We start from the raw sequence: 56717 nt of genomic DNA, 5'->3' as shown, positions 1-56717 counted from the left end.
TATAGGAGGCACGGGAATCTTTTTTGATTCCGGAGCCCTATATGAGCAACAAACGCCTCAAATCCCTTCGCGCCAATGCCTTTAAGTCTCAGTCCGGCCGCTGCTACTACTGCGGTCTGGCGATGTGGCATTCCTCTCCAGATGAGCTGGCGCTTCGACCACGCTCTGCTGGCCCGCTCCGATGTACGGCCGAGCACCTCGTAGCTCGCCAGGACGGCGGGAAAGACGTGGTAGGCAACGTCGTGGCGGCTCACGCGGCTTGCAACCACCGCCGGCACAAACGGGCTGCGCCTGCACCCTCAGCTACTGACTATCGAACGTTGGTGCAACGTCAGCTGGCGAAGGGAAAATGGTGGCCGCGGTGGATCCACGGGCTAGGCGGCGGTGCGCCGTGACATCGAGCGCCCACCAGGGACGCCCTTTCTCCAGTCATCAGGCGTTGAAGGTGAGCCGATCCATACGGGCAATGCGCTGGCGCATGTAGCGGTCATGGCCGCGGCAGCGTATGCAACCAAGTCATTGTTTTCCCATGCCCAAACCCCGCTTCTCGGGGGATTCTCAGTCATGCCACGGGCCAGTCGTGTGGACACCCCAGCAGGTGCCGCAACGCTGCGGCCCGGTCCTCCCAGCGATCCACGTTCCACGAGGGGTGGTAAACCCAAGTCATCCACGCCATACCATTGCCGTAATCAAGCGACCATACATGCCGCTCCTCCAAGTAGCGCCGCCGGCGCCCTTCTGAGTTGACGTGGCGCGCGTGGAAGACGGGCTGATGGGCGCGATCACCGTGCGCGAACATGCGCCATGCCGTCCGCCCCAGCACCAGAATCACCTCTGGCTTGAGGATCGGAAGAATCGCGTATACCAGAACTTTCCCGCCATCCTTGAAGTCAGAACCCGACGGGCGATGCCCTGCTGCGGTGCCAACGAAACGTTGTGAAAGATTGCAGAAGGCGACGCGCTCCCAAGCCTGCGCTGCATCGGAAAGCGCCGGTGTGCCCTTGCTCGTCAGCAAACGATCCAACTCGTCGAAGAACTTTCCCCCGCCCTTTCGCTCGCAGGTCTCCATGTCACCGAACGTCTTGCGGGTGAAGGGGCGAGTGAGGGCGGGGTCGTCGGTCCACCCGTCTTCGCGGTAGTGGGACTCGCCTAACAGCAGCACACGGCGCCCGCCAAATCCCTCTAGATAGCGGCTTCCCACGTAGGGCACAAAGGCTACCGCGTTTGGCCAGTCTTCAAATTTCAACGATGCGCTGTCTTCCATGATGGAGTCTCCTCGGCCCTCAGATCTTGCTTGGTTTTAGTCAATGCGGTCTTCGCCACTTTCCCCGGTTCTGCGGCCCACAAGCGCGCGACTTCGGGGAATAGGCGGACCAAGAGCGCGTCCCAGGATCGATCAGGCGCGAACGTGCTCTCGCCCTCGGCTAGGCTGGCGAGCACGCGTTTCATTTTGTCCTGGAGCTTTGCGGTCCGATCCTGCGGCAATACAGTCCTCAACTGGCCGCGCACCCGAAGCATGCAGCGGTAGAACCATAGGCTTTTAGGCCAAACCTTGTGGGCATGGTGCCCTAACTCGGCCAGCGTCTCAAAGCCAATCCCAATGGGCCGCCCCTGCCCGTGCTTGATCGAGTAGCCGATCACCAACAAGCGCTCCAAGTCGCCATTCCCCTTGGCATAGAGCGGCAGCGCGATCCCGACTAGAGCAAATGAGCGGCGCAACTCCCCCCATCTGCGATCCCGTTCTTTGTAGTCGGCGAGTTCGCCCCGGAGCATGGCCACATAGGGGGTTTCGAAGGCCTCTCGGCGGGGGCCCCAGACTTGATCCTCCTGCCAAGCCGCCCGCTCTTCCTCCACCTGGGCTTTGCGCCAGTCGTAGTCGAAGACGTAGGCCCGAGGAATGCCTCGACTGCAGGTGTCGAACATCAGCTCGTCAAAGCAAACCTCCCTTCGCACCTCCACGTCGCGGATCGTGCCGCTCTCCAGACGGGGCTCCAGCCAAACGCCTTCGAGACAGAAGCGGCCCTCGCGTTGGAAGCGGGCCACGGTGGTGGGGGTGACGCGAAACGCATTGCGATTGTTGGCGAAAAACAGGTCGTCTTCGGACAATCGGAACTGGTCCAGATCCACGTCCTTGAAGAGCCACAGCATGCGCTCCCCCGTTGTTCCGGTAATGCCGCATCCGCTCCGCGATGACGTGGACAAATGTGGTGGAAAGCTGAATCTCAATGGCCCACTTCTGACCGTCCCGCCGCGTCTGGACGTCGGGCTGTCGCCATTGAACACCATGGACGTCCCACCAACGCTTTTCCAACTCCGTCTGGCTAAACGACGGATCCGTATCCAAGCTGTCGCGCACCCATTGCTTGAGTGTTTTGTGGAGCGCGCCTTCTTTGCACAGCCCGAACTTACGCGCCAAGATGGCTTGGGGTGAATGGCCCTTTCGCCCGGTGCACGTTTCCCGTTGCCGCGCCGTCCGATGATCAAAGTAGAAGCGGAACTCGCTTCGCGCACGTATGGTTTTGGAGCGAACGCCCATTGCATCGTGGCAGTGCGGGCATTCGAACCGCGGGGTGCCGTCGAGCACCTCCAACTCCGCAGCCACTCGCCCATCCCGAACGACTTCCCCGTAGTCCCGGCCTTCCATGAAAACCCCCAGGGTAAGGCACTCACCAGTCACCCGATCCCAGACCAGATCATGGGACCGCTTTGCGGCGGGCACGTAAACCATGTTCTCCATGCCGCCACTTTAGCCGGGCCCGGTCGCCCTGGATGAGACGCCCGGCTCCCCCTACATGTGATCGTACCGACGCAATCGCTCCGATGACGGGGGAATCCAGCCATCCGTTGATGTCACCCGCGACAGGGAGGGGAACCTCTGGTCTTGGGCTTGCTGCGTAGGCTGCAGCGCCACGGCTCGACGCTAACTTGCCGGCGTTCGTTGGCAGAATCACTGTGTCGCAACGCAGATGATCGCCTTGCTCTTCAAAGAGCCCCCGAGCACTGATTGCCAGAACAGCTCGATGCGACTACCGGCTCTCAGGCGCCGATGTTTCGGTGCAGAAGATCTCATGCATGGCGGTCAACAGGGCGGCCACACGCGGATCCGCCATCCGGTAGAAGATCGACCGAGACTCACGCCGGGTGGTGACCAGGTCCCGCTGCCGTAGCTCCGCCAACTGTTGGGAAAGCGCCGGCTGCCGGATGCCGGTTGCCTCCTCCAAACCGCCTACAGTCGACTCCCCTTGAGATAGCTGACAGAGCAACAGCAGGCGCGACGGCGTGGCCATGAAGCGCAACAGATCTGCGACTTCTGGGACCCGCCCCTTCATGTCGACGAGGTCAGCGGCGGTAAGGGAAGAGTTTTTCACATGCGGAGACCATAGAAAGCCGTAGAGCCTAGCGGAACGCCGCATGGCGGCCCGATCAGGTGTAGAGATGCGTCCATAGTTGCATAGTTTACGCAACTATGAAACCTTAATGACCCTCTTCCTCGGTAAGAGCCAATCGTGAGCACCCCTGTCGTTTCGGATTTTGCATTAAATTGGTCTTTTGGCAGCGGGCGCGGCGCGCGCGCCGGCCGGCGTGCGGGCCCTCGGTTCGGACGGGACGACACCGGAGTTTGCTTTATAAAGCTGCCGGTAGACTTGCCATGATGCTGGCCCCTTTAGCGTGGTATTGGCCGCTCATCGGCGGCCTGATGATTGGCACAGCAGCAGGCGCATACCTGGTGTTCACGGGGCGAATCGCCGGCATCTCCGGCCTGATTGCTCATACCCTCGGCCTTTCGGCAGGTGGAGATCGCTCCTTGGCTGCCCTGTTCCTGGCGGGACTGTTGGTGACGTCGGGTGTAGCACTGGCGGTCAAACCCATTTCGCTGCCCTCGCTCTCAAGCTCTGCTACTCCGTTGCTGATTCTGGCCGGATTGCTGGTTGGGTATGGAACGCGCCTAGGCTCGGGGTGCACGAGCGGGCACGGTGTTTGCGGCTTGGCTAGGCTTTCACCGCGCTCAATGGTTGCGACCGTCGCCTTCATGCTTATGGGAATGGCCACCGTGACACTTGTGCGCTTGACCTCAGGAGCCGGGACATGATCCGACTGATAGCCTTTCTGTGCGGCTCGTTGTTTGGCCTAGGCCTCATCGTTTCAGACATGGCCAACCCCGCGCGCGTGCTCGCCTTCCTTGACGTCACGGGCACTTGGGATCCTTCGCTGGCGCTTGTCATGCTCGGCGCGCTGATCCCCTCCGCCATCGCCTATCGATGGGCGCGTGCGCGTAATGCACCCGTGCTTGCTGCTACGCTACATGTCCCGCAGCGCCGAGACATCGATCGCAATCTGGTGATCGGTGCGGCAGTGTTCGGCATTGGTTGGGGATTGGCGGGCGTGTGTCCTGGCCCGGCAGTCGCCCTGTTGGCGACGGGTCAACCGTTCGCACTCGTGTTCGCAGCTGCGATGGTTGCCGGCGTGCTTATCCATGGGCTTCTGCACCGCCCTCGCTTAGCGAAGGAATGACCATGGCAACAGGACTGTGACCACAGGATCCACCGAAGGCTGAAGCGCCTAGGCCAGCGAGTGTCCATGCAGCGAAGCCTCCCTCCCCCCCCCTTTTTCAGGCTATCGCGCGGCTTAGCCACTCTGAGCCCGGAATCAGAACCTTTAGTTCTCCAGTGAGAACGTCCGCCGCCACCCGCGCGGACTGATATGGAATGCTCGATTGAAGCTCTGTCGGAACGCCACGGACGTGCGATAGCCGGATTGTTCGGCTACTTTTTCAATCGATAGATCGGTAGATTCAAGCAGCTCCTTTGCTCGGCGCAAGCGCTCGGCTTCCAGCCAAGCGCCCACTGTCATGCCGGTGGCTTTATGGAATCGCCGGGTGAACGACCGCCTGCTCATCGCTACCCGGCTGGCCAGTTCATCGAGCGATTGATCCGCTTGCAGATTCTCACGCATGTGGTCGAGCAACGCGCTCAACAGAGCATCCTGCGGCGAGGCGGGAACCGGCTGCTCGATGTATTGGGACTGACCTCCCTCACGATGGGGTGGCAGGACCATCAGGCGCGCGATTTTGTTGGCCTCCCGCGCACCGCAGAGCTTCCTGACCAGATACATGCAGCAATCCAACGCCGCACCGGTCCCAGCAGAGGTCACCACGCGCTCTTCGTCAACATAAAGCGCGTTCATGTCGAGCTTCACGCGGGGAAAGCGTCTATGAAAGTCGTCCTCGGCAAGCCAGTGGGTCGAAGCTAGGCGTCCATCCAGTAGCCCGGCATAGGCCAATGCGTAGGCGCCGTAGCAGAGCCCGACCACATGCGCCCCACGACGATTCGCCGCGATGAGCTTGCTTTTCAACTCGTTGCTGGGCGCATTTCCCAGATCCGCCCATCCTGGAATGATGACCACCTCTGCTTCGTCCAGCAGTTCCAAGCCCCCGCTGGCGCTCACTCCCACTTGCCCCCCGCTCAGGGTTACCAAGGGCTCCTCAGCAGCAACGCGGACATTGAACAAGGCGCGCTCCTCCGAGTGGATGTCGAAGATCATCAACGGCACGGACAGGTGAAAGGCGCTGATGCCCCGTGGGGCAACGACTACCACCTCAATAGGGCGGTGAACTGGTTCTGTCGCGCAACGGTTGATCATGGCCTGATTTAATCGATGTTAGTCCCGCGGGCCAGTATTGCAATCACCACGGAACTGTCAAGCTCTGTCTTACACATTCACACAGAGATTGCGCCATGAAAATGATGTCACTCGCCGTCGCAACCCTGCTGGCCCTGGGCCTCCAGACCAATGCACACGCCGCAGGCAACCCGCCGAGCACCACGTCTATCCAACAGATCCGAAACGCCACGGCAAAGATCGCCTATGGCGACACGGTGCTCTTGGTTGATCCGATGCTGGCCACCAAAGGGGCCTACCCCGGCTTCCCGGACACCTATCGCAGCGAACTGCGCAACCCGACTGTCGAGCTCCCGTTCGATGTGGCCCAGGTACTCAAGGACGTGGATGCCGTGCTGTTGACCCACACCCACTTGGATCACTGGGACCCGGCCGCAGAGACGCTGATACCGCGTCAGATGACCATGTTCGTTCAGAACGAGGCCGACGCTGCTCAGCTTCGCGGTAAGGGGTTTGAAGATGTCCGGATTCTTCCGGCCCACGAAATGTTTGGTGGCGTGAAGATCTCGCGTGTTGCTGCCCAACATGGCTCAGCCGCAATGTTCAAAGTGGAGCCGCTGGCGACGCTGCTGGGCAGTGTGACCGGCTTTGTCTTTGAGAAAGCCGGTGAACCGACCATTTATCTGGCTGGTGACACCGTCTGGACCGGCGACGTGCAGGATGCGATCAAGCGCTATACCCCGGATGTCATCGTGTTGAACACGGGCGACGCACGGGTCAAAGGTTTCGACACCGGCATCATCATGGGCGTTGATGACACCTCTCGTGTCCATGCATTGGCCCCTAAGGCAAAGATCGTCGCCGTGCATATGGATGCGGTGAATCACATGACCGTTTCCCGCGCTGATCTGCGCCGTTACACCGTCGAGAAGTCCATCCAGGACAGCGTGCTGATCCCGGAAGACGGCGAAACCATCACTTTTTAAAGGAACACACCATGAAGACTGCACTGATTGTCGTGGATATCCAGAACGACTACTTCCCCGGCGGCCGCCTCACGCTTGAGAACAGCGAGCAGGCTTTGTCGGCAGCGTTGGACGCCATCGCGCAAGCCAAGCAGGCCGGTGAGGTGGTGATAGGTATCCAGCACTTCACGCCCAGCGACGGTCCTTTTTTGGCTAAAGGCACGGTGGGTGCCGAGTTGCACCCGGCCATCGCTGAGGCACTGAACGGCTGCGTAGTGATCGAGAAACAGCAAGCCGACAGCTTTCTTGGCACACCGCTGGGCCAAACCCTGGCCGCCCAGAATGTCTCCGACATTTGTCTAGTCGGCATGATGACCCAACACTGCATCACGCACACGGCGCTGTCGCCCGAGGCAGCTGGGCTTGATGTGACAATCCTCGGCGCAGGCTGCGCTGCGCCAACGGCGCTGATCAGCGATATCGCGTTGTCTGGCCTGGCGGGACGCTGCAAAGTCGTCTAAGCCGCACCGGAGCGCCTGCAATATGCAGGCGCCTCCTTACGGCGAACGGACCTACTGCATCTGCCAATGGATACTTCTACGCGGCCTGCGTCTGACGTTGACGGAAGGTTGCAGGTGTACATCCCACCTCGCGCTGGAAGAACTTGATGAAATTAGGGGTGTCGCTGAAACACAGTTGTTCAGCGACTTCAAGCACCTTCAACTCCGTATGCGTCAGCAAGCGCTTGGCTTCGAGTGCCAGCCGCGCGGCGATGAAAGCCTTGGGGCTCATGCCTGCAGCGTCGAGCGTCGCTCTCGTCAGCGTCCTTTCGGCACATCCCATGGCCTTTGCGTAGCTAGAGACCTGATGCCAATCCCTGTGCTTCTCTTCAACCAATCGCTCGAACTCTCTGAATCTACTTCCAGCTGGACGAGGGAGCTTCACCCGCCCATCGCCGCGCTCATCTGCCATGCGGATCCGCGTCAGTGCAGTATGGAGCTGATGGCGTAGCAACGCATGCACGCTTTCCGGTGAGTCATCGAGGCCTGCGTCGTCCTGCATCTGCATGATGCATCCGGTGACGACCCGCATCTCTTTCGCCGTCAGTCGTATCACGCTCCCCAGTCCTTCAAGTATGCGGCAACTCTTTTCCGCACCTGGGCAGGCCGTGGGCCAGGCAAACTCTGGACGAAACGCAACAATCCAGCCCTCCCAATCGGTTGGCGGGCCAAAGCTGTGCGCCATCCCCGGCGTTAACGCGAGCACCGTATTGGGTGCGCATTGCACAAATTCGAAATCAATACGGTGAGTACAGGCCCCTTCGGTAACACCGACGAGGGTGTAGAACTCATAACGGTGCGCCAACTCGAGCATTTCAGCGCCCGCACGACGACGCAGCTCGGAGAAGGCAAGGATCTCCAAGTCGAACCGATAGCCGGCTTGGGGATGATAGGGCAGCTGCCCGATATCCATGCCGCGCTGCTCCTTTCGCCTAGCCATCGGCATCCTGCCTTTCTTGTCCAATAATGACAATCAACATGGGCATATTGACCGTGAAACCCTGTGCTCTTTGGCCAAGAATAACATCTTCACCCCGCGTTCCCAGATTGGCTTTCACCCGCGTGCGATTCGATGCTTGCCCACCCGCCTCCTCAAGGCCTGACGAAGAAGAAGACGATGACCTATATCATTCATGGTGCCTCCGGCGCTCAAGGCGGACCGCTACTCAAGCGCCTCTCGGCGGCCGGAAAAAACGCCGTCGGTGCAGTGCGCGCATCCGAGGCACTGGCTGCAACACAGACCGTTCGCATTGACAATGCATCCGTGGAATCTCTGGTTGAGGCTTACCGTGGTGCGGATGGGGTGTTCATTCACCTGCCTCAGACAGACGAGGGCAGCCGTGCAACCTACGCACGCAACATTGCCCGAGCGGTTGACCTGGCCAAGCCCGGGCGGGTGGTGATCTCCACCAGCGGTATCATTGTCGATGAGCCTGACTCGCCATTGCAGGCCCCGGCTGATTCGGCGATGGCAATCTTGATTGAGGGTGTTCGCAGCACCGGCGTTTCGTATGCCGTCGTCGCACCGCGCCTTTACTTGGAAAACCTACTGCTGCCGATGGTCTTCGGGCCAACACAGACTGAGGGGGTGTTGCGGTACCCGCTGCGGTCGGACCAACCGGTGTCCTGGAGCTCACACTTGGACGTAGCCGAGGTTGCTGAGCGTCTCTTCGAGCAGACGTCGGTCAGTGGCGTTGTGGGGGTTGGCCAGCTGCCAGGGCTGATCGGGAACGATGTCGCAACAGGCTTCCAGCGCCACCTGGGGCGCGATGTCGCCTTTGAGAGCATCACGCCCCAAGCATTCGGGGCGATGATTGAACCGCTGATCGGTCCTGCGTCCGCTGCCATTGCCGCCTTCTACGGCGCACTGCAAAGCAGTCCGACCAATACGATCCCTCACGACACCAGTGCGCAGACGTTGTTTGGTATCGCGCCGAGGAGCGTGGAACAGTGGCTTGGTGAAACTCTCGGCTGATCTTCGTTGACGCCCACGAGCATCGATCGACTGATCGGTCTCGTGGGCGTTTGGCCAACTATGGCTGATCCGAACTGCTTTACCCTATCACGGAAGGGAGATGGGTCACTGCCGGAGCATTAGTTGAGAAACTCTCGGGTTAGCCACCGAGTCCGGCACGAACATCCTCAATATTCATATTCAAAATGTGTGCCGAACGTTGGGAACCGAAGCCATCAGCACAGCCAGGGGATGGATACCGCCTTCGGTGGGCGCTGGACAGCGATCCTCGCCCAATCATGTCTAACAGCACGTATAGGTCCCATAACGATCTGCTTGCGCCCCTACTGTGACCGCGACTCCAACCTACGCGCCTGGCAGGCAGTCCAAGCAGCTTTCCGGCGCCGGCGGCGGGATGACCAGCTTGCGCTGTATTTGACGCAACGCCGTCCGCACTCCCTCCTCGACGACCGGGTGATAGAACGGACTGTCGATCATCTGCTGGACGGTATCTCCCCGCTGAATGCTCCATGACAGCAGGTGGCCAATGTGTTCGGCCGATGGGCCGACCATCTCCGCACCCAAGAAGGTTCCTGCGGCGCTGTCGGCGTAGACACGGATTACTCCGTGGTTCTCCAGCATGACCCGGCTGCGCCCCTGATCAGCGAACAATGCCTCTCCAACCTCAAACGTGGCGCCGCTCTCGGTCAACTGCCGGAAGGTAGCGCCCGCCATCGTGATCTGGGGGTTGGAAAATACGATCCCCAGAGGCGCCCTGCGCGGGCGTGGGCGCACGTTTGGATAGCGGCCCGCGTTGTCGCCTGCGATGCGGCCGTCGTCTGCGGCCTCATGAAGGATATCGGCCATCCCATTGGCATCCCCGGCAACGAAGATGTGCGGGCAAGTGCTCTGACCGGTAGCGCGGTCGACGATGGGCAACCCGTAGCTGTCCAAACCGATACCGGCATTGTCCAGGCTGATTCCGAGCATGTTCGGCTTACGACCTGTCGCGGCAATCAATAAGTCGAACGTCTCGGTGCTGCGAACACCCTCAGAATTCTCGGAGACCACTAACACTCGACCATCCTCGGTGAGCGAGGGTGTGACCTTTGCGCCCAGGCTCACAGGAACTTCTTCAGAGAAGATGCGTGTAGCCTCCGCCGCAACTACTGGGTCGCTCAGCGGCCCGATGAAGCGACTGCGACCGTAAAGGCGAACCGTCACTCCAAGGCGATGCAGGGCCTGTGCTAACTCAAGGCCGATGACCCCGCTGCCAACAACGGCCACTGAGCTGGGCAGATCAGTCCACTCAAAAACGTCGTCGTTCACAAGAAGCCTGTCACCCAGCGTCTCACGCCATCCCTCCGGAACGAAGGGACTGGACCCTGTCGCTACAACGATGCGATCAGCTTCGACGATGATAGACGGTCCGACCAGAAGCTCATGAGCAGAGAGGAACGTCGCCTTGCCGCACAGCCGGTGTTCCTCCGGCCACGCTTCTACCGACTCCACAACGAAGCCGACGAAGCGATCGCGCTCGCGGCGCACCCGGGCCATTACTTCCCGTCCGTCGACCTTGATTGCTCCAGGCATGACGCCAAAGCTCGGCGCCAACGCCAGCATGTGAGCAGCATCTGCGGCACTGATGAGCAGCTTGCTCGGCATGCAGCCAACCCTCGCACAGGTGGTTCCGTAGACGCCACCTTCAATCACCACGATGCTGTCGGTATGCGCTTTGGCCGCGCGGTAGGCTGTCATTCCGGCACTGCCGGCGCCAATGATGGCGACATCAACCTTGACACGATTCATCTGAGACCTCTTTTCGCCAGTGCATTGCAGTGGCCTGGGGCACGATCGGCGGAGACTGAATCGGCCTCAACTTTTGAACGGCCGATTCGAACATTTGGGAGTATTCGGTTCTCGACTATTGGCGTGCGCCATCGAGTCGCTTCTGAGCCCACTGCGCGATACGCGGTGCGGACAAGGAGCCCAGGAGCCGGCCCACTTCTCGCCCTTGGTCGTCATACATCAGGAGCATCGGCACAGCAGCGACCTTCAACGAGTCCAACAGCTGCGGATCCGTCGCTGCATTCACCTTGAGAAATCGGGCCTTTGTGCCCATTGCCTCGGCGGTGGCAGCGAATGCAGGCTCCATCGTCTTGCAGGGAGGACACCATGGTGCCCCTATGTAGAGCAGAAGAGGATCGGCTGTGGAGCGCGCAATGCGGTTGAATCCCATGGCGTTCACTTCTTCCACCTTCCCAGCCCATGAAGGCACGGACGTGTTCATCGCTTCACCTTCTTTGCTAGGCGGGCGCCCCATAGAGGGCGCCCGCTCGGTTGTGGCTTACTCGCCCTTTACGAACGGAGCGATCTGCTCGTGCAAAGCCTGCTTCGGCATCGCGCCGACGATCTCCTTGGCGATCTTGCCATCCACGAAGACTTTCAAGGTGGGGATGGACCGCACCCCGAATCGCTGAGCCAATTCCGGGTTCTGATCGATATCGACCTTGACCACCTGGAGCTTGCCTTCAAGCTCATCGGATATCTCTTCCAAGGAAGGCGCGATGGCTCGGCAAGGTGGGCACCACGGGGCCCAGAAGTCCACCAGCACCGGCGTCTTGCTTTCAAGGACGTCGGACTCGAAGTCGAAAGTCGTTGTGCTACGGGTCGCCATGTCACACCTCATCTGTGGCCCGCACGTGCGGGGTGGTTGATCAGACGACTGCTGCGTCGGCGCCAGCGCCATCGTAGGTCGGATAGTCGGTGTAGCCCTTTGCCCCGATCACGCCGTAGAAGGTGGACGGATCAGGCTTTGCCAGCGGCCAGCCGTTCTTCATCCGCTCCACCAGGTCAGGGTTGGAGATGAAGTTGGTGCCGAACGCAATCAGGTCGAGCTCGCCCTTGGCCAATTCCGCCTCGGCCAGCTCCTGGGTGAACCCGCCTGCACCGATCAGCGTGCCCTGGTAAGCCTTCCGGAACTCAGCACCGAAGCCGGCGGGCGTGCCCGCTGCCGAGATCGTGGTCTGGTAGTTCAAGTGCACGAACGCCAAGGTCCGCTCGTTCAGCGCCGAGGCCATGCTTGCCCAAGCTTCGGCTTCACCTTCGAAGGCCTCCATGTCGTAGATGCGACCAAACGGGGAGACGCGAACGCCGACCTTCTCGCCGCCAATTTCAGCCGCGACCGCGTCGATGGTCTCCAGCAGCAGGCGCTGACGGTTCTCGATCGATCCACCATACTGGTCGGTGCGGGTATTGAGCTTGCTGCTCAGGAACTGGTCGAACAAGAACGCGTTGGCGGCCATCAGTTCGACGCCATCGAAGCCCGCATCCATGGCACGACGCGCAGACGAGGCGAAGTCCTGAATGACACGCTTGACCTCATCGGTGGTCAGGGCGCGCGGCTTGCTCGGCAACACCGGGCCTTCCTTGCCGGGCTCGACCCACGCATAGACCATCGTGGTGGTCGCCGGCACGTCGCCCGACGACACCGGCGCGACGTTGCCCGGCTGCAGCGAGACGTGCGACAGCCTACCGACGTGCCAGAGCTGGGCAAAAATCTTGCCGCCGTTGGCATGCACCGCATCGGTGACTTTACGCCAGCCTTCGGTCTGTTCGTCGGTGTAGAGACCTGGGGTATACAGGTAACCACGGCCCTCGTCGGAAACCGGAAGGCCCTCCGTGATGATTAGACCGGCAGAGGCGCGTTGACCGTAGTAGAGCGCAGTCAGCTCGCTCGGAGTGTTCTCCGGCGTGCGGGTTCGGGTCATCGGGGCCATGACGACGCGGTTGGTCAACTGAAGGCCTGATAGGTCGAAGGGGGTAAACAGCTTGCGCATGATGGGCCTCTAGATTGGGAGCACAGCCTCGATTTGGGGCTGCTGTTGCAAATGTGGGGGAGGGAAAAGGCTCTCCGGAGGGCTTAGTCCTCCAGAACTTCCAGTGTGGAAACCATGCGAATGGCCTTGGAGAAGTTGGCGCGGTTCACCGAGGTCTTCGTCACAACCTGGTGCAGCTCTTCCAGACGCTCGCGCGAGGCATCCGCGTGCAGGCGAACCACGTAGCTGACTTCGTCGTAGCCGGGGTTCACGCTGTCATCCAGACCGAGGAACCCGCGCAGGTCCAGCTCGCCGTCGGTCTCGATTTCCAAGCTGTGCACCGTGATGCCCATGGCTGCGGCGTTGACGACGTAGCCCACGGTCAAGCAGGCATTGAGGGCTGCCATGAGCAGCTCCTGCGGATTGGGAGCCGAGTTCTGACCGAGCAGTTCGGTCGGCTCATCCGCTGCAATCTCGAAGTGGCGCTCGTGCTTCACGCCAGCCATGGAGTAGTGGTTAACCGTCGCAACCGAGCGGGTCTGTCCATGCCACTTTGTCTTCACGTTGAAGCGGGCATTGCGCTTGGATGCATCTTCAGAGACACCTTTCGCAAAATGCTGGAGAGCGGCGACGTCGATGCCATTGGGCTTGTTGGACATTTTATAGTTCCTTTCTAAACTCTAAATGCGCGCTACGCGCGAGGGATCTGCCGAGCGCCCGAGGGCGCGGCTTGATTGGGATACATGGGTGGATAGGCTGCCGAAGCACCCGGTTGATCAGCGCGTGCAGCCGTCGATACCGCAGCTCTCGCCTTCGCTTGCGCCGCTCATCGCTTCGGGCATCTCTCGTGCCGCATCCAGAATTGCCCGCTCGAACACGTTTGCTTCCTGCGCGCCGGAGACAAAGACCTTGCCGTTGAATAGGAACAAAGGAACACCGTTGGCGATGCGGCTCGCTTCCAGCTCATCGCGGTCGATCTCGGTGGAGACGCGTGCCGAATCGAACTCAAAGAGGGTATCGGTCACACCCACCTCTTTGGCCAGCGACGCCAGCACGTCCTGGTCGAAAATGTTGAGCCCGTCTGTGGTCGCCGCCTTGTAGATACGCTCGGCTATCAGTTCGGCTACCTCGGGCGAGCTAATGCTCTTGATCAATGCGTGAGCAGCGCTCGTGTCTCCGAAAAGCATGGTGTCGAAGTTGTAGACCAAGCCTTCAAGGAGCCCGTTGGTGCTAACCGCGGCCATCATCCGATTAGCGCCGGCTGCACCGCCCAACTTCTGATGCAGTGCGGTCTTGTAGTCCATCGGCCTCATTCCCTTGGCGAGTCGATAGGCTTTGTTGGTTACTACGACCTGAACCTGGCCGGCCAACGAATTGACTGCCTTCTCGAACCGCTTCTTTGCAACCCAGCACCATGGGCAAACGAAGTCCGACCAGACTTCCGCCATCACTGTTTTCATTGCCATCTCCATTGATATGCTGACACCTACGTACCTTGTAGTAGGTAGGTTTCTTTAACAAAAAGAAACCTGCTCCCCTCTACGAGAGAAGAGCAGTAGGCGTTTCAGGCGTTCTCTACGATGAGCCGTACAACGCTAGCGCTCAACGGATCTTCGTCCTTGGTCGCCCAGTTGATAAAGCAAGACCCCTCCAGGATGCTCAACAGCAGGAACGCTTTGTGCTTGGCTCCGCTGCCTTCGGGAACCTCGTTTCGCTCGATGCCTTGCTCTAGCGCTCTGGAGAGCCAGCTCAACTGCATGCCGAAGAAGCGTTGCGTTAGCTGCTGCAAACTCAGCGGTAATGCCGACATTTCGGCAGCTAGGGCGCCGCAAAGCGGGAGGAGACCGCCGTCGGCGCTCGACCTGAAGATGTGGAGGAAGGCTTCGAGGCGGCCGATGACATGCCCGTGCTGCATCTCAATCCGCCCCAGTTCGACTCGAACGCGCTCGATGTACTCCTCCACGAGTGCCTTGCCTAGATCCTCCTTCGTCGGAAAGTGATGATGGATGCTTGCCTTTCGGATGCCCACCGACTCTGAAAGATCCGCGTAGCTAAACGCGGAGTAGCCGCGTGTACGCATCAGCTGCTCAGCAGTCCTAATCAGTGCTTCGCGTGTGCCAAGGGCCATCAGTTCTCCTCAGGTTCCAATCTCTAAACCGCACTTTACCTACCTCCTGGTAGGTAGTCAACAGTTGCATGCGTGTCCCATACTCGGCACCACGACGCGCCGCTTTTGTGTGCCCTGGTGCGACCCACAGACAGCCGTGCAGCGTGGAATTGTGAGAGAGGGAAGCAAGTGCGACAAATAGTCGCGGAGACTCAATTTGGCGGCAGCTAGCGCCTGCGTCCTCTTCGCATCCCTTAGTATCGGGGCTGTGCGCCCCCTTGCCCTCCACCGCTGGACCCACACCTTGGCATGCCTATCGATGCTGCTATTGGTTGTCGCTCCATTGATTAGCCGGGCGATTGCGCACCCGGCGCTCGGTGCGACACACGCACCGGATACACGTGCAAGGCATCATTCGTACGTAGAACCAATCGCACCCAAGGCGGCTGATTCGCATCACATGGGGCATGGCATTCACCACGCCATGCCAATGGTGTCGGAGTCTTCGGATACAGCAGCTTTTGACACAACACCATCGCAGAAGTCAGCTGACCCACATGCCGAGCACGAGATGGGCGTGGACTGCGAATACTGTCTGATCGCTGCGCGGATGATCAGCCTGCTCGTGGCGCTGCTCTTGGCGATGGCCATCTGGTCGGCGGTCTTCCGCGCCCTGTTCGGCTTGGTCGATAGACGGCGCATCCGTGCTCCGGGCACGCTTGGGGCCCGCGGCCCACCGTCTGACCTCACCTGCTGATCCAGCCCGCGACCTGAGGCGCAATGCGCCTTTTAGGTAGTGCACGTCTTTCTCGCTCCCCAATAGACCTGGGGCAAATAGACGCGGACCTGGAAGCTGCCCTCTCCTACTGACACCCGGCTCAAACGCCGGCTCTTCTGCTTGTCTCGGCCCTCCTCTGGCCGCGGCATATTGATGTTGTGGAAAATGAAAAAACTTCTCTCTACACGCCTGCTTACCGAAGCCATCGTGGCCGCAATCGCCTGCACCGCGCTAGCTCCATCACTGGCAGCTGCTCAGGACGGAACCGTGCTAACCCTGGGCACCGTGCAGGCGCGCTCCACTGCCGAACGCGAGCTCTCAGCGCGTTCCGTATTCACCTCTGTGGACATCATTGGTGGCGATCTGCTGCAACAGCAGAAGGTCGACCATAGCTGGGAGCTGCTAATGAACGCACCGGGTGTGCAGGTCACCCAATTCAAGATGGGCTCCGATGCCGGCCGCTTTTCTTTCCGCGGTTTCAATGGCGAAGGTCGCATCAATGCGGTCAAGCTGCTGATTGATGGCATCCCAAGCAACGACAACGCAGGCGGCATGCCTTACCTGGATGCAGTTTTCCCACTGGATATCAGCGCGATGGAGATCGTGCGCGGGACCAACGACGCGCGGTACGGCCTGCACGCTATCGCCGGTGACGTTAACGTACTCACCCGCCGAGGCGGCAACGATGGCCAGCTTAGCGTGACCGTAGGCAGCTTCGGCACCGAAGATATTCAACTGGCGAAGGCATTTGAGACTGGTGCCTGGTCGCAGAACTACTTCGTTGGTTGGCGTGGCACGGACGGTGAGCGCGACCACGCGAATGGCACGCAGCGCAGCTTCGCCGGCAAGTGGTTCTATGCCGACCCAGACGGCCAATGGCGCGCTGGCCTCACCAGCCGGTATTACAAGAACACCGCACTGGAAGCCGGCTACCTCAGCTACTTGGAAGCGCGGGCCAATCCGAAGCAGTCGCCCGATTACGCCCGCGATGATCGCAGCGAACGGGAGACAGTCCAGACCGCGTTGCATCTCGACGGCACGCTAGGCACTGACTGGAGCTGGAACGCAAAGGCCTACCAGAATGACTACCGCAATCAGCGCTGGGTAACCTTTACCGCTGGCGGCGCGCAGCAGGAGCGCTTCAACGACGAAACCCACCGTGGGCTTATCCTCAACACCACTTGGCGCCCTACCACGACCCTTGCCGAGTTCGTGCTGGACGCAGGCGTAGATGGACAATGGCAGGACAATAAGGCTCGTCGCTATCGCACCGTCGTGCGCGAACGCCAAGCTACGCTACGCGATTGGGATTTTGACCTCGACACCCGCGGCGCTTACGTGCAGGCCGTGATCAGGCCGATCGACGCACTAAAGATCGTGCCAGCCTACCGCGTGGACCGAATCTACGGCGACTTCCTCAACGTGGCTGCCGCCACACGTGCGCCGGTCTATGGCTACGGTCTGATCAAACAGCCTAAGTTGAGCGCGTCCTATGACCTAGGAGCGACCACGATCGCGTATGCCAACTGGGGCCGCACATTCCAGATCGGCAGTGGCAATGGCGCCTACCGCGCTCAGAGCGGCAACCTGTCCCCCTCGATCAACGAAGGCTGGGAAACCGGCCTCAAGTGGACTCCCGTACAAGGCCTACAGGCCCGCTTGGCCTACTGGGAACAGCGCGCATCGGACGAAGTGGCAACCGTCCTTGGCGTCAACGGGGCAGTGGGCAGCAATGAAGTTAGCAACGTGGGTGAAACCCTTCGCCGTGGCTGGGATGCCCAGGTGACATGGCAGGCAAATGAGCAGTGGCGCGCTTGGGCTTCCTACTCGCGGCAGAAGGCTGTGATTGAGGCACCGGACCCGGGTTCGCCGCAGACCCGTGGTCGACAGATCGAGAACGTGCCGAATTGGCTGGCCAGCGCAGGCTTGGAATATGCGCCCAACGCCGACTGGGCTTTCAGTGCTTGGGGCAATGGCCAAGGTGACTACTTCGTTGAGCGCACCAATACACTAGGCCGCTACGGCGGCTACGCCCTGTTGAACCTGAGCGCAACTTACCGTCTGGATGAGCGAAACAGCCTTGCCTTGCAGCTGAAAAATGCCACGGACCGATTTTATGTATATGCCTGGTACGACAGCGGCTCTTCCGGATACTCACCAAGCGATGGCCGCGCGGTTTACCTGAGCTGGACTCGGGAACTCTGACATGGACGCCACCCCAACTGCACGCCAGCCGGAACGACGGCGTTTCTATCCCGCGGTGTGGCGGTGGCACTTCTATGCGGGGCTGTTCGTGCTGCCTTTCATCGTCTGGCTGGCACTGACGGGCGCCGTCTATCTCTACCAAAAGCCCATCGACCGCTGGGTGCACCGCGACTTGAAGGTGGCAGGGACGTCTCAGGGTGCGCCTGCACTCCCCAGCGCCCATATCGCCGCGGTAACCGCTGCCACCGCCGGGACAGCGTTCCGATATACCATGCCAGAGCGCGGCGATGGTAGCGTCGCGATCGGAACGCTGGAACCTGACGGGCGGCGCGAGGTCTATTACGTCGATCCCAGTTCGGCACGAGTGCTTGGGCACTTGCCGGAGAAGGGCACGTTCTCGGGCATCGTGCGGCGGTTGCACAGTCTCGATCTCCTAGGCGACTACGCCAGCGCATTGATCGAGATCGCCGCTGGCTGGTCCATCCTGCTTGTGCTTACTGGCGTCTACCTGTGGTGGCCACGGGGGCAAAAGGGTGGGATTACTACCGTGCGTGGCCGGCCGGCCCAGCGACTGTTCTGGCGCGACCTGCACGCGGTGACAGGCATCTGGGTCGGACTAGTGCTGCTGTTTCTTGCAATGACCGGTATGCCGTGGTCGGTGATATGGGGCAAGCAGGTCAACGCATGGGCCAACGGGCGGGACTATGGCTACCCTGCCGGCGTGCGGGTGCAGGTGCCAATGTCCCAGCAACGCCTAGCCGATACCACCGCACCCACCTGGTCAATGGAACAGGTGCAGCTGCCGGTGTCGGCCCCGCCACACGATCGGCACGGCCCTGCCGACAAACATACCGGGCACGAAGCACACGGGGCTGGTGCACTCGGCGACCTGTCACCCCAGCTGGGCGCCATCGGCATCGACGCAGCCGTGCAGCGGTTCACTGCGCTTGCGCTCGCACCTGGCTATAGCGTGTCGCTGCCGCGTGGCCCGACGGGCGTGTACACCGCCTCGGTTTACCCAGAAGAACTGGCCGACCAGCGGGTGGTGCACCTGGACCAGTACAGCGGCCAGGTGCTGCTGGACATGGGCTATGCCGATTACGGCGCGTTGGGGCGCGGGCTCGAATGGGGCATCAACGTGCACTTGGGTCAGGAGTACGGCACGTTCAATCGCCTGTTGTTGATCCTTGCCTGCGTTGGCATCGCGCTTCTGTGCATCAGCGGCGCAGTGATGTGGTGGAAGCGCCGGCCGCTTGGCGGAACTGGAGTGCCACCACTACCGAAGGAACGGCGGACCGTGACCATCGTGTTCGCGCTGCTGTGCGTGGGCGGCTTTCTGTTCCCGTTGGTAGGGCTTTCGCTGCTACTAGTCGGGGTCGTTGATTTCGTTGTTAACTGCGGCCGGCGCGTTCCAAGTAGACCCCTGAACTGATGCGGACTGCGGGCCTTTCTATCACCCGGATTACGGGTATTCCGGGAGCACAGCTCCTAATGCTTGGAGGAATGATTGATGAGACGAATCGCCCTCACCTCGCTGTTCGCGACGACCCTGTTGCTCACTGCCAACCTGGCTTCGGCTAATGGGTCGAAGAATGCTCCATTCTCGTTGCCCGAGCTGCCTTACGCCAACAACGCCTTGGAACCGGCGATCGACGCGCGGACGATGGACATCCACCACAATGGGCATCACAGGGCCTACGTGAACAACCTCAACGCCAAGGTAAAGGACTACCCCGCCTTGGCCACGACTTCGTTGGAAGATATCCAAGCCAGCGTGTCGCGGTATGGCGCCGCGGTGCGCAACAACGCCGGCGGTCATTACAACCACAGTCTGTTCTGGACGTTGATGGCCCCGGTGGGTAGAGGCGGCAGCCCGTCCCCGGTGCTGCAAGCCAAACTCGTGCAGACCTTCGGCTCCCAGGAAGCGTTTCAGACCAAGTTCGCCGAAGCGGCGACTAGAGTATTCGGCTCGGGCTGGGCCTGGCTCATCCTCAAGCCGGATGGCTCGCTCGCCATCACCACCACACCCAACCAGGATAATCCGCTGATGGACGTGGTCACCGAACGTGGCACGCCGCTGCTGGCGTTGGATGTCTGGGAGCACGCTTACTACCTGCACTACCAGAACAAACGCGCCGACTACATCGAGGCATGGTGGCCAGTGGTCAGCTGGAACCAGGTCAACGCGCGCTATGACGCGGCCACTGGCAAGCGCTGACGGTGAAGCACAGTCCCGCGAAGTCAGTGAGGTAGCTTGCCCTTTCGGAGATCGTGCATCGCTGGGGACTGGTGGTCCATTCAATCAGCGGGACCAAGAATCAGCCGTCTCATGCTCGCGTTAGATAAAACGCACGCGGGAGGCCCAAAGATCCGAGCGCATAAAACAGGGCCGCCCAAGGTCGGCCCACAACTTTTCGAAGGTTGATACGAGCCGGCAATGCTCACATGCCAGTGCCCCTCATTTTTCCTTAGCCCGCTGGTTTGCTTGGTGCTTGGCGCTAGGATTGGTTCACGCAGCCGCTCATAGCCGATGACAACTAGATGTGAAACGCCGCACCTTCCGACAACGTCGGCGAGCTCACCCTGATCCTCAACGAAATGTGCAGCCTGGCGAGGAGCATCACCGCCGCAGCCACGGTGAGGACTGCAACGATACCGCCCAGCCCAAACACGAGACCGCCCAAGGCGGCGCCCGCTGCGATGGAGGACTGCACAGCAGCGACCACCATCCCGCCGGCACTCTCGGCCTGATCCGGCACCGCACGTGCAACCCAAGGACCATCCCGTCCAGTGCCTGGAAACGATAGATGCCGCTCCACTAGGCGGCACCGTGAACGGGATAGACACGTGACCGAGCGACCATGCCGTGCCAAGCGCCGTGCTCTTCCACGGATGCATGGTGTTCGATCTGGGGGCATGCAAGGGTTGAGCAAGGTGATGCCGGCGGTGATGTTGGCCGATGGCAACGCCGCTCAGTTCATTGGGCTGTTGCCGATGGTCAACGCGATGAAGCGCAAGGTGTGCTTCGGACGTAATGGCTTTGCGGGCATACTCGCCCGGCTGGCGGATGCAGTCGCCGCCATGATCGTCCGTGACTGGGTTGAGCGCGGTTGCGACGGCGCATCCGGCCTGGTCATGCCATGCGCGACCGTAGACTATCGCTGTCGTTGCTTGCCCTGCACAGAAACCCTGGGCGTGACTGGACCGTCGAAGCGCTGGCTGCGGAATCTAACATCTCACGGCCTCTCTTTGCAGACCGGTGCCAGACCGCCATTGGAACCGCGCCCCTGCGATACATAGCTGAGCTTCGAATGCAGTTGGCGAGTCAGTGGCTGATCCACCAAAGCCTGTCCATCTAAGTAGTGGCAGAGCGTCTGGGCTACGCGTCGCAGGCAGCGTTCAGTCGCGCCTACAAGCGCGTCATGGGACACCCTCCTGGCGCGACTCGTAGGGAACGCCACTAGTTCCAAGAGCGTCCCATTGGCGACATCAAGCAACGCTTGCGCAGCAGCCACCGCCTTGGTGCCGGCATCGGCGAGGCCTTCGTGCATGGCCTTCGTGCATGTGTTAAGAAGCTGCCTTCGCCGTGCCCTTCTTGGCGGGCTTCCGAATCGGCTTGGCCTTGCTCGCCTTCTTGACCGCCTTGGTCACCTTCCTAACCGCCTTGGTTGGCGATTTGGTCACCGCGCCATCGGCCGCCGGGAACTTTGCCCCCGGGTTGGCCTTGGCCCATGCTTTGCCGTCGGCGGATTTGGCCCACGTCGTGAAGGCTTTGGGGGTCAGGCCACGGCCTGCCCATGTTTCACCAGTGGGAAGCCGATACTTCGCGGCGACTTTGCCGAGCTTGCGGCCCTTCAACGATCCAGTGCCCGGCTTGGGCGCGCGCTCGGGCTTGGTGTCGATTGATTCCCCGATGAGTTTGGCGACCTGCCGCCGCTGCGCGGGAGTGAGGACCTTCGCATACCTTTGGAGCACTGCGAGCGCCTTGGGCACTTCTCCGTCGCGCTTCTCGACAAGCTTTTTCTGGGCTTCCAGCTGTTTGATCTCAGCATCGAGCGATTTGAGGGTGGTGAAGGCCATTGAGATACTCGGTCAGATAAGGACGCCTTGGTTATATCCGATTACGCGCCTGGGAGACAGATATTCATCTTTCTGCAGCTCCCAGCAATGGCTCGGTCGAACGTCCCCACGGAGCGCTCCTTATGGGGCCGGGTCGACGTAGGGCCCGCGATCCCATGAGCGGTATCGCCAAGGGACCACTTCTTCCAAACAGGTGATCCGAGGCTTAGGTAGGTGGGCAAACGCTTCAACGCTGGCGCGGAGTCGAGCTGCATGAGCTTGCGGAACAAACAGCCAAGGCCTTGCCGTCCAGGCCAAGGGCACACCGCTGTCCCGGAAGAGAGCTGCGCGCAAGCCTGGCCAGTGTTCGTCCCAGTCCCTCAAGCGCGCTAGCAGGGACGGCGCTCGGGTGGCATACGTGATCTCACAGAGGTAGGCTGCTTGCTCTTTGAAGCTCACTGCAAGGGCGTCGCAATACCAATGCGGCCCGCTGGTGTCTGGATTCCTTCCCTCGTTGAGCTGGATACAGCATTGGCCGTTGATGAACAGCGCGCGGTCCGCGCGCAGGTAGTCCAGCACCACGCCTTCGAAATGATCCACGCCTACGTCCGCTCCATCCAAGCCCGGATTCCTTCCAAAACGGTGGCGAGGCAAATCTTTTTCAAGAGCACGGGTGCAATCCTTAGCTAAAGAGGATGGTATTCGACTGCGAAGTGCCACGAAGAAGTGGCTGCGGCGCGGTAGACCGCGCTTACGGCCGCCTCTTTATCTCCGATCTTAGCAAGCAGCTCCGCGTCTATGCCGAACTTGCTCGCAACGGAGATGCTAACGCGATCAGTGGTGATTCCGTTACGAAGGCGAAGGTTCGCCATGGACCTGAGGTTCGTATCCGTTTCAACCCAAGGCTTCAGCTCTTCGGGAACGTGGGGATCCAACACCTGCCTGTTGAACGTCTTTTCGTGCGAATAGGTCCCGCCTCCTGAGTTGTCAAAAGACGCCGTGATCCCCAGCACCCCGTTGATCTCTTCAAGTGGCAGCTTAAGCCCCCCGCCTCTCGCGGATTCCGTGGTTGTGACAGAAGTCAACTTGACGCTTTTCGCGCCCAATGACGCTGCAAGATCGACGAATGCAGCATGCGTTTCAAGAAGAACTCGCTGCGGATAGTCCGCGGCTAAAACGTAATGATCATGAGCGACTGGATGTAAAAGATAGAACTTCCCGTTTTCAACGGACTTGAGGTGATCAAACCTAAAGGCATCGTCAGCAATGGACGGCGCCAACAAGATCGGCGGAATCGTGAACTTGAGAGCTTTTCCAAGCCTTGCTATCAACACCTCCTCCGACGTGTTGCCTTCGCGCAACACCGCACTCGTCTCGGTGTAAAGATCCTCGCCCGCTTCATAGAAGCCCGCGGTTAAATATCCGGTGGGGTTCCACCAAACCTTCTGCTTGTAAACATCCAGAACGCCTGCAACCCAAGGATAGATCTCCGCTCTAGTGGTCATCTCTGCGAGTTTATCTCGATCCGCAATCAACAGAACCGGCCTCTTACGAGGGGGCAGAGCCGCCAGCTCCATCGCCTTCTTCATCTCGTCCCTCATGTGTCCCCTGTTCCTTCAACTTGAATTAACACAGCAAAATTTGCACGCCTGAGTCTTGCCGGTCGAGATCGGGACGCTTCCGACTGCGGTGTGAGTCTGCAGGCATGAAGCGGTCTCTGTCCAACCTGCGTGAGCAGGATGCGCATTGTTCACGCGTCGAACTAGATCCTAAGCATGGGCTGGCGCACCTCTTCATCTGGATAGCAACCTGAAGTTGCCCAGTCACGCTGTCGTCCTTCTCATCTTCTTCCTTCCAGTCCCAGCTTAAGCCGGCGCCACGAGCGTCGATGGTGCAGCCTGGGCGACCCACAAAAGAAAATCACTCCTTCGTGCCCTGAAGCGATGGGTTCGGGCCCTGTGGGCCCGCACCTTTACTTCAGAACCAAGCTCGACATTACTCGGAATGACTTACACAGGGGGGCAACGGACGCCTGCCGGCACGCGGCTCTGAAAATTGTGCACGCAGTCGCTGCACTTGAAAAAGTAAGGCGGAACGTTGGGGAACATGGCGCCACCCACTAACGTTAGATGCGGAAATTCGGCTTTTTAGTCAACCATTTCAGCCCATAGTCGAGCAGCTTTTTCGCGGCAGCGGCGGCAAGAACGGGTAACGCCTCCTTCACCACCCGGGTCACCTCACGTTTGATCGTTTCGAACAGCCCTTCCTTTGCTTCCTTCTTGGCTTCCTCGGAGACCGTTTCCCGCTTCGCTTCTCGCACGATGCCGAACTTTTTCTCTGCGGGAAGAGACCTCACAATGGTCTCGACGAGCCGCACGAGCCCGTAACCCTTATCCACAGAGACTACGCAGATCTCAGATGCGTCGACCGAGAACTTCTGCACGAACCCCTTGCTGAAGCTACCGTTCTCGTCTTCAGAACCGCGAACCGCAGCATCGATGGATCGCTGCTGCCTGGCGCTTGGACGGTTGTTCTCCAGATTCCAATCACCCAGCGGATGCGCTGCGTCGGCCTTGTTTGCAACGAAGATCACAGGGATAGCGTTGGCCTTCGCCAGCGGTCGCACGATCTCATCGTGAGCAATGATGTCGTCCTTGTTTTTGCGGTCGTTGACAGCAAGCAACCAAAGGATAAGGTCCATCTTTGGCATCTCTTGCCTGTAGAGCGCCTTGTATTCCTCATCACGATCTTCGTCTTCGCCGAGGCCTGGGAAGTCCACGAGCGTGATCCCACTTCCGTTGCCCAGATCGACGTCAGCTTCCTTGTGCTGGCGAGTCACCGAACCACCGTGCCCGACCTTAGATATCTCGGCACCAAAAAGCGCGTTACAGAGGGACGATTTGCCCATACCCGTCTGACCGAAGACGCCGACCCTCAGCTTGACGTTTACGATGCCACTGACAGCAGACCGGAGCTGTCGAACCTGTTCATCGGATGGCTCGTATCCAAACCCTTTAAGCGCTTCGAACAGATCGCCTTCGGCCTGCTTCTCTGCACTACCTACATCGTCTTTCATCACTTCCCCTGTTTCTTCTGTTGGATTGACATCAGCTTCCAGCAACTGCATCTCATAGACTGAGAATCAATCGCCCCATCGATGCGACGAATCGGCAGCGAACACCCCTCATATAACCCGGAGCCTAAGCGCTTGGCTTCCGCGGCAGCATGGGGGTAACTGTTCCGTCGGCCTTGCACAACTGCCTTCGGCCCAAATCGCTGCTATATCTAGGCCCATGCCTGGAGGTCCTGGCCGGTATGGGTGCAACGTCACGCTTGACCGTCGCACCTACTCGCTTGCGAGACGCGTCTTGTGGCTCGACTACCCGCAAGGCATCGCGGTTGATGGGTCGAGCCTGATAGAACGAGAGCCGATTGAGAGGACTCCCTTTTAGAGGATCCCCTCGGCCTTTGTGATGCCCCTTCCCTTTCCGAGCCACTACTCCCTCCTTGGCGATCTAAATACAGCTATTGCGTTCTCACAAGCCGAGCAGACGCCGGATCGTAGACATACTCAGTGATTGAACCGTCCTGAATGCGACGAACTGCCTCATCAATGACGAACAAGGGCACCATGAACCACTCACGCGGCTTTGTTAGAGCACCGAAGCGATCAGGGATGGTCAGATCTAGCCTGGCAGACTGGAAGATGCGATGAAAAATATTCTCCAGCCGCGTTCGGTTGAGGTTTGAGAGCTTATAGGTTGCAACCACTTCCACCTTCGCAAACATGTAGGTTGGATCCCGTTCTGCCTTCGCGATCCTAGTCTCCACCTTCCCGCCGGTCACGCCGATCTTGTGAATCAAATCTCGGTGTTCCGCAACAAAAGGATGATCGGACAGGCTCTTCAAGACGTAGATCGTCCCATTGACGATATCGTCCGGCTCGAGCGTGTCACCAAAGAGAGGCCCCACCTCATCGTCGGTGATGCGACGCCCTGTCTTGTCCTTGTATAGCGCTCGCTGCAGCGACCGCTGCAGCAAGTCACTCTCCGTGCCGTTGGAGTAGATCACCCGGAGCCTAGCGTTGGACTCTCCGTTCGGCGTCCGAACCGCCTGGCCCATCTCAGCAACGTAGGCGACTTGCCCGCCAAGGATGAAGAAGTTCCCCGGCTCAACGCTCCCATCCCGGCCAAACCGCAGCGTCTTGCGCAGTCCTGTCTCCAAGTCGCCTTGGATGCGCTCGAACAACGGCTTGAAACGCTCAAAGTCCTCGCAGCGCTGCCGCGTCGCAATCTCCTCGGCGGCCTTGCGCTCTTCGTAGGACCTGACATGGGTTAGCTGGGTGATGTCATCGGCGCTATCGTTCAAACCCAATTCGGCGAGCACGTCAGTGTCGCTGAGCCCGTCTTGTAAAGCTGATACGCCATCGCTGCCAGATGCCGCCAGCAACCCCGGCGTATCTAGCGGCGCCAGCAGTGGGTGTGCGTTGGTCAAGGCGCGCAACTTATCAAGCCGCACCGCGTAGAGCCGCTCAAAAATGTCTCGATCTTCCCCGTGCAGCGGCGCACGGCCCTGCTCCTGAACGAAGCGCAGGATGTCTTCGAACCCTGCTATGAGGCGTTCTTCTTGAGGCGTGTGGTGGCTGGCCTTGACGGGAGCAGCCTCGATGCCAAGTGCCGCCAGTAGCGCCTCGCCTTCCATGTCAGCCATTGGAACCTCCGCGCGCTTCAGCAACCTTCTTCTTGGCGACGTGAGTCTGCAACGCAGCCACGCCCTCTGCCATCCGGCGCTCCCAAGCGTCGGCAGACCCTATATTAGGCAGGCGGCCCCTTTCGTTCTTGAACGCTACCGCCCGCTTGGCCAAGTCCATGGCATCCTCATAAGAGATGGCCTGGCGCTTGGCAGCAATGGCTGCTTGCACCTGTCGCAGCACCTTCTCATCCATTGCCTTGGCCAGAACCGCGTAGGCCGCATCAAACGGGTTGATCCGATCAATGAGGTCGATGTCCAAGTCCCTCACATTGACGAACTTGCGCACTCCTTCGATCAGGGAGGTGTTGCCCTGCTCCCCCTTGGCGTCGGAGTCCGCCAGCACCAACTTGGCCTGCTGGGTGAGGTTGAGCGCAGCGATGGCGTGCTGGCGCACCGCCTCCTGGTCGTCGTCGCTCAGCTCCGGGTAACGATCACGCACGATCTTGCCTAACTGCACTTGAGTGAGCTCTTCAGGCAAGGTGTTCTCTTTGTCAAACAACCCACGCTCCAGCGCCGTATTGTTCTGAAGGAAGCCCGTAATCACCTCAGTCAGATCCTCCCGACAGATGCGAGCGGCCTCGGCGGACTTGGGCGTCGCCAAGCCATTGACCTCGACATGGACCTGCCCAGACTTGGCATTGACGCCTACATTCGCCTTGCCGTCCTGATAGCCCTCAACGCCATAATCGAAGCCTTCTCTGGGCCCTTGGTCCTTTGGAGTGAACTCAAACCGCGGCGCCAACACCTGCTCCATGAGCAGGCTGGCAGCGATGGCCTTCAACGTGTCGTTCACTGCATCGACCACTGACCCCTCGTCCGCCGTGGGTTCTGCAATGAGGTTGGTGAAGCGAGAACGCTCCTTGCCAGGAGCATCCCGGGTAGCTCGACCAATGATCTGAACGATCTCCGTCAAGCTGCTGCGGTAGCCAATGGTCAGCGCGTGGTCGCACCAAATCCAGTCAAACCCTTCTTTAGCCATGCCCAAGGCAATGATGATGTCGACATTGTCCTTGTTGTTCTTCTGGTCCGGGTCCTTGAGAGCTGAAAGCACCTTTGACCGTCGAGCGGCGTCGCTGTCGTCGACCAGGTCAGCGACTTTCAGTGTGCGGCCATCGGCCCGCTCGATGAGGTGAAAACCGGTGACCTCGTCGCGCCCCTTCCACTCACCCAATGCCCCCAAAATCTCGTCCACCTCCTTGTGCTTGTCTTTCAGGCTTTCGCGGGCATTGACGTTGGGGATATGGATGATGGTCTTCAAGGCCGGGTCCAACACCTTCATGATCGCGTCCAGATACCGCCCGGTGTAAAAGAAATAGCCAATGTCCAACGACTTGAGATAGGTGTAGCCGTTGAGCTGCTCGTAATAGGTGTAGGTCACCATCTCGAACTTGTTCTCGTCCTCCGGGGACAGCACGGCGACCGCGTCGCCCCGGAAATAGGAACCCGTCATGGCAACCACGTGGACCCGATCGCGCGTGATGAGCTGGCCCAACAGACTGCCCAGCTTGTTGTCCGGGTTGCTGCTGACATGATGGAATTCGTCGATAGCGATGAGGCGATCATCAAAGGCGTCAATGCCATACTCTTCCACTGCAAACCGGAACGTCGCATGCGTGCAGACCAGTATCTTGTCGACGCTGGCGAGGAACTGCCCTACCGCCTTTATTTTCGTCTTGGCGACCTTGCCGTTGTCTTCGCCGGGCGCATTGCAAAGATTCCATTGGGGCCGCACCACCCAATCGGCCCAGAAACCCTGCTCGGTGAGTGATTCGTCAGCGAAGCTGCCGCCGATGGATTTTTCAGGAACCACAATCAGCGCCTGCTTGAGGCCTTGGCTCTCGATCTTGTCCAGGGCAATGAACATCAACGCACGAGACTTGCCGGAGGCGGGGGGCGATTTGATCAGCAAGAACTGCTCCCCGCGCCTGGCGTAAGCAAGCTCCTGCATCGGACGCATGCCCAAGGCGTTAACCTTGCTCGAGACGCCTGTACGCGCCGTAGCAATGGAGACGGCCGGGACGGCGTGATGGTTGGTCGGATTGGCTTCCGTGCTCATTTGCGCGTTGCTCCCTTCTTCGGCTTGCCTTGGGCGGCCGTCATCTTGGTGTAGAGGTCAAACAGCTTTTCGAGCCGCTCGGTGTCGTTCTTGAATCGGCGACCGATGTAGATTCGCTCCAGGACTTCGTCATTTCGCTCATGCGCGATGCGCAAGCTTTCCGGCATACCGCCCGATTCATAGAGCTCTCCAATAGTGGCCGGAAAATACCTCTCACGCTCGATCAAAATATCTTCTGCGCAGCGTGTCAAGTCAGTCTTATTCTGCTCAGTAAGCGACGGCACAGGGAACGTATTCCAGCCCATAGTATTCGAGTAGCGAAAGTCAGACTTCATTTTTCCGCAGACCGTGGCAATCCACACCAAGTGGAGGCGTGATGCAACAAGAGCCATATTCCAGACCGGCGCGTCATACATGCCAAACGCAAGGTTTGTTAACGTCGTTCTTCCATCGACGATCCCGACTGGCAAGTAGTCACGCCGCTCTGACGAAACCCCTGGAACAACAATCGTTCGCGACTTCCCGATACGCATCAGCTTCAGCTGATGCGGCCGCTTTGCCAGAATAGTTCTAGCTCCTTTATCTGGGCTAGCGAGCCGCAGCTGCCTAACTGCTTCAATGCGGCTACTCAGAGCCGGAACCTTTAGAGCTTCGTCCAAATTTTCGTCATCTATCCAGATGCAGAACCGGGGCGAACCACTAATGAAATCCTGCGATCCATGAATACGCCGGATAAGTGTTTCACGCTGTTTTCCAGTTAGCGCCATCGCAGCCAGCTCGTTCGGGCTCAGTAGAAGATAACCGCCATCGCTTGGCTTATTACCGAACTCCATTGTGGCTTGCCCACACATTGGAGTGCCTTGCTTCTCAACGATAACGCGCGGCCCGACAGTTAAATATGGCGTGATCGATGCACCTTCGCGCACGACGACCGGCCCGCCATCCTGATGCTCGTAAAGACGTCTCGGGGCACTCAGGCCAGCGGACATGCCGACGATCACCACCACCACTCCGGCATTGTGGCTGGCTAGATTTTCCCACTTGAACGAGGTATACGCGAACGATATATCGCAGCCAGCCTCGAATATTATCGGCCACAGTATCGGCACCGATTGACCCTGACAAATCGAGTTTGTGCTTACAAACGCCACAGAGCCACCATTCCTCGACAGGTAATCCGACGCCTTCAGGAACCACCCCGCCACATAGTCCAGAAACCCTACCGAGGTAGTTCGACCCTTCGCAATATCGCGAAGCTCCGACTTTTGCTCAGGGGTTTGCCAGGTGTTTCCCAGATAAGGGGGGTTGCCGCAAATATAGGTCTCCCCGCCCTCATTTTCAAAGACTATTCGCGATTGATCTGCTGAAACCCCAAAAAGGCTGTCATCATATATATCAACACCAACTCCCGCCGGGGGACATAAAGCAAACCAATCCAATCGCAACGCATTTCCAGTCGTAATCCAGTTTTGAGAATCCAAAGGAAGGACCCCGGCCAGCGCCTCCTTTTGGCCGCGGTAGAGCACGTCGCACTGGAACTCAGCAATGATGAGCGCCAGCCGTGCAATCTCCGCCGGAAATTCTCGCAACTCAATACCTCGAAAATTCGTCAAGGGGATCTCCGTGCGCAGGTCAGACTCCCCTCTTCGCCTGTTGATGTCGGCCTCGATCTCACGCATCTGTTTGTAAGCGATCACGAGGAAGTTCCCACTTCCGCAGGCCGGATCAAATATCCGAATTCGTGCCATGCGCTTGCGCAGATTCAGCAGCTTCGCCTTGTTGTCGCCTGCAGCTTCGAGCTGACCTCGCAAGTCATCCAAGAACAATGGATTGAGAACTTTGAGGATGTTCGGAACGCTGGTGTAGTGCATGCCCAGCGCGCCGCGTTCGTCCTCGTCAGCCACCGCCTGAATCATCGACCCGAAGATATCGGGGTTGATCTGCTTCCAATTGAGCTCGCCCGTCCGAAGGAGGTAGGAGCGCGCCGTGCGCGTGAAGTTGGGCACGTCCGTGCTGCCCGAGAACAGGCCGCCGTTGACGTAGGGAAAATGCTCAGCCCATCGAGGTAGCTTTGCCGCAGGACGATCACTTACAGCAATGTTCATGGTCTGGAAGATGGTCCCCAAAACTTCGTGGACATTCGATCCATCGCGCTCGCTCATCTGCTCCAAGGTGCGAGTGAACAGGCTCGTCCCTTGGAAGATGTCCGTGTCTTCGGCAAAAAAGCAAAACACCAAGCGAGCCATGAAGTGGTTCATGTCCGCGCGCCGCTCTTCGCCTGCCCAGTCCTTGTTGTTCTGTAGCAACTCGACGTAGAGCTTGTTCAGCCTCCCGGTGGCTCGCACGTCCACGGGGTTGTCCTTGATCTCCTTGACCGTGGAGATTCCGGCCAGGGGCAGGAAGAACCCAAAGTGATCGGCGAACTGCTCAAACTCACAGGCCAGCACCTCTCCGCTTGCCAGATCCTCGGCCTCCAGCGTCTGCCCGTCCGTCGCCAGCAGGAACTTGGGCTTGGCGGTCTGGCTCTTTGGGCTTGCCCTTAAAGCCTGAAGGGTTGTGTGGACGTCGCCCGGTGCGCAGGTGGCAATGTGGATGTTATTGCGCTGGAGCACGCCGCCGGGCACGTCCGACGCATTGCTGTCGCCCTTCCGCAGCCGCCTGATGGTCGCATCCTTGTTGCCGAACGCCATCAGGAAGGCGAAAGGAAACTCTCCGCCATCGAAGGACTCGATGGCCAAGGCTGATAGGGCTTCTTCGATCTCTACTGCGTTCATTCGCGCTTCTGTTGGTGTCGCCACTGGGTAGCGCCGATTGCAGGGGAAGCGAGAGAGCTGCCTCTGGGTTGATATTATCGGCCAGCGATAGCCAATGGGGCCAGTGCCTCAGACTCGGAAAGCACCCCCTAAGGCGCTGACTCGCGGCGTCCTCCTTGGCTCTAAGCCTTTCGGGCCGGAACGGAAGTAGAACAGGCGCTAGCGGCGCGGCTCCGGTCCACTCGGGCATGCAGGTCTGCGTGTCGGCAAAAGCGGTAGACCGCCGAACTGCTCACCCCCAGCTCCCGAGCCAACTGAGCCCTGCTGATGGCCCTCAAGCGCGTCTGGACCTGGGCGCGGCCCAGTCCCCGCAAGGTCCGCCCCTCGGCCCCCTTGAATGCGCGACCAACGCCGAGCGCCCGGCGGTCCAAACTGACCGTGGCGATGGACACCCCCAACCGGGCCGCCACATCCGCCGACGTCCGCCCCTCTTTCAGCAGCTGTCGCACCTGCCGGCGACGTTGAGCCACTTGGTCAGCTTGCCATGATCGGTAGGCCTGCAGCCCCCCAGAAAGGAGGCCATGGCGGTGCACGAAGCGGCTCACGGCTTGGTGCGTGACCCCCACCCGTTCGGCCAGGGCGCGCTGAGTGAGGCCCTGGTCCAATAGGGCTTGGACGTGCTGCGGGCAGTGACCACCCAGGCCGCGGTTACGTGATGTCATGGTGCAAAGGTCCAAGTCATCGCTTCGACCCGTGTTGTCCCCGGTCATCACGTGGTGCCTTGAGCTCCGCTCGCTTCAGGTATTGAGAGACCTGGGCAGAACTGGTTTTCAAGTGGCGCGCTACCGCACCGACGGTCTCAAACCGCACCAACAGGCCTTGCACCTCCGCACGGCTCAAGCCGAGCAGAGTGAACTCGTCAATCGGCGTCTTGCGGCGCGGCAGTTTTAAGGTCACGCGGTCACCTGACACCACATGCGCCGGAACGCCCAAGCGCTTCGCCATCTCGCTGTTTGAAAGGCCTTCGGCGCTTAAGAGGCGCACCCTTTCCTGCCGCTCGGTTATCCTTTTTCGGCGTCGCGAATGGGCAGGATTGGTAAGACCGTTCGCCAAGCAGAACTGGCTGACTGCTTGATGGGACACCCCGAGACGCTTCGCTAACTTGCCTTGTGTGAGTCCCTGGTCCAGCAAGCTCTGGATTGCTGAAGGTGAAAACTTGGCGAGGCTAGGAGACGGGAGGCGTTGGTGACGCAAGCGCATGGTTGCCAGGTCGCTGCGGATCGTGTGGACAGGCACCGCCAGCACCCGGGCCATTTCTTCAGGGTGCTTGCCTGCCTCAAAGTAGGCGCGAACCGCGTAACGGCGCTGGCTCACGTAAGCCCGGTAGCGCTCTGCCGGGTGGCTGGGCATGGCATCGCAGGTGTCCACGCGCTGGGCGTGCTGAATCTGTTCCGGCTCGCCGTGGGCTTGGCAGTGGGCAGCCAGGGCGACGTCGACGTCGGCGCTGTAAGGCGTGTTGCGCTGGCCTGCGTCGTAGATGGCCTGAATGCCTGGAGGCATGGGCAGCAACTCAATGCCGCCGCTATTCGACAGCGCGCTTGGCGCAAACAAGGTGGAGCGCACGCGGCTCATTGCCTCGCTCCACGTGCGGCAACGCATGCACCCACGCAGGCCAGAAGCAGGAAGAGGCCAACCGGCCACGCACCGAACGTGCCCACCGCCGCAACCATCGCTAGGAAGATGACTCCCACCCCAAACAAGCCGGCCTGGATAACGAAGCGGCCGTAGGTTCGGCCGTGTCGCTCTCCTGCGCGCACGCGTATCCATGCAGTCTTCGCGTTCCTGAAGCGATTGAGGGTCCAATACGGCACCGTGAGCATCAGCCCCAGCAGCACCACAAGCAGAAGCGCGCTCATCATCGGCGGCCTGCCCCGCGACTCCTCAGCGGGTGCGCCTGGAAAGTGAGAGGTTGGCCCCACTGGCTGGGCTTCAGATTCCAAGCCATTGGCAGGTGGTGCGGCTCATGAGATTGCGCAGGGGAGCAGTCCATGCCATCCAGGATTAGATGCCCGCATTGCCTGAAGTCTTCGATGGTCAATGAGGCAGCGGAGCGCTTACGAGAAAATGCGTTCCACGTCATCAGCGTTGCCCCTCCATCGGCACGACGGGCACGACGCGGGTCTTGCTGCCCTTCCCAACTAAGAAGACTTGGTCCTGGACTCGGATCGGCAGATCATCGGCCTGGACAATGGCAATCACCTTGCCGCTCTCTAAATCCCTGACATACACCTCCACGCCCCGGCGTTTGCTCAAACCATTCTGAACCGCCGTGCCAGCCACCCCGCCGATGGTCCCGGCCGCAATACGAGAAGCGTTTCGATAGTTTTTGTTCACGTCTCGCACGGACGCGTAACCTAGGGCGGCGCCAATAGCGGAACCGGCGTTTAGACGCTTGTCGCTCTTGATGTCCACGCTGCGGACCATCAACACCTCGCCCAGGCGGGCGTTCTGAACGGACAAGGTTTCGCTGGTGCCGTATCGGCGGGCCGACGTGTCATCCGCGGCCGAGGCAGTGAGCGGGAGCAGGCTGGCGAGGGCCAGAGAAAGAATCAGTGCGCGCATGGAGGTCCTATTTCGTATGGGTTGATATACCCATAACAAACGGTTGGCTTTGCGCAAGAGGCTCAGACAAGGAAAAGGCGGCATTCGCCGCCTTCTCTTATCTCTTACAAACATCACCCAAGTTGAGATCGGACGCTGTGGCGGTCGCCCCCTCCCCTCGGACACAGACGACGAGCGTCGTCAGACGCGATTGACCGCCAGGTCGTGCAATAAACCGGGTCTTTGAGCTGAACGGGTCATTGGCCACCACCAGCGAACGACCGGAGATCGCAGCACTATCGACGAAGGGCCCCTCCAGAGTGATCTCACCGCCGAAATCGTCCCAAGTCACTCCGCCAGATTTCAGCAGAGCAGGAATGTCCTCTGCGGTCGCGCTCTTCGGCAAGTCAACTTCTCCGACCAGCTGTAGAGGTTCAGAACGGACCACGCCACGCGGCTGGCCATCGGATCCGACGGAACATCCCGATGCGAGCAACAGCATGCCGGCAATCATGGAACAAGAGATGATGCGCATACAAACTCCTTTTTTGTGTAGGTAGATATACCCATAACAAAAAAATGGAGTTGAGCAAGGGACTAAAACGAGAAAGGCGGCGAAAGCCGCCTTCTCTTGGCTTAGAACCGTGGCCGAAGCCGGGGCGGATCCTGGCTTTGTGCGTCCGCGCAAGCCCAGTAGTCCCTGAAACGCGGTTACTGATGCATTCCAGCAACCATCGCTCTACCATCAGTCCGGCGGCAGGACACTACTGCAGGAACATCCTTCACGCACCGACTCGCCTCGCAGTGGGTGAGATCACGGAGCGGGTGTCAAGCCGCACGCGACGCGAGCCATGCGGGTCGAATCAAGCCTCGTGTTTGTCAATGAAAGGCTGCGCTGCGCGCCGGTGAGCTGGCCATCTGTATAAATAGACACGTCAACGTATTTTCCCGGCACGCACGCAGCGACCACGACCTTCCAGGTCTCCCGATGCTCTTGTCCATCTGCAGCGACCGCTCGCACGTCGACAGCGCGGATCTTTGTGCCCCTATCGTCTTCAATCCGAGCTGTCGTCGGCGAGTAGAACACCTGAGGCGCACCTGGTGCAGGCGTAAACATGAGTATCCACTTCGGATCACCGGCGTGGGTCGATCCGATAACGCCTAACAGCATCGTCAACGCGACAACCCGCGTTGAACCTGATTTTGCAATAGCCATTCTCACCATCCTATTTGGTTAGCTTGCTGCGGAGTTAGCGACTCGCACTTGCTTAGCACGCATCGCCCTGTAGTAAATTTTATTCGACAACCAAAGGCATTTATCCCGCCATCCGCCGGAGAAAGGCGTATCTTCGAGCTGCCTCATCACCCCTTCGCTTAAATCGTCGCCAGGCTCCAATATCGTCCATGTTCTATTGGCCAGCACCGGATCAAGCGCCGCCGCCTCGTTGATCATGTCCGCAAAGGCGAGGCTGTAGCGTGCCTGCTCAGACTCTTCGAGCAAGATGAAATACTCCTCTCTCTCCCATTGAGTCTTAGCGCGAAAAGTTGCGAGGAGAAAGCTCTTTTCCTTGATAGACAAACTCGCCCAATGCTTTCCACTTTTCAGCACACGCTGATCGAAAGCACGCATCACCTTCACATTGAGCCGCTGTGCGACCGGCCTGATTCGGAGATTCCTAGAGATTGAAGCTGTGGGAGCCTCGTCCCTGAACGCGCCAGGCGCTAACTCCAGCGGTATCGCTGTCAATATTGAAAGCCCCATCAAGGTCTGGCTTCTCGACTGAGGAATGGCCACTGCGATGGCAAGCAGCAGTGTGAGGCCAATGCCAGCAATGAGAACCGCCTTAATGAGCACTCCTAGCGCTGATCGAAACCCATGTGACGATCCGCTCCGGGTCCATTCACCGCCTGAGCTGGAGGCGCCCTTGGCAAGGTCGCCGAAACGCTCGTTGATTCGTCTCTGCTCTTCCTCATTTGCCAGGCGGTCAACGGTGTAAGTCGGATGTTCGCCACGATTGTGGCCATCATAGGACTGTGCGGTAGTCAACCCGTAGTCGATACCTTCGTTTGGATTCGGCATATACGCTTCCATTCGCCCCATGCGGATTGGCTGATCCTAACGCACTCAAGTCATTCCGGCGCAAGCTCTGATGCTCGATTGCCTGTCAAACTTTTGGCGCCAGCCTCTTTCGGACGGTTCAGCGGGAAAGGGTCCCCAAATCCTAGGCGCAGTTTGTCCTCGCGTCCATGTCATGCCGTGTTGTTAGCCCACTCCGCCTTCATACATAGGTTCTCTCTGCCTGCGCCCTGGTCCTTTCGTTCCCCGTGCCCCTGGCTGCCGGCACTGAGACCTTCTCGGCCTCCTGTTCTTTCTTGACCTGCGGCAGCGGTTCGCGTTCGAACGCCGGGATGTCGAGGAAGGTCATGACCTTCTCGGCTTGGGAGGCTGCGCGAAACAGGCACTTGGGGTCGTCGGCCAAGGCTTTCATCCAAGACTGCAAGTAGGCGGCGTGCTGCTCTTCGTGCTCCTTGCCCAAGCCAATGCCCAAGCGCTCGGAAATGAAGAGGCTGGAGAGTTCTGCAACCAACTCCTCCTTGGCGTAATCCTGGCTGCCGAATCGTCCGGCCTGGTCTCGGTCGAGCCGGTGCTTCGCTCCGGTCCAGTGGGCGAGTTCGTGGAGCAGCACTCCCTGAAGATCTATATCGTCCTTAAATGCGGCCCGCTTAGGCAGGTGGATTGAATCGGCAACGACGCTATAGAACGCCCGGTTGCCACCGTCGTGGTGAACCTTCGGCTGGTGACGGTCCAGCAGCTTCCGAACCCGCAGGTTGCGGACCGTCTCGGGCATAACAAAGGGCGGCGGAGGCTCAGGCATGCCGTCGATCTGACTGGCGTTGAAAACGGTTGCCACAAAGACGGATGGGCCCTGGTAGCCCTTCTCTTCGGTTTCAACGGTGGGCTGCTCACCTTCTTGCGCCTTGCCGGTCTTGCTGAAATCCCAGTAAGCGATCTGCTGCCCCTTTTCGCCTCGCCTGACCTGGGCACCGACGGAAAGCCCCTGCTTGAAGGTCAACCATCGGCTGTCCTCGTATCCGTGCACCAGTTGGGCCCCGCGCAGGATCAGCGTGTTGCTGCCCCGATAGGCCTTGCCCGTGGTGGGGTTCCAGGGCCCGTTGATGCTGCCGTTCTGCGGGGCGTTGGGGTCGTTCCAGGGACGGCGCCAGGGGATGGTGCCCTGCTTCATCAGATCGAGCATGCGCTCGGCGGTGGCCTGGATGAGATCGGAATACTTGGACATGCGGGTTGCCTCAAATCTTTTTCAACCGCCTGCGCCTCTTAAAACAGGTGGTCGTGGGTGGATGGGTTAGAACTCGATGTGTAGCGTCAGGGTCTTGCGGTGATAGAGCGCTTTCCGGACCAGTGCGGCGATATCGTTCTCGCTTCGCAGTCCCTCGTCGCCATCGCTGCCTGGCGTGATGTGAAGGCCAAAGGCGGACTGCACGATGAGGTATTGCGGATCAAACTCGGGGCCTTCGGGGCCTTCCAGGTCAGCGGCGGTGATCGCCTCCTCGTGGAACGCGTCGTCGGGAATGGATGGGATGAGCGGTTGCATGGGGGCTCCTTTTTTGGTTGGGATACCCCCTTGCAATAGCGCACCTGCGGCGGATGTAAAGCCCTAGGCGGCCTCTGCCATCGGCGTGCCTGACAGGAGGGCGATTGCTTCCAGTGCCTCTTTGCTCAGAGGGTCACCCAAGGGGACACCTTCATCCGAGGGGGGTTGGAGAGCGCCGCCCTCCATTCGAGGCTTCAGCCCTCCCACGCGCAGGTTGACCCAGCGCTCGGCCTTGGCGCTCTTCGAGGCCTTCTTCTGCTTCTGCTGAATGCCCGGCATGCGTTCGCGCACGCGCTTCCAGAGCTCCTCCGCGCCCACCGGCTTACGGCCCAACTCATCCAGCACGTAGTTGCGGTAGTCGTCGTAGATGTCATTCTTGTCGGTCCACGTGCCGTCTTCCTCGATCACCATGCGCTCGGCGAAGTAGGAAGCCGTGGTGTCTGTTTCCTGTCGGGTCTGCTCGGCAAGCGCCTTGACGGCTTCGGGCATTTCCTCGGGCAGGCCGCCACGCTCGATGAGGCGCAGAGCTCCTTCCAGAAGCCAATCGATGATCACGGCCATTTCAGTCGGGTCTTCGGTCAGCTTCTTGTGGAAATCCGGATCGCGGTCCTTGTCGTTCTCGGCCAGGCGCACGTTGAAGGGAATCATGCAGATCTTTCGCCAGAAGCCGTGCTCGTGGCTCGTGACCGAGAACATGGCGTTCAGAGCAAGAAAGAGCGTGCCCCGCGGCACCGTGGTGTAAGCATCCTTGCCCTTGTTCTCGGCAGACATGGGGTCACGTGAGATGAGGGCCTTCATGACTTGCTGGATAGCATCGGAAAGGACCTTGGGCGCCTCTGTCGCCAGATAAAGGGTTTTGGAAGCAAGGGGGGCCATCGCGAACTGCCCATCCAGCTTGTCGATGCGAACCGCGGTGTTCTTGGGGTGGATTGCGCGGAGAACATGAAGCAAGGTGCTCTTCCCGTTGCTGCCGCTGCCCAGCAGCAGGAAGGCTTTCTCCAGGCACATCGGCATGACCGAAGACGCCATCGCCTCTTGAAGCAGCCCCCGCACGGCCATGTCCGGCATGAAGCGGTCAAGGTATTTGGCCCAGCGGGACTTGGGGTCCAACGGCTTGGGGGTGTAGCGCCCGTCGCGCACCTGATCCAGGTTGAGCTTCGCTGGAACCAGAGAGGTAATCCCGTGCTTGGGATCGGCCGGCAGGTATTCGATGTAGGCCTTCTTGTCGGAGCCCTTGAGGATCTCCAGGTAGCCACCCTTCAGCGGCACAATGGCCCGATGCTGGCTCTCGGGCAGCTTCATGCCCGGCAAGCGGATCATCTCCAGGATCGCGGTTCTGACGCAGCTGGCCGCGCTGCTCTGCTTGGCGTCCTCCGGTGCATGCGTGCGCATCCAATCCAAGGCGTGGGCCTCCACTTCCCGAGTGGCTTGCAGGGCCCAGATGCCTTCGGCTTCATCCCACTGATAAAGCGAAATATCGATCTCGCCATTGTCCATCTTGCCGCCAATGCGGAACTGGTTGCCGCGTCGCATGTCGTCGGCATAGGCCAACTCGAACGAGAGGTCTTCGCCCACGATGCCCAGATCATCCGCGGCCTCGTTGAGGTTGGCCTCGGCCCGGTAGGCCTTACCCTTTTTCTTCGGAGCCTGATCAACGGCGTCGCCATTGGCCTCCCCGCGCTTGACAGCGCCAGTGTTCGCTTTACTCTTCATCTTGTAATCCTTGGTTGTAAACGCCCCGGTTCGCACCCGGGGTTTTTTATGCCGCTTGACCGGGTCGATGCACCCACTCTTGAAGCGCCTGACGCATGGCTTCGGAAGGGGTTTGCCCACGGGCCACCGCCGTCTCCTCCACCAACGCCTTAAAACTTTTGCTGACCCGGGCTTTCAACAACTCATCCCGTGCGGTCTTTTCGCGTTTCGTCTTCACTACCTGCTCCGTTTCTTGACTTGTGGTCCTGTTGTGACCACAAATCCATCTAAGCAGGCTTTTCATACCTGGCAAGGCTTGACGCTTACCGATGTTCATTTCTGCCTTTCATGCTTCAAATGATCATGGAAGCGTGAACTAGCTCAAGTATCTGCTTGCGAGGTAACAAGTGCTTGTTACCTACCTGTTACCCCTTAAACCCTTATGCTTATTGGGGGTAACAGGTGGTAACAAGGTAACAAGTCGTTTAAGAGATCCATGCAAGAAAAACGGATCAGGACTTGCGGCACACTTGCGCATATAGCTGTCGGGAGCTCTGGATCCACCCGTTACCTTGTTACTCCTTGTTACCTCCTTATGGGACAGTGCTTTCACGGGTAACAAGGGGGTAACACGTGCTTGTTACCTGTTAGGGAAAAGCAAGAGCAAAAGCGGCTAGAGCAAAAACGGCTTTGGAAGTGAAAGGGCTGGCCTCCGGCCTGATCCCTTTACCGTTTTACTCTTCGTTTGCCGCCCCAAGGTCAGCCGCCGTCACCGGGCCCACGCGTGCAAAGTCCAGCTCAAGACAGGTTCCGCGGATCAGCCCCTCTTTCACCGCGAGCTTCAGCCGGCGGGCGCCCTCCTCCCCGTATGCAATCCAAGCCGGGCCAGCGGGCGGCGCGTTTCCAACCTCGCCATTTGCCCGGTGGAAACTCAGGCGGCCCTGCTGAAATACCAGCGCACTGACATTCGGGTGATTGATCACGAACCTCTGGAACCAAAGCGTTTCCGTCCGAGCGAACACCAGCGCGATTCCGCCGCCCGGATGATTGGCCATTTTTTCCATCCAGGCATCCTGCCCCCGACCGAACGGCGGGTTCATGAAAACGAAAGCGTCCTTGGGCCAAAGCGTCGCCAGGCCGTCATCGCTCGGCTTCAGCATCCGAGACGCCGTGGGCCATGGCATGCCTTCCTCGGGCGTGCACGGATCGATATCGAAGGGACCAAGACCACTGTAGCCGTCCTTGGGGCTGCCCCAGATCAACTCCGGCGGGGTGAGCCAGGTGTCGGTGCTCTCCGCGGCCGGCAGGCGGTCGTAACCGACCGTGGCGGCAGCAAGCTTGGTGGCGCGAGGGACCGATGTGTTCTTACGATGGTTGGGAAGACGCAGGGAGGAGGTCTCGGGGGAGCACAAAGTCGGGTTCATTTAGGGTCTCCAGATGCGAAGCGATGCACGCGGTCGGTCCGCGAGTTCAGATGAGACGACGCGAGCTCATGGCGCTACGCCGTTGCGAGTAGGTCCAAGAGATAAAGGTCAGCGCAGCGTGGTTTCCAGCGCGTATCCGATGTCATCCAAGTCACTTTCCTCTACCTCCGGGGTCCATCCCGGATGACCATCGGCGGAGAGATCAGGGTCCAGACCAATCCCCCAGATGCTCCACGGTGCATACTCAAGATCAACCGGAGCGACGAGATCGAACTGATCGAGCGCGTCCTTCAAGGACGCTGCTTTGAACTCGAAGGCTTTGCTGGCCAAGCCGTGGCCGTTCACATGCACTGCGCGAGGCCAAGCGTGCAAGCCACGCGGCATAGAGATCTCATCCGCTCGGTCAAAAGAGCGCTCAGGAACCTCCTTCAAGATTTCTCCCTTCAGTCCGGCGCACAAGCAGCGATCCATGCCCGTGACGAAATAGTCGGCCCTCTTCTTCAGCCGCTTCGCAGCCAGCTTGGGATCAAGTGCGAGCAGCTCGTTGACCACTCCATCGGGAGTGGTGCCACGCAGCGGGATAAGGTAGGTAACGTCCACCTGGAAAGAGATGGAGACAAGGTAAAGACGCTTCATGGGGTTTCCTTTTTTCAGGCAAAGCTTCGCTGGCACGGTCAGGAGGCCGCGTTTCACGAAGATGGGTTTGGGTGGGCCGATCTCGGCTGAGGATTTCTCTAGCCGTGCCAGGCAATCAAACGCTGGCGGCTTCGTGAGCGCCCAAGAAGCGATCCAAGGTGGCGATCTGCAGGGTGAGGACCTGATAGGCCTGAAGGCCCGTCAGGTCGCCGCAGGCCACCATGGCGACGGGGCTTACACCTTCGTCGAACTGGGCCAAGGCCTGCGGGAGCGCATCTGCGAGGACATCCGCCAATGCCTGTGGGGTGAGGAAGGCCCGATGATGACGGGCGGCGGCGGGGTCAAGCTGGAGGACGATCGGGAGCATGGCGGCGGGTCCGTGTTGGTGTGGGAACAGAATCCCCCGATCCGGACGCAGTGATGGGCTAAAAGGGGGAGCTCCCCCTTTGCCCGGCTGACACGCACAAAAAAGCCCCTGTCTACCGGGGCAGGTGCACGAGCTCCAAGGCTGCGGCGGGGGCCGCGGCCCTCTCGACTTTCTCCACCACGCCTTTGGGCGGCGAGCAGCCGCCGCGCTCTTGCTACTTGCTACTTGCTACTCGCCTCTGGCTTCAGAAGCGAAAGGGCGGCGGCTTGCGGCGAGGTTGGGCCGGCGGGAGGGTCACGTCCAAGATCGCGGCGCGCACCTCGCTCATCTGCCCGGCAAGCTCCCGGCTCGCATCGGTCCATTGCTTCACCAACGTCTGGTAAGCGTCTTCACCGTCCTCCCTCCCCTCTTCCAGGGCAAGATGGGGGATCGCGCCTTGGACTTGGGCAAAGTGCGCTTGGAGCTCGCTTTGGATGTCTCCCAGCGTTTTTGTGTATTGGTTCACCCACACATCTTTAAGCACCTGGTCGACCCAAGGCTGCTGTAGCACGTGGGGCAACGTCGCCGTCTGGAGCATCGCGATGCCTCGCTCGTCCACCTGCAACGCTCCGGCTTTGGATCGCCAGATGTGCAGGAACATCTCTCGCTCTTCCTCGCTCCACTTCGACAAGTCCAAGGAAGAGACTTTGCCTTCGATCAGGGAAAAATCCACTTGGACCTCCTGCACGACCTTGAACCGTGTCTGGGGCGGCATTGGCACGCGCTGCCCCAATGGCTTGCCGGTTTCCCGGCTTTCTCGCCAGCGGCGAAGCCGGGGATGAGCATCGGCCCATTCCAGCAATCGAGCGATGCCAATCGCGGCGTGGGTTCGGTCGTCCGGGAGCAACGGGCCCGTGGGACTGCTGCCTTTCGCAAACTCCCGAAAGACTTTCTGCGACAAGTTCAGCAACCCTGCTGCTTCCGCCGAACTCCAAGGTTTTGGGCGGGTCGGCGATTTGCCCAACTTCTCGGCCCGCTGCTTCGCCCTTCTCAGCGCTAGCCGGCAAGCTTCCACGCGTGCATTGGTGTGATCGACGTGGTCTGAACCGACCGCGGAATGCTTCTGGATGGCTTCTGCCAACGCTTCCTCGGCAGCCACCCACGCCTTTTCGGCTTTAAGGGCTGGCTGATCCGCCTCCGCGAGGTTCTCAACATCCTTGATGAGCCGTTCCCAGGCCACGCCATGGCCGCTCTCGAACAGAGGGTTGTTCCAACCGCAGGTATTGCCGTAGCGTTCGATCAGCTTGTCGAGCGCTTCCTGCTTTGAGTCCAATGACATAACGCACTTCTCTCTCAGTGGTTAGAACCGGAACGGCTTGCGCGTGCTCTCTGCTGCCGTGGCCGGTGGCAGCCTGTCCTCCAGCCCTCGAGCTCGGTCCTGGTTTCGTGCGTGGGCTTGGGCACCCTGGAAGGCAGCTAGCGCGTCCTTCATGGCGTCATCGAAGGGATCGCGCGCCTCGACACTGATCCACGGCTCCAGCAACGCGTCAGGCAAGATCGCTTCCCAGACCTCGCCCGTATCCAACGCCTGGTCACGCTCTTTCACCGGTAGGAGGTGCGCGTGCCCCACCACTCGCGCGTTCTGCCGCACCCATGGTTGGAGCTCGGCGAAGACATCACTGGGCGCGAGGATCAACGCAGGCTGTTCCGCGGCGTAATCCAGCAAAGCCAGCACCTCGTGCCAGAACTCGACCGACTGATGAGTGGCCATCGCAAGGGAAAGGGATGTCATGTCGGCCAGCGCCATAGACTTGGCCCGATCGGGAACCCGTCCGCCCTTTCGGGGAACAACGGGGTTGGCCCGGGTGACCGTGTGTCTTGTGGGCAACGGCTTGGGGACAGCCAACCCAGCAGTGTTTCCGTCAACCAAGCCGTCCAGCGCATCAGCGAGTGCCGTCACCGGAACCAACCAACTGCCGCCGAGCTTGCGCAGACCTGGAACGATGACGCCGGCGGCCAGCTGTTCTCGGGTTTGTTCGTAACCGCCAGCCCCCGTCTTGTTGAGAACACGTGCCACGTCTTCGACCGACAAGAGCGGTTTGTCGGGGAACATGACGCGCAGGATTGGCAGCATTCCGGTCATAAGCGGGGAAAATGATGGGAAAAACGATCCTTGGAAATCCCTGTTTTTCCCGGGACGGACCGGGAGGGCATGAAAAAAGGGGCTGGACGGAAACCCGGCCAACCCCTTGATTTTTCGATACTTTCTTACAACTTGTTAGCTTAAATCTGGTGCCGGAAATAGGAATCGAACCTACGACCTACGCATTACGAATGCGCCGCTCTACCAACTGAGCTATTCCGGCTGAGCTGGCAATTCTAAAGCGTGTCCGGAAAGCGGTCAATGCGCGCGTGCTCATCCAGCCCAATCCGCAAGATGGCCCCAAAGCCAATCCCGACAAGGGCCTGACACCCCTGTAGTACCCTGCCCTCCCCTGTACTCCCCTCACATGGCCGTGAAAAATCCACTCTGGTTCTGGGGCGCGTTCCTGCTGTTCTTCGCGCTGATGTTCGCCATCGGCTTGCCGGTGATGATGTATGCGCAGGCCAGCTACCCCGTCCCGCTGGAAAGCCGCTCTCCGCCCGGGTGGGCGATGACACTCCTGGTGGCGTCCCTCAGCCTGTGGCTGGTCCTGCTCTACGTCTATGTGGACACGCTGGTGCTCGCCGGGGTGCGCTCAGTGCGCCGGATGCGCGACATCCTGGCCTACGGTGAGCCACGCAACGCACGCATCGAGCAGGTGGTTTCCTTGCCCGGCACCGTCGACGGCTTCCCGCAGCTGCGGTTGCGCCTGGCATTCGAGAATCTGTCCGGCACGCCCATTACCGATGAGCTCGTGCTGGTGGACAGTAAGCCGATGCAGCAGCGCTACGAGGTCGGCCGCACGTTGCCTGCCCGGCTCAGCCGCTCGCCCGGCGCCTATCCCAATATGTCGCTGGAAGGTGGCGCGCCGGAGATCAACCACGGCACATTGTGGCTGCGCGCGGCGATCGGCGTGTTCTTCATGGCACTGGTCGCGAGCGCGTACGGCGTGGCGTGGCACCTGCAGAACGACGGCCTGGGCTGGACATTTTTCAGCTTGGGGCATCCGCTGCTGATCAGTCCGCTGGTGCTGTGCGCGTTCGTTGTCGGCGTACGTTTGTTGTTGCGTCGGCTGCAGGCCGATGCGGCCGGCAACGCATTGAAGTATCGGGGCGTGGGTACGGTGGCGAGCATCGCGGAGGTGCGGCAGACCGGCGCGTTCTTCAATGAGCAGCCGCAGGTGGAGTTCCAGCTGGGTTTCACTGATGTGGCGGGTCGAGCGCAACGCGCGGTGATTCGACGCTATGTGCCGTTGATTGACCTGGCCAGGATTCCGCGGGAGACGATGGATATCCTTTACGACCCCGAGGATCCGCAGCGTGTGCAGGCGGTGGGGTGGTGAATCGGTGGGCGGCGGCGGGGTTTTAGCGGTCAGGATCCGGCTCGCCGCGCATGGCTTGGCGATGCCAGGGTGCGGGGCCTTCGCCTATAGGGAGCAACATCGTTTGTAGATTGCATCGGCTTGATCGGCTGCCTTCTGCTGCTGCTCCGGGGCCAGTGCCCGCCGTTCGCGCGCCAGCGTGGTTTCGTCGATGTACCGCGGATCGAGGCGGCTGAGCACGTGGCGATAAGCGTGCACGGCGACTGCATCGCGGGCGACGTTGAAGCCGTTGTCGTAAACACTCGCCAGTGCAGAAAGCGCGTCGACGTTGCCGCCGTCGGCGAGGGCATGCAGATAGCGGAGCGAGGTCTGCCGCCACGCCTGCAGTTCATCATCGCGTCCGGTCAAGGTCGATGCGGGCCCGATCACCGCTTCGATGTCGATGCTGTAGAGCAACTGCGCCTCTACCGAGCCCTGTTCCGCTGCACGCGCCAGCCACGGCGCGTCGTAAAGCGTAGGATCCTGGCTCAATGCCGCGCACTCGCCCAGACCGATCTCCAGTCTGCTCAGGTGATTGGGATCGGGACGCATGCCCGCGCGTTGCAGGGCCTGCCAGGCTTCCTCCGGATTGCCGTTGATCAGGTTTCTGCAGTCCCGCACGATCAGTTCGATTTCGTAGCTGGCCAAGCTCTCCCCTGCATCTGATCGCCGCTTCAGCGCCAGCACCTGCTGCCGTGCGTCGCCGGGGGCTCGCCACGCGGTCTCCCGCTGGATGCTGTAAGCCTTCGGGCCCACTGCCTTTCGCATGGACGGATCGTAGGCCGGGAACCGGGCTGCTTGCAGGTGCTGGGTCGTTGCGGGCGACGGCACTGGGTTGGGCCGGGCTGGCGCATTGCTGAAGGCGGCTGCCTGAGGGTTTGATGGTGGGCTGCCGTCATCCGAGTTTCCACGCCACAGCCAGAGCGTTGTAGCGATGGCGGCTACGAGCACTACGCATCCTGCGATTCCTGCCTTCCTTTGCATTTGGTGCTTCGCTCCTGCGGGTGGATCAGCTTCAAGCGCTACCGGGTTGCGGCAGCCCCCATGTTTGCCGAAGGAACGTAGCGCGTGGCAGTTGGCGGGGCAAGATGGGGTCGTGATGTAGATGGTCGGTGCCGGTGTCGCTGGGCATCGGATTATCTGAGGGCAGTGCCGTCGGCGTTCGGGATGAGGGGAAGGCTTCCGCCGAGCATGGCTCGGCGCTACCGGGTGTGCGCACGGGGCCGCGTGAGGTCGACGTGCCGGGCGCAGGTGCGTTCAAGGCACGCGGAGCCGTGGGTGCGGGGTGCGTGGCGCGCGCCGGCATTTCCGGCGCGCGGGTTGGGGCGCGGGATCAACGAGCAGGCGCCGGATCAGCGGGCCTTCCAGAGCGCAGCCAGCCCATCGCGGGTGCCGGGGATACGTTCCAGCGCCGGGTACAGCGCGCCGCCGTGGTAATCGATGCTGATCGGCATGACGCGATCAAAGTTCTTCACCAGCAGGGTGATCGGTGCCTTCTGCTCCTTGGATTCGGCCACCGCGTCCTTCAGTCGCTCGCTTTTGTACTCGCGCCCGTTCACTGCGATCACGGTCATGCCCGGGGCCAAGCCTGCGTTGAACGCGGGGCTGTCCCACACCACATCGCCGACCACGCCGGCATCGGTGACGGTGGCGCCGATGGAATACGTCAGCAGCGCGGCCTTGGCGCGGGTTTCCTGTGCTTTGAAGGCGTCGTTCGGCGTATCGCGGTAAACCAGTTTCCAGCCAGCCATTTCCAAGCCGCCAATCAACGATCCATGCCCGTCCAGGCGCTCGCGCAGGAAGCTCGCCCAGTCATTGGGGGCGATGCCGTTGAGCGTGGCCACCACGTCATCGAAGGTGTACGGGTTGACGTCCCAGTTGCCGTTGTCCATGCCAAAGAACGCCTTGGCGAAGTCGTCCAGGCCGCGCTTGCCGCCGCTCAGCGCACGCAGCTTGCCGTCTACTTCCAGCCATAGCATCTGACCGCCGGAGTAGTAGTCCTCGCTCATCTGGTAATTGCGGTAGGCCAGTGTGCGGCGCTGTGCGATGGTCGGATCGTTGGTGGTGTCCTGCAAGGGGCGCCACGCCAATCCGGGACGACCCCGATCAAACGTCGCCGCCACGTTGGCCAGCATGTCGCGCGCCTGATCGGTGCTCCATAGGCCGGAGCGCGCCGCCAGCACCTGACCCCAGAACTGCGTCTGGCCTTCGTACACCCACAGCAGGCTGTCGCCCATCGGGGTATTGAAGTCGGCGGTCGCCAGGTCTGCACCGCGGCGGTATTTGCCGTTCCACGAGTGGTTGTATTCGTGCGGCAGCAGATCACGTGCCCACCAATTCTTGTCCCACTCGGTGAAGTAGCCGACGTCGGCGCTGTTTTCGCTGGAGCGGTGATGTTCCAGGCCAATGCCGCCGAGCTTGTCGGTCAGGGCCAGCAGGAACTCGTAATGATTGAAGTGGCGCGCACCGTAGAGTTTGTCCATCTGCTGGACCAGGGCGCGGTGTGCGTTGAGCTGTTTTTCACTGGCGTTGAGTGACTTGGCGTCGTCAGCGAAGACGTTGAGATGCACCGGCTGCTTCGCGCCGGGATCCAGATCAAAGCGCTGGAAGTGCGCGCCGGCATACAGCGGTGAGTCCACCAGATGGTCGTAGCTGATCGGCTTGAACACCACGGTATCGCCGTCGCGGCGCTCGGTGTCCAGCGCGGTGGCGTAGGACCAACCCGGCGGCAGGGTGACGGTGGTCTGCGCCTGCAGGCCTTGGATGTTCACGCCTGCGGGATACAGCGAGTTCGCGTTCCACTGCAGGTTGAGCATTTCCGGCGTCATCACGACGCGGCCCTGGTTGCCGCCCTGCGATGACAGGTAATTGAAGTGAGCAACGACTTCACTGGCGCCTGCGGGCACGTCCACCTTGAACGCGTAGACGTTGTACTGGTCACGCTGCCATTTCAGTGGCTGTCCGTTGGCGGTGATCTGCAGGCCGGCGAGCTTGTCGATGGGGCCACTGGGCGAATGGTTGCCGGGCAGCCACTGCGGGTACAGCAGGGTCAGCGGGCCGGGCTTGGCCGGAACGGTGGCGGTGACCTTGAAGATGCGCCGGTCCAGGTCGCGTGCGTCGACGTCAATGCGCAGCATGCCGGGGGCGGCGATGGGGGCCGCGGGCGCAGGCTGGGCAAAGGCGGGCGCGGCCGCCAGGGAAAGCAGGACGGACAGGGCCAGCGCACGGGGTGTCATGGGGCGGTTCCAGCAGGCGGGGATGCTTGATGCTAGGCCTGTGGGCGTGCCCTGCCCCATGGCCAAAGGTCATGGATGGGCGGGTGGCCGGATTGGGCAAAGCGGGGGCGTAAGAAGGACGTCAACGGTAGCGCCGAGCCGTGCTCGGCGAGCGCGGAGCGCGGTGGCGCGTGAAGGGCGAAAGCAACGGCAAAAGCGCCGCTGCGCTCGCCGACCGTGGGTCGGCGCTACCGAGGAGCATCGCGCGTGCCGGATTGCGTCGCGCGTTATGGGGTCACGTCCGGCGATGCCGGACGTAGGTCAGTCGACCAGGCGCAGGCGCAGTTCTTTCGGCAGGGCGAAGACCATCGATTCGGGTTCGCCGTCCAGTTCGCCGATGCCGTCGGCACCCAGTTCGCGCAGGCGGGCGAGCACGCCGTCCACCAGCACCTGGGGGGCGGACGCGCCGGCGGTGACGCCGATGTGCTGCTTGCCGAGCACCCACGCCGGGTCGATCTCGTGTGCGCCGTCGATCAGGTACGACTCCACGCCTTCGCGGCGGGCCAGTTCGCTCAGCCGGTTGGAGTTGGAGCTGTTCGGCGAGCCCACCACCAGCACCAGGTCGCAGCGCTTGGCCAGGTCGCGCACGGCGTCCTGGCGGTTCTGCGTGGCGTAGCAGATGTCGTCGTTCTTCGGGCCCTGCATGGACGGGAATTTGGCGCGCAAGGCCTCGATGATGCCGCGCGTGTCATCCACCGACAGCGTGGTCTGGGTGGTGTAGGCAAAGTTTTCCGGCTGGTCCAGCACCAGGGTGGACACCTGCTCCACGTCTTCCACCAGATAGATCTGGCCGGTGCCGGCTTCGCGGTTCCACTGGCCCATGGTGCCTTCCACTTCCGGGTGACCGGCGTGGCCGATCAGCACCACGTCACGGCCGGCACGGCAGTGGCGGGCCACTTCGAAGTGCACCTTGGTCACCAGCGGGCAGGTGGCATCGAATACCTTCAGCCCGCGACGGTCCGCCTCGGCACGCACGGCCTGGGACACGCCGTGCGCGCTGAAGATCACCGTGTTGTTGTCCGGCACTTCGTCCAGTTCCTCGACGAAGATGGCGCCACGGCTCTTCAGATCGTCCACGACGAAACGGTTGTGCACCACTTCGTGGCGCACGTAGATGGGCGCGCCGAGCGTTTCGATCGCGCGCTTGACGATCTCGATCGCACGATCGACACCTGCACAGAAACCACGCGGATTGGCGAGCAGAACATCCATCTATCAACGTCTCCCGGCGTCAGCCGGCTTGGGGTTACGGGGTCGTATTATCCGCTTTTTTGCTCGGCTTGCCCTCGAACAGGCCGAACACTGCGATACCGATGGCGCCGACCACGATCGCCGCATCGGCGATATTGAACGACGGCCAGTAGTGGTCACCGACGTACCACTGGATGAAATCCACCACGTGGCCATGCACCTGGCGGTCGATGACGTTGCCGATGGCTCCGCCGATCACCAGCGCGAACGGCAGTGCGCTGCGCCAGTTGCTGCGGGCGGTGCCATACAGCCACCACGCCATCAGGCCGCTGATGGCGATCGCCAGCACGGTGAAGAAGTACTTCTGCCAGCCACCGGCGTCGCTGAGGAAGCTGAACGCCGCGCCGGTGTTGTAGGTGCGGAACCAGTTCCAGAAGCCATCGATGACCGGCACCGCCTGGTACTCGGGCAGGCTGGACAGCACCCAGGCCTTGCTCCACTGGTCCAGCACGATGACCACCGCCGACAGCAGCAGCCAGATGAGCGCGTTCGGGCGCGGACGGACGGCGGTCATCAGAACCACCGCCGATCTTCGCCGGCACCGTCGATGTTGTCGGCACAGCGGCCGCAGATCTCCGGATGCTCGGGCACGCTGCCCACGTCGCTGCGGAAGTGCCAGCAGCGTGCGCATTTGGTCTTGCTGGTCGGCTGCGCACTGACGAACACTTCGTCGGTGGTGGCCGGGCGCACCTGCACGTCACCGCTGATCAGCAGGAAGCGCAGTTCCTCGGCCAGCGGCTGCCAGCGCGCGGCCTGCTCTTCACTGGCGGCGACGGTGATTTCTGCTTCCAGTGCGGCGCCGATGGCGCCGTTGGCACGCATCGGTTCCAGCACCTTGGACACCTGCTCGCGCAGGGCCAACAGCTGGTCGAAATCGGCAGCGGTCAGCTCGGCATCGGCCGGCAACGGGGCCAGCCCTTCGTACCAGGTATCGAACAGCACGTGTGCGCTGCGCTTGCCCGGCAGATAGCCCCACAGCTCGTCGGAGGTGAAGGTCAGGATCGGTGCCACCCAGCGGGTGAACGCTTCGGCGATGTGATACATCGCGCTCTGCGCCGAACGACGGCCGCGCGAGTCTTCCGCCATGGTGTACAGGCGGTCCTTGGTCACGTCCAGGTACAACGAGCCCAGGTCCACGCTGCAGAAGTTCAGCAGCAGCTGGACGATCTCGGCCATGTCGTAGCGCTCGTAGGCCGCCTTGATCTTCTCCTGCAGCTCGAACGCGCGATGCACGATCCAGCGGTCCAGGGCGACCATGTCGTTCAGCGGGCGCAGATGCACAGCCGGATCGAATCCGTCCAGGTTCGCCAGCAGGAAGCGCGCGGTGTTGCGCAGGCGGCGGTACGCGTCGGCGTTGCGCTTGAGGATTTCCTGCGACAGCGACATTTCGTTGCTGTAGTCGGCCGATGCGATCCACAGGCGCAGGATGTCCGCGCCCAGGTTCTTCATGATGTCCTGCGGCTCGATGCCGTTGCCCAGCGACTTGGACATCTTGCGGCCGTGCTCATCCACGGTGAAACCATGGGTCAGGCACTGCTTGTACGGTGCGTGCCGATCGATGGCGACGCCGGTCAGCAGCGAGGACTGGAACCAGCCGCGGTGCTGGTCGGAGCCTTCCAGGTACAGGTCGGCCGGCTTGCCGAAGCCACGCGCCAGCAACACGCCTTCGTGGGTGACGCCGGAGTCGAACCAGACATCCAGGATGTCGGTGACCTTCTCGTAGTCGGCCGCTTCAGCGCCCAGCAGTTCGGCGGCATCCAGCGAATACCACACGTCGATGCCTTCGGCCTGCACGCGGTCGGCGACGGCCTGCATCAGCTCGACACTGCGCGGATGCATCTCACCGGTGATGCGGTGGGTGAACAGGGCGATCGGCACGCCCCAGGTGCGCTGGCGGCTGATGCACCAGTCCGGGCGACCGTCGACCATGCTCTGGATGCGCGCCTTGCCCCACGCCGGGAACCAGCCCACGTTGTCGATGGCGGTCAGCGCATCTTCGCGCAGGCGCGCCTTGTCCATGGAGATGAACCACTGCGGCGTCGCGCGGAACACCACCGGCTTCTTGTGGCGCCAGCAATGCGGGTAGCTGTGGGTGATCTCGGAGAACGCCAGCAGCGCGCCGGACGCGCGCAGCACGTCGATGATCAGCGGCTGCGCCTTCCACAGGTGCACGCCGGCCAGCACGACATCGCCCGCCGGCGGGGTCGACGGCAGGTACACGCCCGCGCCATCCACCGGGTTGATTTCACCGGCGTGGTAGCGATCCAGCAGACCGTACTGCTGGCTTACCGCGTAATCCTCCTGGCCGTGGCCGGGGGCGGTATGCACTGCACCAGTGCCGTCTTCGTCCGACACGTGCTCGCCGTTGAGCAGCGGGATATCGCGCTCGGCATAGAACGGGTGGGCCAGCAGCAGGTTTTCCAGCGCCGCGCCGCTGGCATGACCGTGGCTGACCACGTCCTGCACGCCGTAACGCGCCAGCGAACGACCCGCCAGCGCGGTCGCCAGCACCAGCCAGCGACGGCCACCGTTGTGGGCCGGACCTTCGACGAGCGAATACTCGATGGCCGCACCCAGCGACACCGCCAGCGAGGCCGGCAGGGTCCACGGGGTGGTGGTCCAGATCGGCACGGCCACTTCCACGCCTTCGGGCAGCTCCACGCCGAACACCGCGGCCAGCGCCTTGGAATCACGCGCTGTATAGGCCACGTCCACCGTCGGCGAGACCTTGTCCTGGTACTCGATTTCCGCCTCGGCCAGTGCCGAGCCGCAGTCGAAGCACCAGTGCACCGGCTTGGCACCGCGCACCACATGGCCGTTGGCCACGATCTTGGACAGGGCGCGGATCTCGTTGGCCTCGAACTCGAAGCTCAGCGTCTTGTACGGGTTGTCCCAGTCGCCGGTCACGCCCAGGCGCTTGAAGTCGGCGCGCTGGATTTCGATCTGCTCTTCGGCGAACTCACGGCACTTCTGCCGGAATTCGACGGCGTCGAGCTTCACGCCGACCTTGCCCCACTTCTTTTCGACCGCGATCTCGATCGGCAGGCCGTGGCAGTCCCAGCCGGGTACGTAGGGCGCATCGAAGCCGGCCAGGTAGCGCGACTTGACGATGATGTCCTTCAGGATCTTGTTGACCGCATGGCCCAGATGGATGCGGCCGTTGGCATACGGCGGACCGTCATGCAGCACGAACAGCGGGCGGCCGGCGGCGTTCACGCGCAGCTGCGCGTAGAGCCCCTGCTCTTCCCAGCGCGCCAGAATGCCCGGCTCGCGCTTGGGCAGGTCGCCGCGCATCGGGAATTCGGTGGCCGGCAGATGGAGGGTGGCTTTGTAATCCTGGCTCACGCAGTGGCTCGCAATCTATGTTCGGAAAGGAGGGCGCGCGCCTGCTCGGCGTCGCGGTGCATCTGGTCGGTCAGTGCCGCCAGATCATTGAACTTCACTTCGTCGCGCAGCTTGGCCACGAACTCGACGTTGATATGCCGACCGTACAGGTCGCCCTGAAAATCGAAAAGGTGTGCTTCCAGCAGCGGCTCCACGCCGTCCACGGTGGGACGGGTGCCGAAGCTGGAGACCGACGGCCACGGCTGCTCGAACACGCCGTGCACCAGGGTGGCGTAGATGCCCGAAAGTGCCGGCGTCTTCGGGTAGCGCAGGTTGGCTGTGGGATAGCCCAGCGTGCGGCCCAGTTGGCGGCCGCGCACGACCCGCCCGCTGATGGCATAGGGCCGGCCGAGCAGGTCGGCGGCGTGGCCGAACTCACCGGCCAACAGCAACTGGCGGATGCGGGTGCTGGAAATGCGCTCACCGCGCAGGTCCACCGCTTCGATCTCATTGGCCTGGAAACCGAGCGTGGCCCCCATCTCCTGCAGCAGCGCCAGGTTGCCGCGACGGCGGTTGCCGAACTGGAACTCCGGCCCGATCCACACCTCACGCGCCGACAACCGCTGCACCAGCAGCCGCTGCACGAAGTCTTCGGCCTGCATGGCGGCCATGGCGGCATCGAAACGCAGCAGGCCGACCGCATCCACGCCCAGCTCGCGCAGCATCTGCACCTTGCCGCGCGCCAGCGTGAGCCGCGGCAGTGGCGTGCCCTGGGCAAAGAACTCGCGTGGCAGGGGCTCGAAGGTCACGGCCACGGCGGCAACGCCCAGCGCGCGCGCGCGGGCGACGGCGTGGCGCACCAGCGCCCGGTGGCCCAGATGCAGGCCGTCGAAGGCACCGATGCAGACCACGCTTCCGTGCGGGAACAACGCCCCGCCCTCAACGCTTCGAAACAAGCTGGTCATCAACTCCGCTCGCGGCCGACACCGGCCGCTGGATCCTTTGTGGTAACCATGAAGTATAGCCGCCGTGGCCGCCGATCAATGCCCGCGCAGGTCGCGCGGTCGCAGACCCAGCGCCACCTGCATCACCAGATAGGTCGCCCCGCCCGCCCCGACCAGCAGCGACAGCGCGCCGATCCGCTGCCACAGGCCCATCGGCGAGAACGCCGGCAGCCAGTACAGCAGGGCCAGCAGCACGCCCACCATGGCCGCACAGGAAACGCCCAGCCGGACCAGGAAGCGTGCCCAGCCCGGACGGCGCTCGTACACGTCGGTCTTGCCCAGCCAGTACCAGAGCAGCCCCAGATTCAGGTAGCTGGACAGCGCACTGGCAATGCCCAGCGCCAGATGCAGCCCCGGCTGCTGCCCCAGCGCCTGCATCACGCCTTGGGCGCGCAGCTCCTGCGGCACCATCACGTGGTACAGCACCGCCAACAGGGCGAAGTTGAACACCATGTTGGCCACCAGCGCGGCGATGCCCGCGCGTACCGGGGTGCGCGTGTCCTGCCGCGCATAGAAGGCCGGCAGCACGATCTTCAGCAGCGCAAAGGCTGGCAGGCCGAAGCTGAGGCCGTACACCGCCAGTGCGGTCATTCGGGTGTCGAAGGCGGTGAACTCACCGTGCTGGAAGATGGTGGCGATCAGCGGTTCGGCCAGCAGCAGCAGGCCCAGCATGGCCGGAATGGAGATCAGCAGGGTCATGCGCAGGCCCCAATCCAGCGCATTGGAGAACCCCGCGCGGTCGGTGCCGACATGGTGCCGTGCCAGTGCCGGCAGGATCACCGTCCCCAGCGCCACGCCGAACACCCCCAGCGGCAGCTCCAGGAAGCGGTCCGCCAGCGACAGCCAGGACTGCGAGCCATCGGTCAGCTTGGCCGCGATGACGGTGTCCAGCAGCAGGTTGATCTGCGCCACCGACGAGCCGAACAACGTCGGAATCATCAGCGTCATCACCTTGCGCACGCCGGGATGGCGCCAGCCCCAGCGCGGCAGCGTGAGCAGGTTGATGCCCTTCAGCGAGGGCAACTGAAACAGCAGCTGCAGCAGGCCGGCTACCAGCACCGACCAGCCCAGGGCGAGGATCGGCACGTCCATGCGCGGGGCCAGCCACAGGGCGCCGACGATCATGCACAGGTTGAGGATGACCGGGGTCAGTGCCGGCATCGCGAACTTCTGGAAGCTGTTGAGTGCCCCGCCCGCCAGCGCGGTCAGCGAAACGAAGAACAGGAACGGGAAGGTCAGCCGGAACAGGTCCACCAGCAGGCCCTGTTTGGCCGGATCGGTATCGGCGCCACTGGCGAACAGGCTGGCCAACTGCGGCGCGAAGATCAGCGCCAGCGCGGTCACCACCATCAGTACGCCAGCGAGCGTGCCAGCCACCCGGGCCATCAGATCGCGCAGCTCGTCGTGGCTGCGGGTTTCTTTCACCTCGGTGAACACCGGCACGAATGCGGTGGCGAATGAGCCCTCGGCGAACAACCGGCGGAGGAAATTAGGTACCCTGAAGGCGACCCAGAACGCGTCCGTCGTGGCGTTCGTACCAAAAGTCGTGGTGATGACGGTGTCCCGAACGAGCCCCAACACCCGCGAAACCATTGTCATGCTGCTGAACGACAGCAGGCCCCGCAGCATCTTGGGTGAACTCACTCAAACATCCTCTTGACAATCGACTTGACGTACATTTCTCGAGTCATCATACTAGCTAGCTTGCTGTTCCCATAACACCGATTTTTCAGGAAACCACCACCGTGGCCAATATCAAGTCCGCCAAGAAGCGCGCCAAGCAGACCGTCGTGCGCAACGCGCGCAACGTGGCTCAGCGCTCGATGCTGCGCACCGCTGTCAAGAAAGTGATCAAGGCTCTGGATAACAACGATGCAGCCGGCGCCGAAGCCGCTTTCACCGTTGCCCAGCCGATCCTCGATCGTTTCAGCGCGCGTGGTCTGATCCACAAGAACAAGGCAGCTCGTCACAAGAGCCGCCTGACCGCCCGCATCAAGGCCCTCAAGGCCGCCTGATCCGGCGAAGCTACCTGCACCCTCAGGGTGTGGGTTGCTGCTTGAAACCCGGCTCCGGCCGGGTTTTTTGTTGCCTGTGATTTGGGCTGGCGAACGGCTGAGCCCCTCGTGGTGGGTCGCGTAAAGCGTCGGGTTCCTGGGTTGGGGCCGGAATTCTGCGGCGGCCCACCACGGAAAAGAAAAAGAAAAGCGGGTCGGTAGCGCCGACCCATGGTCGGCGGAATGTTTCCGCAAACGGCCCGCTGCGCTCGCCGACCATGGGTCGGCGCTACCGCTTTTCTTTTTTCATTACGTGGCAGGCCGCGCGCGCCGACGCTGACTCAGGGGCTCTCTCCCCCAGACGGGTCAGCGCAGCCACCGGTAGCGCCGACCCATGGTCGGCGGAATGTTCACGCCAACGGCCCGC

52 protein-coding genes and 1 tRNA gene are annotated in these 56717 nt (G+C 61.1%); 13 read left to right on the top strand and 40 right to left on the bottom strand.

Annotated features, from left to right (window positions below):
• Nucleotides 1–562 precede the first annotated feature (562 nt).
• The 3 genes from IFT65_RS12050 to IFT65_RS12040 form a co-directional block, all read right to left on the bottom strand.
• Nucleotides 563–1264: a hypothetical protein gene (locus IFT65_RS12050; protein WP_192081630.1), complete on the bottom strand. Its 702-nt coding sequence runs from the start codon at nucleotides 1262–1264 to the stop codon at nucleotides 563–565.
• Nucleotides 1243–2148: a hypothetical protein gene (locus IFT65_RS12045; RefSeq protein ID WP_192081629.1), complete on the bottom strand. Its 906-nt coding sequence runs from the start codon at nucleotides 2146–2148 to the stop codon at nucleotides 1243–1245. Before IFT65_RS12045 ends, IFT65_RS12050 begins: the two co-directional genes overlap by 22 nt.
• Before the next feature lie 878 nt (nucleotides 2149–3026).
• Nucleotides 3027–3329: a metalloregulator ArsR/SmtB family transcription factor gene (locus IFT65_RS12040; RefSeq protein WP_076037749.1), complete on the bottom strand. Its 303-nt coding sequence runs from the start codon at nucleotides 3327–3329 to the stop codon at nucleotides 3027–3029.
• A gap of 320 nt (nucleotides 3330–3649) precedes the next feature.
• Here IFT65_RS12040 and IFT65_RS12035 point away from each other — a divergent pair, with 320 nt between their 5' ends.
• Nucleotides 3650–4090, top strand: a complete 441-nt coding sequence (locus IFT65_RS12035) for a YeeE/YedE thiosulfate transporter family protein (protein WP_192081628.1) — start codon at nucleotides 3650–3652, stop codon at nucleotides 4088–4090.
• A complete protein-coding gene (locus tag IFT65_RS12030) occupies nucleotides 4087–4512 on the top strand; it encodes a YeeE/YedE family protein (RefSeq protein ID WP_192081627.1) in 426 nt (141 codons plus the stop codon). The genes IFT65_RS12035 and IFT65_RS12030 overlap by 4 nt, the downstream gene beginning before the upstream one ends.
• A gap of 144 nt (nucleotides 4513–4656) precedes the next feature.
• On the opposite strand, the gene IFT65_RS12025 is transcribed toward IFT65_RS12030, so the two are convergent.
• Nucleotides 4657–5640, bottom strand: a complete 984-nt coding sequence (locus tag IFT65_RS12025) for a helix-turn-helix domain-containing protein (protein ID WP_192081626.1) — start codon at nucleotides 5638–5640, stop codon at nucleotides 4657–4659.
• Nucleotides 5641–5735: 95 nt separating this feature from the next.
• Between IFT65_RS12025 and IFT65_RS12020 the strand changes: the two genes are divergently transcribed.
• The gene (locus IFT65_RS12020; protein WP_249405145.1) at nucleotides 5736–6605 is read left to right on the top strand and encodes an MBL fold metallo-hydrolase; all 870 of its coding nucleotides are present in this window, start codon (nucleotides 5736–5738) and stop codon (nucleotides 6603–6605) included.
• Between the two features lie 11 nt (nucleotides 6606–6616).
• Nucleotides 6617–7105 carry a cysteine hydrolase family protein gene (locus IFT65_RS12015; RefSeq protein ID WP_192081625.1) on the top strand — a complete coding sequence of 163 codons (489 nt, stop codon included), beginning with the start codon at nucleotides 6617–6619 and terminating at the stop codon, nucleotides 7103–7105.
• Nucleotides 7106–7181: 76 nt separating this feature from the next.
• On the opposite strand, the gene IFT65_RS12010 is transcribed toward IFT65_RS12015, so the two are convergent.
• Nucleotides 7182–8057 carry an AraC family transcriptional regulator gene (locus IFT65_RS12010; protein ID WP_192081624.1) on the bottom strand — a complete coding sequence of 292 codons (876 nt, stop codon included), beginning with the start codon at nucleotides 8055–8057 and terminating at the stop codon, nucleotides 7182–7184.
• A gap of 204 nt (nucleotides 8058–8261) precedes the next feature.
• Between IFT65_RS12010 and IFT65_RS12005 the strand changes: the two genes are divergently transcribed.
• Nucleotides 8262–9119, top strand: a complete 858-nt coding sequence (locus IFT65_RS12005) for an NAD(P)H-binding protein (protein WP_192081623.1) — start codon at nucleotides 8262–8264, stop codon at nucleotides 9117–9119.
• A gap of 345 nt (nucleotides 9120–9464) precedes the next feature.
• Here the strand turns inward: IFT65_RS12005 and IFT65_RS12000 are convergent, their stop codons facing one another.
• The 7 genes from IFT65_RS12000 to IFT65_RS11970 form a co-directional block, all read right to left on the bottom strand.
• The gene (locus IFT65_RS12000; protein ID WP_192081622.1) at nucleotides 9465–10907 is read right to left on the bottom strand and encodes a dihydrolipoyl dehydrogenase; all 1443 of its coding nucleotides are present in this window, start codon (nucleotides 10905–10907) and stop codon (nucleotides 9465–9467) included.
• Nucleotides 10908–11022: 115 nt separating this feature from the next.
• Entirely contained in the window at nucleotides 11023–11388 is a 366-nt protein-coding gene (locus IFT65_RS11995) for a thioredoxin family protein (RefSeq protein ID WP_192081621.1), read from the bottom strand.
• A 57-nt stretch (nucleotides 11389–11445) separates the two neighbouring features.
• Nucleotides 11446–11775: a thioredoxin gene (trxA, locus tag IFT65_RS11990; protein ID WP_192081620.1), complete on the bottom strand. Its 330-nt coding sequence runs from the start codon at nucleotides 11773–11775 to the stop codon at nucleotides 11446–11448.
• Nucleotides 11776–11815: 40 nt separating this feature from the next.
• On the bottom strand, nucleotides 11816–12937 hold the full coding sequence (locus IFT65_RS11985; protein ID WP_192081619.1) for an alkene reductase: 1122 nt from the start codon (nucleotides 12935–12937) through the stop codon (nucleotides 11816–11818).
• An 83-nt stretch (nucleotides 12938–13020) separates the two neighbouring features.
• On the bottom strand, nucleotides 13021–13575 hold the full coding sequence (locus IFT65_RS11980) for an OsmC family protein (protein ID WP_070425421.1): 555 nt from the start codon (nucleotides 13573–13575) through the stop codon (nucleotides 13021–13023).
• Nucleotides 13576–13692: 117 nt separating this feature from the next.
• Nucleotides 13693–14376, bottom strand: coding sequence for a DsbA family oxidoreductase (locus IFT65_RS11975; protein ID WP_192081618.1), 684 nt, complete (start codon nucleotides 14374–14376; stop codon nucleotides 13693–13695).
• Between the two features lie 104 nt (nucleotides 14377–14480).
• Nucleotides 14481–15044, bottom strand: coding sequence for a TetR/AcrR family transcriptional regulator (locus IFT65_RS11970; protein WP_192081617.1), 564 nt, complete (start codon nucleotides 15042–15044; stop codon nucleotides 14481–14483).
• 247 nt (nucleotides 15045–15291) lie between these two features.
• Between IFT65_RS11970 and IFT65_RS18725 the strand changes: the two genes are divergently transcribed.
• From IFT65_RS18725 to IFT65_RS18490, 5 genes are all read left to right on the top strand, one after another.
• Complete coding sequence (locus IFT65_RS18725; RefSeq protein ID WP_342365882.1) at nucleotides 15292–15780, top strand: DUF2946 family protein; 489 nt, start codon at nucleotides 15292–15294, stop codon at nucleotides 15778–15780.
• 186 nt (nucleotides 15781–15966) lie between these two features.
• Nucleotides 15967–18006, top strand: coding sequence for a TonB-dependent receptor (locus IFT65_RS11965; RefSeq protein WP_249405143.1), 2040 nt, complete (start codon nucleotides 15967–15969; stop codon nucleotides 18004–18006).
• Nucleotide 18007: 1 nt separating this feature from the next.
• Nucleotides 18008–19438, top strand: coding sequence for a PepSY domain-containing protein (locus tag IFT65_RS11960; protein WP_192081616.1), 1431 nt, complete (start codon nucleotides 18008–18010; stop codon nucleotides 19436–19438).
• Nucleotides 19439–19516: 78 nt separating this feature from the next.
• The gene (locus IFT65_RS11955) at nucleotides 19517–20224 is read left to right on the top strand and encodes a superoxide dismutase (RefSeq protein WP_192081615.1); all 708 of its coding nucleotides are present in this window, start codon (nucleotides 19517–19519) and stop codon (nucleotides 20222–20224) included.
• 698 nt (nucleotides 20225–20922) lie between these two features.
• Nucleotides 20923–21306: a hypothetical protein gene (locus IFT65_RS18490; RefSeq protein WP_197974111.1), complete on the top strand. Its 384-nt coding sequence runs from the start codon at nucleotides 20923–20925 to the stop codon at nucleotides 21304–21306.
• Between the two features lie 267 nt (nucleotides 21307–21573).
• Here IFT65_RS18490 and IFT65_RS11945 read toward each other — a convergent pair whose 3' ends face one another.
• The 18 genes from IFT65_RS11945 to IFT65_RS11855 all read right to left on the bottom strand — a co-directional run bounded on the left by IFT65_RS11945 (nucleotide 21574) and on the right by IFT65_RS11855 (nucleotide 41593).
• Nucleotides 21574–22086, bottom strand: a complete 513-nt coding sequence (locus IFT65_RS11945) for an H-NS family nucleoid-associated regulatory protein (protein ID WP_192081614.1) — start codon at nucleotides 22084–22086, stop codon at nucleotides 21574–21576.
• 665 nt (nucleotides 22087–22751) lie between these two features.
• Nucleotides 22752–23666 (bottom strand): hypothetical protein, encoded by a 915-nt coding sequence (locus tag IFT65_RS11940; RefSeq protein WP_192081613.1) that lies wholly within the window; start codon nucleotides 23664–23666, stop codon nucleotides 22752–22754.
• A 524-nt stretch (nucleotides 23667–24190) separates the two neighbouring features.
• Complete coding sequence (locus IFT65_RS11935) at nucleotides 24191–25192, bottom strand: GTPase (RefSeq protein WP_192081612.1); 1002 nt, start codon at nucleotides 25190–25192, stop codon at nucleotides 24191–24193.
• A gap of 398 nt (nucleotides 25193–25590) precedes the next feature.
• On the bottom strand, nucleotides 25591–26775 hold the full coding sequence (locus IFT65_RS11930; RefSeq protein ID WP_192081611.1) for a GIY-YIG nuclease family protein: 1185 nt from the start codon (nucleotides 26773–26775) through the stop codon (nucleotides 25591–25593).
• The gene (locus IFT65_RS11925) at nucleotides 26768–28873 is read right to left on the bottom strand and encodes a pseudomurein-binding repeat-containing protein (RefSeq protein WP_192081610.1); all 2106 of its coding nucleotides are present in this window, start codon (nucleotides 28871–28873) and stop codon (nucleotides 26768–26770) included. The genes IFT65_RS11930 and IFT65_RS11925 overlap by 8 nt, the downstream gene beginning before the upstream one ends.
• Complete coding sequence (locus IFT65_RS11920; protein WP_192081609.1) at nucleotides 28870–31647, bottom strand: class I SAM-dependent DNA methyltransferase; 2778 nt, start codon at nucleotides 31645–31647, stop codon at nucleotides 28870–28872. The genes IFT65_RS11925 and IFT65_RS11920 overlap by 4 nt, the downstream gene beginning before the upstream one ends.
• A 717-nt stretch (nucleotides 31648–32364) precedes the next feature.
• Nucleotides 32365–33258 (bottom strand): transcriptional regulator, encoded by an 894-nt coding sequence (locus IFT65_RS11910; RefSeq protein ID WP_042613088.1) that lies wholly within the window; start codon nucleotides 33256–33258, stop codon nucleotides 32365–32367.
• Nucleotides 33255–33542 carry a hypothetical protein gene (locus tag IFT65_RS11905; protein WP_152620591.1) on the bottom strand — a complete coding sequence of 96 codons (288 nt, stop codon included), beginning with the start codon at nucleotides 33540–33542 and terminating at the stop codon, nucleotides 33255–33257. Before IFT65_RS11905 ends, IFT65_RS11910 begins: the two co-directional genes overlap by 4 nt.
• 223 nt (nucleotides 33543–33765) lie before the next feature.
• Nucleotides 33766–34248 (bottom strand): hypothetical protein, encoded by a 483-nt coding sequence (locus tag IFT65_RS11900; protein ID WP_052811876.1) that lies wholly within the window; start codon nucleotides 34246–34248, stop codon nucleotides 33766–33768.
• A gap of 97 nt (nucleotides 34249–34345) precedes the next feature.
• Entirely contained in the window at nucleotides 34346–34762 is a 417-nt protein-coding gene (locus IFT65_RS11895; protein WP_192081607.1) for a hypothetical protein, read from the bottom strand.
• Between the two features lie 279 nt (nucleotides 34763–35041).
• Nucleotides 35042–35443: a hypothetical protein gene (locus tag IFT65_RS11890; RefSeq protein WP_192081606.1), complete on the bottom strand. Its 402-nt coding sequence runs from the start codon at nucleotides 35441–35443 to the stop codon at nucleotides 35042–35044.
• An 18-nt stretch (nucleotides 35444–35461) separates the two neighbouring features.
• Nucleotides 35462–36319, bottom strand: a complete 858-nt coding sequence (locus IFT65_RS11885) for a hypothetical protein (protein ID WP_192081605.1) — start codon at nucleotides 36317–36319, stop codon at nucleotides 35462–35464.
• 187 nt (nucleotides 36320–36506) lie between these two features.
• Nucleotides 36507–37526 (bottom strand): zincin-like metallopeptidase domain-containing protein, encoded by a 1020-nt coding sequence (locus IFT65_RS11880; protein ID WP_192081604.1) that lies wholly within the window; start codon nucleotides 37524–37526, stop codon nucleotides 36507–36509.
• A gap of 66 nt (nucleotides 37527–37592) precedes the next feature.
• Entirely contained in the window at nucleotides 37593–37841 is a 249-nt protein-coding gene (locus IFT65_RS11875; RefSeq protein WP_192081603.1) for a hypothetical protein, read from the bottom strand.
• A gap of 63 nt (nucleotides 37842–37904) precedes the next feature.
• Nucleotides 37905–39554, bottom strand: coding sequence for a phage/plasmid primase, P4 family (locus IFT65_RS11870; RefSeq protein ID WP_192081602.1), 1650 nt, complete (start codon nucleotides 39552–39554; stop codon nucleotides 37905–37907).
• Between the two features lie 46 nt (nucleotides 39555–39600).
• Nucleotides 39601–39870 (bottom strand): ribbon-helix-helix protein, CopG family, encoded by a 270-nt coding sequence (locus IFT65_RS11865; RefSeq protein ID WP_192081601.1) that lies wholly within the window; start codon nucleotides 39868–39870, stop codon nucleotides 39601–39603.
• A 397-nt stretch (nucleotides 39871–40267) separates the two neighbouring features.
• Entirely contained in the window at nucleotides 40268–40957 is a 690-nt protein-coding gene (locus tag IFT65_RS11860) for a DNA N-6-adenine-methyltransferase (protein ID WP_192081600.1), read from the bottom strand.
• A 108-nt stretch (nucleotides 40958–41065) separates the two neighbouring features.
• On the bottom strand, nucleotides 41066–41593 hold the full coding sequence (locus IFT65_RS11855) for a hypothetical protein (RefSeq protein WP_192081599.1): 528 nt from the start codon (nucleotides 41591–41593) through the stop codon (nucleotides 41066–41068).
• 133 nt (nucleotides 41594–41726) lie between these two features.
• On the opposite strand from IFT65_RS11855, the gene IFT65_RS11850 reads away from it, so the two are divergent.
• Nucleotides 41727–42014, top strand: coding sequence for a hypothetical protein (locus IFT65_RS11850; protein ID WP_152477658.1), 288 nt, complete (start codon nucleotides 41727–41729; stop codon nucleotides 42012–42014).
• A gap of 190 nt (nucleotides 42015–42204) precedes the next feature.
• Here the strand turns inward: IFT65_RS11850 and IFT65_RS11845 are convergent, their stop codons facing one another.
• The 3 genes from IFT65_RS11845 to IFT65_RS11835 form a co-directional block, all read right to left on the bottom strand.
• Complete coding sequence (locus IFT65_RS11845; RefSeq protein WP_192081598.1) at nucleotides 42205–43278, bottom strand: hypothetical protein; 1074 nt, start codon at nucleotides 43276–43278, stop codon at nucleotides 42205–42207.
• Nucleotides 43279–43299: 21 nt separating this feature from the next.
• Nucleotides 43300–44073, bottom strand: coding sequence for a hypothetical protein (locus tag IFT65_RS11840; protein ID WP_192081597.1), 774 nt, complete (start codon nucleotides 44071–44073; stop codon nucleotides 43300–43302).
• 156 nt (nucleotides 44074–44229) lie between these two features.
• A tRNA-Thr gene (locus IFT65_RS11835) sits at nucleotides 44230–44305 on the bottom strand.
• A gap of 150 nt (nucleotides 44306–44455) precedes the next feature.
• Between IFT65_RS11835 and IFT65_RS11830 the strand changes: the two genes are divergently transcribed.
• Entirely contained in the window at nucleotides 44456–45424 is a 969-nt protein-coding gene (locus tag IFT65_RS11830) for a hypothetical protein (RefSeq protein ID WP_192081596.1), read from the top strand.
• Nucleotides 45425–45508: 84 nt separating this feature from the next.
• Here IFT65_RS11830 and IFT65_RS11825 read toward each other — a convergent pair whose 3' ends face one another.
• From IFT65_RS11825 to murJ, 7 genes are all read right to left on the bottom strand, one after another.
• The gene (locus IFT65_RS11825) at nucleotides 45509–46210 is read right to left on the bottom strand and encodes a hypothetical protein (protein WP_192081595.1); all 702 of its coding nucleotides are present in this window, start codon (nucleotides 46208–46210) and stop codon (nucleotides 45509–45511) included.
• Between the two features lie 584 nt (nucleotides 46211–46794).
• Nucleotides 46795–48678 carry a M61 family metallopeptidase gene (locus IFT65_RS11820; protein ID WP_192081594.1) on the bottom strand — a complete coding sequence of 628 codons (1884 nt, stop codon included), beginning with the start codon at nucleotides 48676–48678 and terminating at the stop codon, nucleotides 46795–46797.
• A 300-nt stretch (nucleotides 48679–48978) separates the two neighbouring features.
• Nucleotides 48979–49929, bottom strand: coding sequence for a 4-hydroxy-3-methylbut-2-enyl diphosphate reductase (gene ispH / locus IFT65_RS11815; protein WP_192081593.1), 951 nt, complete (start codon nucleotides 49927–49929; stop codon nucleotides 48979–48981).
• Between the two features lie 34 nt (nucleotides 49930–49963).
• Complete coding sequence (gene lspA, locus IFT65_RS11810; RefSeq protein ID WP_188326514.1) at nucleotides 49964–50482, bottom strand: signal peptidase II; 519 nt, start codon at nucleotides 50480–50482, stop codon at nucleotides 49964–49966.
• A complete protein-coding gene (ileS, locus tag IFT65_RS11805; protein WP_192081592.1) occupies nucleotides 50482–53313 on the bottom strand; it encodes an isoleucine--tRNA ligase in 2832 nt (943 codons plus the stop codon). The genes lspA and ileS overlap by 1 nt, the downstream gene beginning before the upstream one ends.
• Nucleotides 53310–54257 (bottom strand): bifunctional riboflavin kinase/FAD synthetase, encoded by a 948-nt coding sequence (locus IFT65_RS11800; protein WP_188326512.1) that lies wholly within the window; start codon nucleotides 54255–54257, stop codon nucleotides 53310–53312. Before IFT65_RS11800 ends, ileS begins: the two co-directional genes overlap by 4 nt.
• A gap of 75 nt (nucleotides 54258–54332) precedes the next feature.
• A complete protein-coding gene (gene murJ / locus IFT65_RS11795) occupies nucleotides 54333–55925 on the bottom strand; it encodes a murein biosynthesis integral membrane protein MurJ (protein ID WP_192081772.1) in 1593 nt (530 codons plus the stop codon).
• 116 nt (nucleotides 55926–56041) lie between these two features.
• On the opposite strand from murJ, the gene rpsT reads away from it, so the two are divergent.
• Nucleotides 56042–56311, top strand: coding sequence for a 30S ribosomal protein S20 (gene rpsT / locus IFT65_RS11790; RefSeq protein ID WP_042614258.1), 270 nt, complete (start codon nucleotides 56042–56044; stop codon nucleotides 56309–56311).
• Nucleotides 56312–56717 lie beyond the last annotated feature (406 nt).

The sequence above is a fragment of the Stenotrophomonas sp. CFBP 13725 genome (genome assembly GCF_014841935.1).
Classification (GTDB): domain Bacteria; phylum Pseudomonadota; class Gammaproteobacteria; order Xanthomonadales; family Xanthomonadaceae; genus Stenotrophomonas.
This window is presented reverse-complemented; position numbering and strand designations above follow the sequence as displayed.

Bases quoted from the DNA above. Each gene is read 5' to 3' on its own strand.
- IFT65_RS12015 (WP_192081625.1), top strand. From the start codon at position 6,617: ATGAAGACTGCACTGATTGTCGTGGATATCCAGAACGACTACTTCCCC.
- IFT65_RS12040 (WP_076037749.1), bottom strand. From the start codon at position 3,329: ATGAAGGGGCGGGTCCCAGAAGTCGCAGATCTGTTGCGCTTCATGGCC.
- IFT65_RS11995 (WP_192081621.1), bottom strand. From the start codon at position 11,388: ATGAACACGTCCGTGCCTTCATGGGCTGGGAAGGTGGAAGAAGTGAAC.
- IFT65_RS11820 (WP_192081594.1), bottom strand. From the start codon at position 48,678: ATGACACCCCGTGCGCTGGCCCTGTCCGTCCTGCTTTCCCTGGCGGCC.
- IFT65_RS11900 (WP_052811876.1), bottom strand. From the start codon at position 34,248: ATGCGCGCACTGATTCTTTCTCTGGCCCTCGCCAGCCTGCTCCCGCTC.
- IFT65_RS11940 (WP_192081613.1), bottom strand. From the start codon at position 23,666: ATGAGGGACGAGATGAAGAAGGCGATGGAGCTGGCGGCTCTGCCCCCT.
- IFT65_RS11910 (WP_042613088.1), bottom strand. From the start codon at position 33,258: ATGAGCCGCGTGCGCTCCACCTTGTTTGCGCCAAGCGCGCTGTCGAAT.
- IFT65_RS11895 (WP_192081607.1), bottom strand. From the start codon at position 34,762: ATGCGCATCATCTCTTGTTCCATGATTGCCGGCATGCTGTTGCTCGCA.
- lspA (WP_188326514.1), bottom strand. From the start codon at position 50,482: ATGACCGCCGTCCGTCCGCGCCCGAACGCGCTCATCTGGCTGCTGCTG.
- IFT65_RS11985 (WP_192081619.1), bottom strand. From the start codon at position 12,937: ATGCGCAAGCTGTTTACCCCCTTCGACCTATCAGGCCTTCAGTTGACC.
- IFT65_RS11885 (WP_192081605.1), bottom strand. From the start codon at position 36,319: ATGGAAGCGTATATGCCGAATCCAAACGAAGGTATCGACTACGGGTTG.
- IFT65_RS11875 (WP_192081603.1), bottom strand. From the start codon at position 37,841: ATGCAACCGCTCATCCCATCCATTCCCGACGACGCGTTCCACGAGGAG.
- IFT65_RS18490 (WP_197974111.1), top strand. From the start codon at position 20,923: ATGCAAGGGTTGAGCAAGGTGATGCCGGCGGTGATGTTGGCCGATGGC.
- IFT65_RS11925 (WP_192081610.1), bottom strand. From the start codon at position 28,873: ATGAGCACGGAAGCCAATCCGACCAACCATCACGCCGTCCCGGCCGTC.
- IFT65_RS11880 (WP_192081604.1), bottom strand. From the start codon at position 37,526: ATGTCCAAGTATTCCGATCTCATCCAGGCCACCGCCGAGCGCATGCTC.
- IFT65_RS11865 (WP_192081601.1), bottom strand. From the start codon at position 39,870: ATGAACATCGGTAAGCGTCAAGCCTTGCCAGGTATGAAAAGCCTGCTT.
- IFT65_RS11980 (WP_070425421.1), bottom strand. From the start codon at position 13,575: ATGTCCAACAAGCCCAATGGCATCGACGTCGCCGCTCTCCAGCATTTT.
- IFT65_RS12025 (WP_192081626.1), bottom strand. From the start codon at position 5,640: ATGATCAACCGTTGCGCGACAGAACCAGTTCACCGCCCTATTGAGGTG.
- IFT65_RS11905 (WP_152620591.1), bottom strand. From the start codon at position 33,542: ATGAGCGCGCTTCTGCTTGTGGTGCTGCTGGGGCTGATGCTCACGGTG.
- IFT65_RS12005 (WP_192081623.1), top strand. From the start codon at position 8,262: ATGACCTATATCATTCATGGTGCCTCCGGCGCTCAAGGCGGACCGCTA.
- IFT65_RS11870 (WP_192081602.1), bottom strand. From the start codon at position 39,554: ATGAAGAGTAAAGCGAACACTGGCGCTGTCAAGCGCGGGGAGGCCAAT.
- IFT65_RS11955 (WP_192081615.1), top strand. From the start codon at position 19,517: ATGAGACGAATCGCCCTCACCTCGCTGTTCGCGACGACCCTGTTGCTC.
- IFT65_RS12000 (WP_192081622.1), bottom strand. From the start codon at position 10,907: ATGAATCGTGTCAAGGTTGATGTCGCCATCATTGGCGCCGGCAGTGCC.
- IFT65_RS11855 (WP_192081599.1), bottom strand. From the start codon at position 41,593: ATGAAGCGTCTTTACCTTGTCTCCATCTCTTTCCAGGTGGACGTTACC.
- IFT65_RS12020 (WP_249405145.1), top strand. From the start codon at position 5,736: ATGAAAATGATGTCACTCGCCGTCGCAACCCTGCTGGCCCTGGGCCTC.
- IFT65_RS11845 (WP_192081598.1), bottom strand. From the start codon at position 43,278: ATGTCATTGGACTCAAAGCAGGAAGCGCTCGACAAGCTGATCGAACGC.
- IFT65_RS11965 (WP_249405143.1), top strand. From the start codon at position 15,967: ATGAAAAAACTTCTCTCTACACGCCTGCTTACCGAAGCCATCGTGGCC.
- IFT65_RS12035 (WP_192081628.1), top strand. From the start codon at position 3,650: ATGATGCTGGCCCCTTTAGCGTGGTATTGGCCGCTCATCGGCGGCCTG.
- IFT65_RS12050 (WP_192081630.1), bottom strand. From the start codon at position 1,264: ATGGAAGACAGCGCATCGTTGAAATTTGAAGACTGGCCAAACGCGGTA.
- trxA (WP_192081620.1), bottom strand. From the start codon at position 11,775: ATGGCGACCCGTAGCACAACGACTTTCGACTTCGAGTCCGACGTCCTT.
- IFT65_RS11890 (WP_192081606.1), bottom strand. From the start codon at position 35,443: ATGGCTATTGCAAAATCAGGTTCAACGCGGGTTGTCGCGTTGACGATG.
- IFT65_RS12010 (WP_192081624.1), bottom strand. From the start codon at position 8,057: ATGGATATCGGGCAGCTGCCCTATCATCCCCAAGCCGGCTATCGGTTC.
- IFT65_RS11960 (WP_192081616.1), top strand. From the start codon at position 18,008: ATGGACGCCACCCCAACTGCACGCCAGCCGGAACGACGGCGTTTCTAT.
- IFT65_RS11800 (WP_188326512.1), bottom strand. From the start codon at position 54,257: ATGACCAGCTTGTTTCGAAGCGTTGAGGGCGGGGCGTTGTTCCCGCAC.
- IFT65_RS11860 (WP_192081600.1), bottom strand. From the start codon at position 40,957: ATGAACCCGACTTTGTGCTCCCCCGAGACCTCCTCCCTGCGTCTTCCC.
- IFT65_RS11935 (WP_192081612.1), bottom strand. From the start codon at position 25,192: ATGCAGTTGCTGGAAGCTGATGTCAATCCAACAGAAGAAACAGGGGAA.
- IFT65_RS11970 (WP_192081617.1), bottom strand. From the start codon at position 15,044: ATGGCCCTTGGCACACGCGAAGCACTGATTAGGACTGCTGAGCAGCTG.
- murJ (WP_192081772.1), bottom strand. From the start codon at position 55,925: ATGCTGCGGGGCCTGCTGTCGTTCAGCAGCATGACAATGGTTTCGCGG.
- IFT65_RS12045 (WP_192081629.1), bottom strand. From the start codon at position 2,148: ATGCTGTGGCTCTTCAAGGACGTGGATCTGGACCAGTTCCGATTGTCC.
- IFT65_RS11920 (WP_192081609.1), bottom strand. From the start codon at position 31,647: ATGAACGCAGTAGAGATCGAAGAAGCCCTATCAGCCTTGGCCATCGAG.
- IFT65_RS11840 (WP_192081597.1), bottom strand. From the start codon at position 44,073: ATGCTGCCAATCCTGCGCGTCATGTTCCCCGACAAACCGCTCTTGTCG.
- ispH (WP_192081593.1), bottom strand. From the start codon at position 49,929: ATGGATGTTCTGCTCGCCAATCCGCGTGGTTTCTGTGCAGGTGTCGAT.
- IFT65_RS11945 (WP_192081614.1), bottom strand. From the start codon at position 22,086: ATGGCCTTCACCACCCTCAAATCGCTCGATGCTGAGATCAAACAGCTG.
- IFT65_RS11975 (WP_192081618.1), bottom strand. From the start codon at position 14,376: ATGAAAACAGTGATGGCGGAAGTCTGGTCGGACTTCGTTTGCCCATGG.
- IFT65_RS11825 (WP_192081595.1), bottom strand. From the start codon at position 46,210: ATGCGAAAGGCAGTGGGCCCGAAGGCTTACAGCATCCAGCGGGAGACC.
- IFT65_RS12030 (WP_192081627.1), top strand. From the start codon at position 4,087: ATGATCCGACTGATAGCCTTTCTGTGCGGCTCGTTGTTTGGCCTAGGC.
- IFT65_RS11930 (WP_192081611.1), bottom strand. From the start codon at position 26,775: ATGGCTGACATGGAAGGCGAGGCGCTACTGGCGGCACTTGGCATCGAG.